We start from the raw sequence: 54,785 nt of genomic DNA, 5'->3' as shown, positions 1-54,785 counted from the left end.
GCAAGCCGTTCATGATCGTCGGGGCGGTGATCAGCGTGATCGGTATGTACCTGTTCATCGGGTACACCGACGAGCCGGACACCGGCTACTACACCTTCGCCTGGGTGTTCGTGATCATCGCCGTCGGCACGGGCATCGCCTACTCGACCTGGATGGCCAGCTTCACCGAGACCGTCGAGGAGCGCAATCCGGCGGCGACCGCGGTCGGGCTCGCGGTGTGGGGCGGCACGCTACGCAGCGTCGTGACGGTCGTGCTGTTCGGCTTGCTGGTGGTGGTGAACGCGGCCGGTCCGCTGGTGAACTACGGTCCGCGGCTGCAAGAGATTCAGGCGAAGTACGGCCCACAGCTGGCGACCATTCAGCAGGTCGGGCCGGAAACCCTTGCGGCGCTGAGCAAGAACCCGAACGACCAGGCCGCTCAGGTGGCGGCGCTGACCAAACTCACCGGCGCGTCGGCTACCGAGATCCAGACGGCGTTCGGGCTCACCGCCCGATACGGGGAGGAACTCGCGACACTGCAGGCCATCGAACCGGCCACGCAGGCGGCGCTCGCCGCGAACCCCAGTGACGGGAACGCCGGGCTCGCCGCGGTGGGGCAGGTCGCCAAGAAGTTCGGCATCCCGGTGGATCAGGCGATCGCCAGGCTCACCGCCGTCCAGCAGATCCCGCCCGCTGACCTCGCTGTCCTCGGCACCGTTGGCCCCAAGCTCGCGCAAGCGGGCGCGCAACTGCAGTCTGTCGGCACCATCCCCGCCGACGACCAGGCCTACCTCGCCGAGCACGCGACGGAGGTGCAGCAGGCCAAGGCCGATTCGCCACACCAGTGGGCGCGCTGGTGGTGGATCTGTCTCGTGGCTCAGATCGTGTTCCTGCCGTTCGTCTTCCTGATGGCAGGTCACTGGAGCCCGAAGAAGGCGGCGGCCGAGGCAGCGGCGCACGACCGGCTGGTGCAGCAGGAACTGGCGGAACTTACGCCGCTGCCTGCCGATCGGTAACCGGCGGGCTACTCCACGCCGAGGGTGACCTCGGTCGACTTGATCAGCACCTTGACCTGGACGCCGTCGGCGAGTTGGAGGTCGTCGACGGCGTCACGGGTGATCGACGAGGTGATCTCGTCGCCGCCCGCGAGTCGGACCCGGACTACCGCCATGGCCTCGCCGCGGGTGACCGAGATGACGGTGCCGTCCATTTGGTTGCGGGTGCTCAGTCGCATGTCGGCGAGCATACGCAGGGCAACCCTGGCGGGACAGGATATGCGGGTCGGTGTCTACCGGGGAATGGCGGACGGCAGCGGGTGGTCCGGCTCGAGCGCCGGTAGGCCGTCGAGGCTGACCGCGTTGTCGCCCGCGATGCGGCGGGCGAAGTCCTCGTCGGTGCGGCGGTTGTGCAGGGCGTCGAGCACCGGGCGTTCATCGATGAGTTCGAGGTAGGGGACCGAGTAGCCGCAGGAGTCGGCGATGCGGTCGACGTCGACGACGATGGCGGCGCGCAGTCCCGGGTGCTGTAGGCCGAAATGCGTTCGCAGGGTGTCGAATTCGGCGGAGTCGGGGCGGACCACGCGGCCCGTGCCGAACAGTCGCAGGATCCTCGAGGTGCGGGTGAACGAGCAGAACATGATGGTTATGCGGCCGTTGTCGCGCAGATGCGCGATGGTTTCCGCGCTGCTGCCGTACAGGTCGAGGTAGGCGATGGTGTGGTCGTCGAGGATTGCGAAGGTGTCGCGATAACCCTTGGGGGACAGGTTGACCCGTCCGCCATCGACGGGTGCGGTCGCTACGAAGAACATCGACTGCTCGCTGATGAACTTGCGTAGCGCGTCATCGAGATGCGAGAAGACCTTCGCCATCAGGGGCCCTTCCATAGTCGTCCCATGACAGGACTGCGCTTCGAGCGTAACTCCGGGGCCGGGTCTCGAAGTGCGGCTGAGGCTCAGATCACGTGCGTTATAGCTGGTCGGCTATGCCCGCCAGAGTTGGTCGCCGGCGCGGGATATCACGATGTTCGGCACCACCGCGTTGCGGGAGAGGCGGGTGATCGCGAGGACCATCTCGGCGATGTCGCCGGTGGTCAGCATGGCCGACTGGTCGAGGACGTCGCGTTTCCATGCGGTCATGTCGGTGTCGACGTAGCCGGGGGAGATGGCGGTCGCGCTGACGCCGTTCGCGGACTCTTCCAGTGAGACGGTTTCGCAGAGCGAGATCAGTGCGGCTTTGGTTGCGCCGTACGCGGCGAGACCTGCCTCGCCCGCGACTCCCGTGATGGAGGCGAGTGCGATGATCTTCGCGCCGCGGTGCGGGTCGTCCTGGGCGCTCTTGCGTAGCAGCGGAAGTGCGGCCTGGATGAGGGTGATGGGTGCGCGGAAGTTGACGTCGAGCATGCGCTCGTAGGTCTTCACCGGCATGTCGGCGACGGTTCCGGCGGTGCCGGTGCCCGCGCTGAGGACGAGGGCGTGCAGGCCGTCGTAGTGGTCGGCGTGTGCTTGGACCAGTGCGCGGACCTGGTCGAGGTCGTTCATCTGGGCGACAACGGGATTCACCTCGACGCCCGTCTCGTCGCGCAGGCGGGTCGCGGTTTCGGTGAGCACGTCCTTGTTGCGGGCGGCGATGGTGAGTTGGTAGCCCTCGTCGGCCAGACGGCGCGCCACCTCGGCACCGATGCCGCGCGAGCCGCCGGTGACCAGGGCGCTGCGGACGGTCATCCGAGCGTTTCCAATCCCGCGTCGAGCAGGAGCGGTACGGCCGCGCCGATCGTGGCGAAGCCGTCGCCTACCGTCTTGCCCGCGAGGAAGCGCTGGTGAATGCCCTCCGCGATGACGGCCAGCTTGAAGTAGCCGAGTGCGCGGTAGAACGACAGGTGCTCAAGGGAATAACCCGTTGCGGCGGCGTAGCGTTCGGCGATCTCGTCGACGGAGAGGAAGCCGGGGTTGGCGCTCGGGGCGTGCCGGACGCCGAGTACCGGTTCGCAGCGGTCGTCCCAATAGACCTGGAGCAGGCCGAGATCGGCGAGTGGGTCGCCGAGGGTGGCCATCTCCCAGTCGACTACGGCGGCGATCTTGCCGAAGTCGTTGCGGTCGACGATCGTATTGTCCAGGCGGTAGTCGCCGTGCACGATGGTTTCCGCCGCCTGTTCGGGCAGTGCGGTGCGCAGTGCGTCGGTGAGCCGGTCGAGGGCGTCGACTTCGCGGGTGGCGACGCGGTCCCACTGGCCGCGCCAGCGTTTGACCTGGCGGGCGAGATATCCGGCGGGGCGGCCGAATTCGGTGAGGCCGACGGCCGTGTAGTCCACTGCGTGCAGGGCGGCCAGGGTGTCGATGAGTGCTTTCGCGCAGGCGCGGGCCTGGTCGGTGGTCAGTGCGGCGGTCTGGTCGCCGTCCTGGAGGACGTGGCCGTCCACGAAGGAGACGACCGCGAACGGTACGCCGATCACCTCGGTGTCCTCGCACAATGCGATTGCCTGCGCGACAGGGACATTCGTGTCGCGCAGGGCGGCGACGATGCGGTATTCGCGGGCCATGTCGTGCGCGGTGGGCGTGAGTGGGCCGAGTGGTGGGCGGCGCAGCACCCAGTCGTTCGTTCCGTCGTGCAGCCGGTAGGTGAGATTCGACTTGCCGCCCTTGAGCAGCGACGCGGTCAGGGGGCCGGCGGTCTGCGGGACGTGTGCCTCGAAATACCGTTGCAGCGCAGGGAGATCGAGTCCGGCCAGTGCCGCCGTCATCGGTTCGTCTTCGCGAGGTTGCGCCCTACTGCGGGGGAGGGCGTCATCCGAGGCGCTCGATAATGGTGGCGTTGGCCAATCCGCCTGCCTCACACATGGTTTGCAGGGCGTAGCGGCCGCCGGTCTGCTCGAGATGATTGACCATGGTGGCCAGGATACGGGTGCCGGACGCGCCGAGCGGGTGACCGAGGGCGATCGCGCCGCCGCGCGGGTTCAGCTTGGCCGGGTCCGCGCCGAGCTCTTGCTGCCACACCAGCGGTACCGGCGCGAACGCCTCGTTCACCTCGTAGGCGTCGATATCGTCGATGCTCAGACCCGCCCGCTCCAGGACCTTTCGGGTGGCCGGGATGACGGCGGTGAGCATCAGCAGCGGATCGTCGCCGACCACCGAGAACGAGTGGAACCGGGCCCTGGCGCGCAGCCCCAGCTTGTTCGCCGCTTCCTCGCTCATGATCAGTGCGGCCGAGGCTCCGTCGGTCAGCGGCGAGGAGTTGCCCGGTGTGATCAACCATTCGATCTCCGGGAACCGCTGGGTGAACCGCTCATCCACGAACGCGGGCTTAAGCCCCGCCAGGCCTTCGGCGGTCGTTGTCGGGCGGATGGTCTCGTCCGCGGTCAACGTGCCCGCGGCCACCAACTCGTTCGCGAACCCGCCTGCCGCAGCAGTTTCCGCGGCGAGCCGATGCGAGCGCGCGGCGAACTCGTCCAGCGCGGCCCGATCGAACTTCCACCGCGCACTGATCACCTCCGCCGCGATCCCTTGCTGCACAAGCCCTTCCGGATACCGATGCGCCAGCGGCCCCTGATTCGGATCCTTGCCCTGCGCATTCGAGAACATCGGCGCCCGACTCATCGACTCCACCCCGCAGGCGATCGCGATGTCATACGCCCCCGAAATCACCCCTTGCGCCGCGAAATGCGCCGTCTGCTGACTGGACCCACACTGCCGATCCACCGTCGTAGCGGGCACCGACTCCGGAAACCCTGCCGCTAGCGCAGCCGTCCGACTGATATTGAACGCCTGCTCCCCACTCTGCGTCACACACCCGCCGACCACATCATCGACCAGCGCAGGATCCAACCCATTCCGTGCCACCAACTCGCCGAGCACCCCCGCAAGCAAGGTCGCCGGATGCACCCCTGACAACCCACCCCCAACCTTCCCCTTGCCCGACGGGGTACGAACGACATCAACGATGACGGCGGACCTCATAGCCCTCTCCGATCAGCTAAGTTAGTTGCGATTCTCGTCTAAGTTAACACGGATTCGCTCCTGTGCGGCGCGAGAAAGCCAGGTCTGCCCGGCGTAGCCGGTTCAGTCGTCGAAGACCGTATCCAGGGAAGTGGCTACGGCTGCCTTGTCCATCCAGGCTTCCAGCTGTTCGGTGTCCAGACATGCAAGAATGCGCGCGCGAAGGTCGTCCGGGACCGCGAATCCTCGAGCGACAAGGGCACGCACCAGCATCTTCGCCTCCCCTCTCGCCTCCCCTTCGGCGCGCCCCTGATCGAGCAGGCCATCAACGAAGTCGTCTCGGTAGGTAGGGCTGGCCATGAGCTCCTCCAGGGCTTTTCTGGCCGCGTCCGGGGCGGCGTGCTGGACAAATCGAGTGTAGGTCGTGCGGGTCTCGCGATCGAGGGTGGCGAGTTTGTCGAGCACCATGCGTCGGTTGGCGTCTTCGGTCAAGTCGAGGGCGTGGGTCAGGGCGGCGAGGACGGTGAGTTCGGGGGCGACGTCCGCGAACGCTGGGTTGGTGGGATCCGGGGTGTTGTGTGGGCCGATGACGATGGGAGCGAGGCTGAATCCCGGGTGGCCGGTGTGGATGGTGCGGCGGCAGGCGCGGGCCGTGGCTCGGCTGGATGCGATGACGACCAGGACGGCATCGCAATCATGCTGGGATTGAGCGACAGCGACGTAGGCGGGCCACGCCCTGCGTTTACCGCGTTTGGGTGGGGCCGACTGAGATTCGGTGATGACGGCCAGCTTTCCGCCGTCGGTGCCGCGTAGGAGTGTGACGGCGTCCGCGCGGAATTCCGGTGGGTTGCAGGTACTGAGGCTGCTGTCGCTGATCATCGCGGTCGCTCCGGCGGGTAGCTGGATGCCGGTATCCGCCAGCAGCGCGGCAGCCAATTCGGGGTTGTGGCGCAGCAATTCGAGTGGGGCTTCGTGGCGGATGCTCGGCATGGCGCGAAGACTGCCATCGGCTACCGACAGGTTTTTGTGGCTCAGGTCACGTCCGGAACGACATGCCGTTGAGTCTCGCACACGGATTGTTTCACCGCCTGAGCGCAGGTGCTGGCGGCTGGGCGGTGGTGTGTGGATTACGCCGGATAGGTATGTGTTTCAGTGGCTTTCACTGCGGCCCAGAGTTGGAGGCCGGGGCGGAGGCGGAGGTCGGCGACGCTGGCGGGGGTGACGTCGGCGAGGACGGGTGGGGTGCCGTCGAGGCGGAGGCGGATGGTGTGGGCGTGTTGTTCGATGCCGGAGATGGTGACCGGCCAGGTGTTGCGGGGGCTGCCGGTGGGGTGGTCGGGGTGCAGGCTGACGGCGGTGGGGGCGAAGGCGATGTGCACGGCACCCTCGGTGGGTTCGGCGATGGTGAGGGTGCCGCCGGTGTCGAGGTCGACGGTGGTGCCGTGGGCGGTGCCGCGATAGAGGTTGAGGCCCACCAGGTTTGCGACGTAGTCCGAGCGGGGGCGGTGCGCGACTTCGCTCGGGGAACCCTCCTGGACAACGACGCCGTTTTCGAGGATGACGAGGCGGTCGGCCAGCACCATGGCGTCGAGTGGGTCGTGGGTGACCAGCACGGTGTGGCCGGGGTAGTCGGCGAGGTGGTGTGCCAGGTCGGAGCGCACGCGCAGGCGGGTGCTCGCGTCGAGTGCGGCCAGTGGTTCGTCGAGGAGCAGCAGTGCCGGGTCGGTGGCGAGGGCGCGCGCGAGGGCGACGCGTTGGGCTTGACCGCCGGACAGAGCCCGCGGTTTGGCGTGCAGGTGATCCGAGAGACCGACGCGGTCCAGCCATTCGGTGGCGCGCGCTCGGGCGGGGGTGCGGCGCTGGCCGCGAGCGCGCAGCCCGAACGCGACGTTGTCCAGCGCGCTCAGATGGCCGAACAGCAGGTAGTCCTGAAAGACGACGCCGACCTCACGTTGCTCGGCGGGCACGAACACCTTCGGCGGTGCGTCCCAAGTCTTTTCGCCGATCCGCAGCACACCGTCGGTGAGCGGCGTCAGCCCGGCCAGCGTCCGCAGCGCGGTGGTCTTTCCCGCGCCGTTGGGCCCGAGCAGTGCGACGACTTCACCCGGCTCCACGGACAATCGAATGTCGAGTTCGAATTGACCTCGGGTGACTTGCAATTCGGCGTCGAGTGTCATACCGCGCCCCGAATCCATCGCTCGCGCAACGCGACCAGCACGGCGACCGACACCGTGAGCAGCACCAGGCTGAGCACGATCGCGTCCTCGGGATCGGCTTCGAGCGCCAGATACACCGCCAGCGGCATGGTGGTCGTCTTCCCGGGAAAGTTGCCCGCGAACGTGATCGTGGCACCGAATTCGCCGAGCGCCCGCGCCCAGCACAGCACCCCGCCCGCGACGACACCCGGCAGCACCGAGGGCAGCGTCACGCGCCGGAAGGTCAGCCAGCGCGACGCCCCCAGCGTCGCCGCCGCCTCCTCGAAACGCGGATCCGCCGCCCGCAGTGCGCCTTCCACCGAGATCACCAGAAACGGCATCGCCACAAACGCTTCCGCGATCACCACACCCGCCGTCGTGAAAGGCAGGGAGACACCGAACCATTCGTACAGATAACGCCCGAACAGCCCGCGCCTGCCGAGCACGAGCAACAGCGCGACACCGCCGACCACCGGCGGCAGCACCAGCGGCACCGTAACCAGCGCCCGCAGCACCCCGCTCCCCGGTACATCGCCGCGCGCGAGCAACCACGCCAACGGCACGCCGAACACCAGGCACAGCACCGTGGCGAGGCTCGCGCATTGCAGCGAAAGCCGAAGGGCCTGACCGACTTCGGCGTTCAACAGCCGATCCGGCATGTTGCGCCACGGTGCCCGCAGTAGCAACCCGATCAGCGGAAAGAGCAGGAACGCCAGCGCACACAGCGCGGGCAGCACCAGAACGAGCGGTCGCCGTCCCTGTGCCGCCCGCCGCCGCGGCACCCGCGTCACGGTGCGTCGAATCCCGCCTTGGCGAACACCGCCCGCGCCTGCTCGGACTTCACGAAGTCGACGAACGCCGCGGCCGCGGCCGAGTTCGGCGCGTGCGCCAGGGGCGCGACCGGGTAGTCGTTGATCGCCTTGGCTGCCTCGGGGAAGTCGATGCCCTCTACCTGAGCGCCCGCGGACTGCACGTCGGTCCGGTACACCAGCGCGGCGTCGACCTCGCCGAGCTTGACCTTTGTCAGCACCGCCTTCACGTCCGCCTCGCGGGTATCGGGCTGTGGGTTGACGCCCGCGACCTCGAACACCGTCTTGGCGGCCGCACCGCACGGCACCTGCTCGGCGCACAGCGCGATCTTCGGCTCGGTCTTGCCGAAGTCGGCCAGGCCGGTGATGTGACCGGGGTTGCCTTTTGGCACCGCGATCTCCAGCCGGTTGCGCACGAAGGTGAACGGCGCGCCGGTCACCTCGCCCTTGTCCTGCACCTGCTGCATGTTCTTCGGCGCGGCCGAGGCGAAGACGTCGGCCGGGGCGCCCTGGTTGATCTGCTCGGCCAGGGCCGAACTGGCACCGAAGCTGTACACCACCTTGACACCGGGGTGCGCGGCCTCGAACTGCTTGCCCAGCTCGGTGAAGGTCTCGGTCAACGAGGCCGCCGCGAACACCGTGACGGTGCCGCCGACCTTGTCGGTGCCCGCGGGCGCCGCCTTGTCGTCGGAGCCGCAGCCGACCAGGGTCAGCGCGGCCACACCGGCTACGGCGGCGACGCTCAGCGAACGAATCATTGTGGTCCTCATCAACTTTCTGGAATTTCGACTACGACATGTGTCGACTTGACCGATGCCACCGCGACGCTGCCGACCTCGAGCCCGAGTTCGTCGACCGACTCCCGGCTGATCAGGGACACCAGCCGGAACGGTCCGGCCTGCATCTCGACCTGCGCCATCACGGTGTCCTTGAGCACCCGCGTCACGATGCCGCGCATCCGATTGCGGGCGGACGCGGCCACGGTGGCGCCCGGCTCGGGGGTCTCCGCGTTGGCCTGCAGGAATTCGGCGAGATCCCGGCCGCGCACGCCCTTGCGTCCGTTGCCGAGCTGGATCGCGGTGAGCCTGCCCTGTTCGATCCAACGCCGCACGGTGTCATCGCTGACACCCGCCAGCACCGCCACCTCACTGATCCGCAAATCCGACACGATTCGCAGTTTATTGCCGTATCTGCGGAAAGCAAGGGTCAATTGTCGGGCAGCGTGGCGTGCCTCTGGCCTGACCGTGTGGTGGGGAGTCGCCTGAGGGGGCGTGCGAGAGCCGATCGTCTCGACTGCTAGGTGGAAGCGGACTGGCTGGTCGACCGAGCGACCGATTCTTCCGGTATGTGCCTGCTGTGATTGCTGTGGCGGAATTTCCGGTGAACTGTCTCACAACGGCCGCGGTCCGAACTAGCGCCCCGGTTCTCCGGAAGGCATTGAAACCCCTGTCGGGCATATCATTTCGCGACGTATTCGCGAATCACCGCGCGCCGATTCCGCTGATCCAAGGGCCCGAACACACCGCGCGATCATTACATTGGAGGGGATTTCGCAGTCCCATCTGATGGAGGAATTTCGGTGCCGCTTATCGATCTGGGTTCGTCAGCGTTGAATCTCGCGAACGTCGTGACGTCCATTGCCGCCAACATCACCTACCTGTTGCAGGCCTGGCACGTCATCTAGCCGACCCCGTGACCCGGCGGCACCGCGACATTCGCGTCGGCCGCCGGGCACAGGCGATGGATCGTCAACGCCGCCGCGAGCAGCCGGGAGTCGTGCGGCTCGGTGGGATCGATGCCGGTGAGTTCCGCGATGCGGCGCAGGCGATAGCTGAACGTATTGGGATGGACGTGAATCTCCGCGGCTGCCGCCTTGCGGTCGGATCCGTGGCGCAGGTGTGCGTCCAACGCGTCGAGCAGATGGGGGCTCGACAGGATCGGCGTGATCCGCTCGACCAGTCGCTCCCGCGCCGGGCCCGGCCTGGTGAGCTGGTGTTCGAGCAGTAGATCGTCGAGGCGATAGACGCCCGGCGGTTTGCCGAGCAGGCGAGCCAGTTCGGCGAGATCGGTGGCCTCACGTGCCGCCTCCGGCACGATTTCCCTGGCGATCGAACGATATTCGGCCACGAACACCGCGACACCGAACTGCTCGGCCAACTCCGCGGCGAGGTGCTCAGTGGGGTCTGTCTCGGATGCGTTGGGTAGCAACGCGATTCCGGTCGATCCGTCGAAGGTGGCCAGCGCCGTGGTGCCGATGAGACCGTCCAAAGCCCGCTGCAGGATTCTGATCCGCCGCCTGCTGATGAGGGTGGCGACGGTGCTCGGCTGCTCATCGTGCCGAATGTGGATCGCCAGCACGGTGTATCGCTCGGCCAGCGCGGTATCGGCCCGCGCGGCAAGCTCTTCGGCGGGTAGCCCGCCGAGCAGTGCGGCACACAGCGCGCGCCGGGCTTCGCGCTCGGCGTTGTAGATGGATTGTTCGACCTCGGTGTAGGTCTCCACGACAGTGATGTTGATGTGCATCAGCAGGTCGAGTAGTCGACCACCGATGACGGTCAGGTCGTGCATCTCCGCCGTCGTGGCCAGCGCCACCGCCTCCTGCAGCACCGATTGCGCGGAGCCGTGGATCGCCTCGATCAGCAGCGGCAACGGAATCCGGTCCTCCGCATGCCGTTCCGCCACCGGGACGACGAACGCCGCGACCTCCGCCCTGGTGAACGCGCGCTGCTCGCCGATGGCCTGGAGGACGGCCCGGCCACACGCGTAGATCGCGGGCAGCACCTCGGCGGTGAAGTGTCCCTCGGGCAGATCCGCGGCAGGCGGGGTGGCGCCGAGTCCCGCGGCGAGCATGCGTTCGGAGATCTGCGGCCAGCGGGTGAGCAGCCGGGAGACCAGGGTCGCGTTGCCGGTCGGCGAGGAAAGGGCGAGGGACATGAGCCGATTGTTTCCAACGACAGGTTTCGCGGCAAGGTAACCGGTACATCGGCTGGAACTTTGTCTCGGACAACAACTTCCCGCTCGGATTCTTCTCCCCGACGTGCAGTGACAGCGGTGCGGCAACGGCAATAGGTTCGAGAGAATGTACCCCATGAGTGCCGACCCCGCCCCGGGCGTCACCGGTCCGATAGTCGAGCCACGCTCCACCGATCCGCTACTGCCCGAAGCGGATCCGTTCTATGCTCCGCCGTACGCGCTGGGTCAGCTGCTACCCGGTGCCATCGTTCGCACCCGCGAGGTGCAGATCGCCCTGTTCGGCACAGTGCCGCAGCGGATTTCGGCTTGGCAGCTGCTCTATCGAACCTGCGACCTCGACAACGTCCCCGAGGTCGCGGTCACCACTGTGCTGTTGCCTTGGGGCGCGGACCCCGCCGAGCCGCGTCCGCTCGTCTCGTTCCAATGCGCGATCGACGCCGTCGCCTCGAAATGCCTTCCCTCCTATGCGCTTCGGCGTAGCGCGCGGGCGGCCGGCTCGATTCCGCAACTGGAACTGCCACTCATCGCCAGCGCCTTGGCCCGCGGCTGGGCGGTGTCGGTACCCGACCACGGGGGAACCGCAGGGCGGTTCGGGGTGGCGCGCGAACCCGGATACCGTGCGCTGGACGCGATCCGGGCAAGCCTGGCGTTCGCACCGCTCGGCCTTGCCGCGACCACACCCATTGCGCTGTGGGGCTATTCGGGCGGCGGCCTGGCCACCGCATGGGCCGCGGAGCTCGCGTCCGAATACGCGCCGGAACTCGACATCGTGGGTGCCGTCGCGGCCTCGCCGGTCGGCGACCCCGCCGCCGCCTTCGTCCGCCTCAACGGTTCACTGTTCGCCGGATTCGCCGCCGTCTTCACAGCAGGCCTGCGCCGCGCCTATCCCGACCTCGACCTGCTCCTGCGCACCCACCTGGACGCGCGCTACCTCGGCTGGCTCGCCGAAACCGAAACGACCGCAACGTTCCAGCTGCTGTACCGCTTCGCCCGCCGCGACATCGACAAACACTGCCGCGGCGGTCTCACCGCACTGCTGGACGCACCGGAACTCCAACGGGTCCTCGGCGATATCCAGCCCGGTCGCCGCACCCCGGCCATGCCCATGCTCGTCCTACAGGGCGTCTACGACGAGGTCATCGCCGTCGCCGACGTCGATGCCCACGTCGCCCGCTACCTCGCGGCAGGCACCAACATCCGCTACCTACGCGACCGCCTCAGCACCCACCTGCTCCTCCAGTACATCGCCCTCCCGGTGATGATCGACTGGCTCGCCGACCGCTTCGCCAACCGAGAACCACCCCCGGCCACCACCGAAACCGCGTGGTCACTTGCCTTCTCCCGCAGCGCCATTGCCGGTCACCTAGACTTCGCCCGCCTCGTCACCCGAATGCTCTTCGCCCGCCCGATTCGGCACGACGGGCCAGTTATTCGGGTACCTCGGATACAACGATTGCCGATCCGATTGGCCAAGTCTCAGAATCGCTTGTCGTGATCGGCTGTGGGCGGCTGTGATGCACCACGAGCTCGTTCACTCCAACGGGCAACGCTGGCGTGGCTGAGCTGGGTAAAAGGGTGATCCGGCCCGAGAACGCGGAGCTGAGACGTGACGATCGCCTATATCGCCCGCGGCCGCGATCTCGGCAGGCTGCTCTACGCGCTCGACGAGGTGTACTCGAATGGTCAATGTGCCGCGTCCTCGGTCACCGTGGTCAGCACCTCCGATGGGAACCGGCTGCGCACCGTCGAGGCCAGGCCGGGTGAGTCCGTCCCGCAGTGCACACGCTGAAGTTTTGTGTGTCCGATCACTAATGTCCGGCTTTTGCTCTAGCGTGGGCACGGTTGGTGCCGAGAGGGGCTGTGGATGCGTAGCGGGATGTTGAGTCTGGCGCGGTTGCGGGAGCTGGTCGCGGTCGGGGAGATCGACACGGTGTTGGTCGCGATGACCGACATGCAGGGGCGTTTGCAGGGAAAGCGTTGCGCGGCACAGTATTTCCTGGACGAGGTGGTACAGCACGCGACCGAGGCGTGTAACTATCTGCTCGCTGTCGACGTGGACATGGCGACGGTCGACGGGTATGCGATCTCGTCGTGGGACACCGGTTACGGGGACTTCGTGCTGCGCCCGGACTTGAACACGCTGCGGCTGGTGCCGTGGTGGCCGGGCACCGCGCTGGTGCTGTGCGATGTCGAGAAGGTGGAGCCCGCGGGCGAGCCCGTCGGGGTGTCGCCGCGGCAGGTGTTGCGCGCGCAACTGGACCGGCTGGCCGAGCGTGGACTGCGCGCGTACGTCGGGACCGAACTCGAATTCCTGGTGTTCGACGACAGTTACGAGGCGGCGTGGTCCGCGGGCTATCGCGACCTGCGCCCCGCCAACCAGTACAACGTCGACTACTCGCTGCTCGGCACCGGGCGCATCGAGCCGCTGCTGCGCCGCATCCGCACCGAAATGGGTGGTGCGGGAATGTATGTCGAGTCGGCCAAGGGGGAGTGCAACCCCGGTCAGCACGAGATCACCTTCCGTTTCGACGAGGCGCTCACCACGTGCGACAACCACAGCATCTACAAGACCGGCGCGAAGGAAATCGCCGCCCAGGAAGGGCGCAGCCTCTCGTTCATGGCGAAATACAATGAGCGCGAAGGCAACTCGTGCCATATCCACATCAGCCTGCGCGGTGAATCCGGCGAAGCCGTGCTCGCCGGTGACGAGTCGAACGGATTCTCGCCGCTGATGCGGCATTTCGTCGCAGGTCAGCTGGACTGCCTGCGCGAGTTCACCTATCTGCTCGCGCCGAACATCAACTCCTACAAGCGATTCGTGCCGGGCAGCTTCGCGCCGACCGCCGTTGCCTGGGGCCGGGACAACCGAACCTGTGCGCTGCGCGTGGTCGGGCACGGGCAATCGCTGCGGCTGGAGAACCGGGTGCCCGGCGGCGACGTGAACCCCTATCTCGCCGTGGCCGCCGCCATCGCGGCCGGGCTGCACGGCATCGAGCATCGGCTGCCGCTGGAGCCGGAGTTCAACGGCAATGCCTATCGATCGGAGCGGCCGCGGGTGCCGCGCACGCTGCGCGAGGCCGCGCAGCTCTTCGGGGACAGCAAGGTCGCGCGCAGCGCGTTCGGTGATGATGTAGTGGAGCACTACCGCAATGCGGCGAAGGTCGAACTGGACGCCTTCGACGCAGCCGTCACCGACTGGGAGCGAATTCGTGGATTCGAACGACTCTGAGGTTTTGTCCGCTGGAGTTGTGCACACCGGGCCGCGTCCCGTGATCGGCCTGCCGACCTACCTGGAGCCCGCCCGCTTCGGCTCGTGGAACACCGACAGCGCCGTGCTACAGACCAGCTATGTCCAGATGGTGGTGGAGGCCGGCGGCATTCCGGTACTACTGCCACCGGTCGGAGTTGCCCTGCCGGAGCTGGTGGCGCGGCTCGACGGGCTGGTGCTGACCGGCGGCGCCGACGTGTCACCGTCCCGCTACGGCGCGACGGAACACGCGCTCACCTACACCAGGCCCGATCGGGACGAGTCCGAGTTCGAGCTGTTCGCGCTGGCGCGGGCGGTGCGGCTGCCGGTCCTCGCGGTGTGCCGTGGGCTGCAGGTGGTGAACGTCGCGTTGGGCGGCACACTGCACCAGCATCTGCCGGACATCGTCGGGCATGCCGAGCATTCGGGCACCGTCGGCGGCTTCACCGTCACCGAGGTGGTGACCGTGGCGGGGAGCAAGGTCGCCGCGATCGCCGGCCCGGAGGTGAAGGCCAACTGCCATCATCATCAGGCGATCGACGTGCTGGCGTCGGAGTTGGTGGCTACCGCGCACGCGGCGGACGGCACCATCGAGGCGGCGGAGACGGCGGACGGCCCGTTTCTGGTCGGTGTGCAATGGCATCCGGAGGTGGATGCGGTGGACCGCCGGTTGATCAGTGCGCTGGTCGCGGCGGCCGAAGACTATCGAAGGGAGCGGATTTCGTGACGACAGCGCAGGTGGTCAACCCGGCGACCGAGCAGGTCGTGGCGCGGGTCGAACTCGTCGGCGAAGCCGAGACCGACGTCGCGATCGAGCGGGCACAGCGGGCGGCTGCGGCGTGGCGCGAGGTGGCGCCGGGGGATCGGGCTCGGTTGCTGCGCAAGTTCGCGGAAGCCGTCGATGCGGACATCGAGCGGTTGGCCCAGCTGGAGGTCGCCAACTCCGGGCACACCATCGGCAATGCGCGCTGGGAGGCGGGCAATGTCCGGGACGTGCTGCACTATGCGGCCGGTATCCCAGAACGGTTGCTGGGCAACCAGATTCCGGTCGCAGGCGGTGTCGATATCACCTTCCACGAGCCGCTCGGTGTGGTCGGCGTGATCGTGCCGTGGAACTTCCCGATGCCGATCGCGGCGTGGGGATTCGGGCCCGCGTTGGCGGCGGGGAACACGGTGGTGCTCAAGCCCGCCGAACTGACGCCGTTGACCGCGATCCGGTTGGGCGAGCTCGCGCTCGAAGCGGGCTTGCCGGAGCACGTTTTCCAGGTGCTGCCCGGCAAGGGTTCCGTGGTCGGGCAGCGGTTCGTCACCCATCCCGCGGTGCGCAAAGTGGTGTTCACCGGTTCGACCGAGGTGGGCACCCAGATCATGGCCGGTTGCGCGCAGCAGGTGAAGCGAGTGACGCTGGAGCTCGGCGGCAAGAGCGCGAATATCGTGTTCGCCGACGCCGATCTGGAGCGGGCGGCGGCCACCGCGCCGTACGGTGTGTTCGACAATGCTGGGCAGGATTGCTGTGCGCGGTCACGAATTCTGTTGCAGCGCAGTGTCTTCGATAAGTTTCTGGAGCTGCTGGAGCCCGCGGTGCGCGGGGTGAAGGTCGGTGATCCGGCGCAGGAGTCCACCGAGATGGGTCCGCTGATCTCGGCCGCGCACCGCGAGCGGGTCGCCGCGTTCATCGAGCCGTCGACCAAGATCGCGTTCACTGGCGAGCGGCCCGACGGACCCGGATTCTGGTATCCGCCAACGGTTGTGCTGCCGGACGCGCCTGACGATCGGGTGCTCACCGAGGAGGTGTTCGGCCCGGTGGTCGCGGTGCTCCCGTTCGAGGACGAGGCCGACGCCATCCGGATCGCCAACGACACCGAGTACGGGTTGTCCGGCTCGATCTGGACCAACGATGTCGGCCGGGCGCTGCGGGTTTCCCGTGCCGTCGAGGCCGGGAACCTGTCGGTGAATTCGCATTCCTCCGTGCGGTATTGGACACCGTTCGGTGGATTCAAGCAGTCCGGGCTCGGCCGGGAACTCGGCCCCGACGCCGCGCTCGCGTTCACCGAAACCAAGAACGTCTTCATCGCCACCCAGTGAATCCCCATACCCCGACAGGAGATGCCTTGCAGCGCTTACAGGATCGAGTCGCCGTCGTTACCGGCGGCGGGAGCGGCATCGGCCTCGCCACGGTCCGTCGCTTCGCCGCCGAGGGGGCGAAGGTCGTCGTCGCCGATATCGATGCCACCACCGGTGAGGCGGCGGCGGCAGAGGTCGGCGGCTTGTACGTGAAGGTCGACGTGACCGACGAGGCGCAGGTCGAAGCACTGTTCCAGACCGCCGTCGACACCTACGGTGAACTCGACATCGCCTTCAACAACGCGGGAATCTCTCCGCCGGAAGATGATTCGATCCTCACCACCGGACTCGACGCCTGGAAACGGGTGCAGGAGGTCAACCTGACCTCGGTGTATCTGTGCAGCAAGTACGCCATCGGGCACATGCTGGAACGTGGCAAGGGTTCGGTGATCAACACTGCCTCGTTCGTTGCCGTCATGGGCGCGGCTACCTCGCAGATCTCCTACACCGCGTCCAAAGGTGGAGTGCTCGCGATGAGTCGTGAACTCGGAGTTCAATTCGCCCGCAACGGAATCCGAGTCAATGCACTGTGCCCCGGGCCGGTGAACACGCCGCTGTTGCAGGAGCTGTTCGCCAAGGATCCGGAGCGGGCGGCTCGCCGCTTGGTGCATATCCCGACGGGACGTTTCGCCGAGCCCGAGGAAATCGCTGCTGCCGTAGCATTTCTCGCCAGCGACGACGCTTCGTTCATCACGGCGTCCCAGTTCCTGGTGGACGGTGGTATCTCCGGCGCCTACGTGACGCCGCTGTAGGGCATATCTAAAAGCGAACTCCCGCAACACTTCCTGTGGAAGGTTGCGGGAGTTCGCCATGGCCGGCCTCGCGATCACGGCATCGTGCGTCGCAGGGCCGCCAGACGCTGAAGTTCTAGGGCGTCGCTGCCGGAGGAGCTGCAGGCGGGGCCGGCGGGGTATCCCGCGGCTTCAGCAAGTTGTTCAGTTCGGTCAGGCTTCGGGTCAGGTTTTCCACGTTGGCCGCCAGACCGGGGTCTGTCGGGCTGCCTGCGCCGCCCGATTTCAACGGGTCGCTTTGCGGGGTCGTGGCGCCGCCATTCGGTGCGGATTGAGTCGCACCGCCGCCCGCGCCATCACCGGTGCCCGCGCCTCCCGGCTGAGTCGTCCCGCCGCCCGCGCCGCCTGGCTGAGTCGTCCCGCCGCCCGCGCCGCCTGGTTGGGTCGCACCGCCGCCTGCGCCGCCTGGTTGGGTCGCACCGCCACCTGCGCCGCCTGGTTGGGTTGCACCGCCACCAGCACCTGCGCCACCCGGCGCGGGTGCTGCTCCGCCAGGTGCGGGTGCCGGTGCAGGTGCGGGTGCCGGGGCTGCTCCGCCCGGTGCGGGCTGACCGACCGCTGTGAGTCCGCCGATCGGCGCGGTAGTCCGGCTTGCATCTGCCCCGGCGACGCCAGCGAGCAGCAGTGACGCGGTCAGCCCGGCGGCGGCCGCGGTTCCTAGCAGGATCTTCATGTGTAGCCCCTTCTCGTCTCGAAGTGGTACATGAGTGCATGTTTATTCAAACGCTCAACCGCTAGCGGCTCAGCACATTGCGCAAAACCGCCCGACTTACTGGGCCTACGCCGTCGGCCGCTGGGCACGGTCCGCCGGGGCGTCACCTGGTCTGCCATCAGATCGGTCGGAGATGCGGCCAGGCGTCGTCGCCGAGCTCGCGGCTCGGCGACGACACTGACCAGTTCGGCTTCGCTGCGACGCGCAACCCTGGCTGCTCGAGTGAGCGGCGACGTGGATTGGCGGTGAATGCGTCGAGCGAACCGACGGCCAGTTCAGTCGTTGGAGTCGCGCCGGGTGCGTCCCGGCGACGATGGGCCTGCTGAGCTCGACCAGGCTGAACTGGCTGCGTCGCGCTACGGTGTTCAGCCGCCCAATTTAGGCAAGCCCGGCAAACTCGGTAGGCCGGGTGCGGCGGGTGCGGGTGCACCCGGCGCGGCGCCGCCCATGCCGGGTAGGCCGCCGAGACCCGGCAGGTCTCCCAGTCCCGGCACGCTCGGTGCGGCCGGATTCGCCGGATTGGCGGGTGCAGCCGGGTTTGCTGGATTGGCAGGCGCGGCCGGATTGGCCGGGTTTGCGGGCGCGGCCGGGTTTGCCGGGTTTGCGGGCGCAGCCGGATTGGCGGGCTGAGCCGGTGCGGCCGGAGGTGCGGGTGCCGCGGGCGGTGCCGGCTGGTTCGCCGTAGCTATGCCAGCGAACAGTAGCGATGCGGTCAGCCCAGCGGCAGCCACGGTTGCGATCTTCATGTGGTTCATGTGTAGCCCCTTCTCTAAGTCGAAGTGGTACATCCGTACATGCTGATCAAACGTTCAACACGTTAGTGGCTCAGATCACAATGAGCAAAACTGGTCGGTATGGAACGTGTTCGACGTGGCGAAATCATTGCGGGCTGCGAGGCGTCCTGGCGTCACTTTCAGTGGGGGATTCCGTCGTCTCGACGCATCCGATAGCGGAGCTGAAGCCGGTACGCGTCGTCGCCGAGCAGAAGCACGGCGACGACGCTGAACAGTTCCGGCTTCGCTTCGACGCTCTAACCCTTACCGCGTGAACGGGCGGTTGCCGCCGAGGTGGCGGTGGTGGGGTCATTCAGGAACACGTCGGGCGAGTCTGTTCAGTCGCAGGACTACACCGGGTGAGTCTCAGCGGGTTTTGGGAGCAGTGAAAGTCCCGCTGTGATTGATCGGGCTGGTGCCGGCGTCGGAATCTCCGCTGGCGCCGCTGTCGCCATCTGCACCGGTACCGGGTGTCGTGCTGGAGTCGGAATCTCCGCTGGTGCCAGGGGTCGTGCTCGCGCCGGGTGTGTCAGCGCCCGTCTTCGGGCTGCTTTCGCACTTCTTCGTTTTCGGGTCGGACTTCTTGGTGCTTTCGTCGTCGTCCGGCCGGGCAGTGGTCTTGCCGGTTGCGCTGCCGGTGTCGAGGCCGGTTGGCGCGGCGGGCGCACCGCCGTTTCCGCCCTGGTCGCTCGGGGTCGTTTCGCTGGGCGCGGTTTCGCCCTGCTTCTTCTTGCCGGACTTGTCTTCCGTACCGGTCGAGCCCTCCGGGCACTTCGGATCCTCAGTCTGACTGACCACCGTGAATCCACCGACCGAATGATCGGCCTGGAATGTATTCGCTCCGGCGGCACCGGTTAGCAATAGTGTCGCGGTCAGCCCTGCGGCGGCCGCGGCTCCGATCTTGCAAATCATATGTGTAGCCCCTTCTCGTTTCGAAGTGGTACATGCTGATCAAACCCTCAACACGTTAGTGCCGATCCTTCGAAATGAGCAGGACGCCGGTAGCGCAGGCAAGTCACTTCCGAGCGTGCCGCACCAGCCCATATGGTCGGAATTCGCATTAATAGTGTCCGGCCATTACCCGACCGGACCTATTCCCGAATCGAACGAAATCAAACCGGCGGATTCATACAAAACTTGGACGGCGAACGGGACGCGACTGAGGAAGGCCGGAGAAGGTGCTCAGTCATGTCCTGTTCGCTGCCTGGTTAGGGGGCTACGGCGGCCTTGGAGGGGATTATCGAGTCCAGGCTGAGGCTGTCGCCCGCATCGGGGACTTCCGTGCCGCGTAGCGACGTTCCGGCCGTCTCGCGCAGGAAGCACCAGGCGACCAGGCCGACGATGCTCGCGCCGACCATGTAGGCGGCGGGGAACAGCGACCAGCCGGTCCATTCGATCGCGGCCTCGTTGACCAGCGGGGCGGTGCCACCGAAGGCCGCGGTGGACACGTTGTAGGCCAGCGCGAAGCCCGCGTACCGGACCTGCGTCGGGAAGATCGCGGGGAAGGTGGAGCTGATCGTCGACAGCTGCGGCACGTACAGCAGCCCGAGCACGATGAATCCGGTGATGGCCCATGCGGTGCCCTGACCCATCAGCCAATACAGCGGGATGGCCAGTACACCCAGGCCGACCAGCGAGAACAGCCACATCGGACGGCGCCCGACCCGGTCGGACAGCATTCCGAAGAACGGCAGCACCACCATCATCACGGTCTGGCCGATCAGCATCATCGTGGTGGCGCCCGACTCGCTCATGCCGATGGTCTTCTGCAGGTAGGTCGGCTGATAGGTGAGCAGCGTGTAGTTCACGACATTAAGGGCGACGACCAGTCCGGCCATCGTGAGCAGCTCGCGCCGATAGGTGGTCACCAGTTCGCGTAGCCCGCGCAGGCCGCCGAGCGGATGCTTCTTGTCTTCCTCGGCGACCTCGCTGAACACCGGGCTCTCGTCGAGTTTCGAGCGCAGATACCAGCCGACCAGGCCCAGCGGGACGGCGAGCAAGAACGGGATGCGCCAACCCCAGCTGTGCATCGCGTCCGAGCCGAACGCGAGCTGGCAGGCGAGCACCGTCGCCGACCCGCCGACAAAGCCTGCGAGCGTGCCGAATTCGAGGAAACTGCCGAGGAAGCCGCGTCTCTTGTCGCTGGCGCATTCGGCCAGATAGGTTGCGGCGCCGCCATATTCACCGCCGGTCGAGAAACCCTGCACGACGCGCAGGGCGATCAGTAGCACCGGTGCGAGCACGCCGACCTGCGAATGGGTCGGCAGCAGGCCGATCGCGCCGGTAGCGGCGGCCATCAACAGAATCGTGGTGGCCAGCACGGCTTTTCGGCCGATCCGGTCGCCGAGCGGGCCCCACACCATGCCGCCGAGCGGGCGCAGCAGGAATGAAATGGCGAAACCGAGCATGGTGCCGAGCGTGCCGAGGTCCCCAGGGAAGAAGGCGTCGGTGAGGTAGGTGGCCGTGGCGGCATATACCCCGTAGTCGAACCATTCGGTGGCATTGCCCATCGCGGAAGCGGCGACCGATCGCCGTAATGGAAAACTCTCGGGGTCCCCGTCAGTCACGTGCGCGTCCTCTCCAGCCCGTCGAGCGGACCTCATTTCGGCCAGTCTCCGGGTCCTGCACACCAGAGACTTGGCACGAATTAGACCGATACCCACGTTTCAATCGGCGCAAACAGCGACCCCTGGTGCGTACCCACCGGACGGGCGTCACGACCTGCGATGAAGTGCGGGTATGTCGGAATGGTAACGAATTGATAACGGACCCGCAACTGGGCAGCGCCGGCTCGTCGTCGCCGCCGCCTGTCTACCCGAGGATGCTGCCCTTCCGAACGCTGTTCGTCAGGTTGTTCGCCGTCGCCACATGGCCCCGCCGACCGCGGCGCCGAACAGTGCCACGCAGGTCCATCCGAACCAGTTGCCGAATCGCGTGTATACGGTGTTGTCCGAGTTCAACGGGATTTCTGCGAGCACGGACCTGGTCATCGTGACATCTGTTGTCGCGGCGGCGAGTACGCGCCCACGGGAATCGCTCGCCACGAGCTCGCCGAGTTGTGGTGCCCGCGCAACGCCCATTCCGGATTCGACGCCGCGCATGACGGCCATCCGGCTGTGCAGCCAGTGGTCGTCGGTGAAATCGAGTGCGGGAACCAGTAGCAGCGTCGCGCCGCGGCGCCGGTTCGCCAGGACGAGGTCCGGGTGGTCCAGGTCGAAGCAGACGGCCAAGGCCCACGGCTTGCCGGGGACGCTCTGCCGCCAGGTGCCCGGCTGGTGCTCGTCTTCGAGTCCGGGAATCAGGTAGTGCTTGGCGTACTGCACGCCGGAGGGGTAGTCGATCGCGGCGTTGTAGCTGATGCCGCCCGTTGTGAGGATGAGTCCGGCGACTACTTGAATGTTGCGGCGGGCCGCTACCTCCGTCAACGGTCCTGACAGCTGTGCGATGGTGGAATCATCGGCGCGCCAAGATTTTTCCGGGAGTACCACCGCCTGTGCGCCCTGGTCGGCCAGTCGTTCGATCTCGACGACGGCGCGCGCCACCATGTCTCGGCCGTCGGCCGAATCGAGCGGGACGTAGTCCGGCGGTTGTGCCACCGCGACCAGTCCGACCCGCACCGCTTCTTGCTCCGGCGGAACAGCCAGTCGCCAGAAACTGAACGCGCCGAGCGCAATCAGCACCACCGACGTCGCGCCGATCACTCGAAGGCTTTGTGCCCTAGTAACTTCCGGTGCGAACAGCACCGCGATCGCCGAGGGGAACAGCAGAATCAGGAAGGTGACAGCCCACACGCCCGTTAGCGAGGTCGTCTGGATCAGCGGCAGTACGTCGGCCTGGGTGTAGGCGATGCTCCACCACGCGCCGAACGGACCCGCCACCGCGAGTAGGAATTCCACGGTCACCCAACCGGCGGGTAGTGCAACCACCGCGAGACCGAGTCTTCCGCGCATCAACAGCGCACGCGTCACCACGGCGATGCCGCCGAAGAGCAGCGCGGTTCCGCCGAGCAGCAGCACCGTCACCGGGACCGGCTGTTCGAGGGTTTCGGTGAAGTACGACCACATTTGGAGCTCGCCGCCGAGCCACGACAGGGCTCCCGCGACGAACGCCGTCCCCGCCGACACCCTCGGGATGAGCAGCAACACCGGCAGCGGAGCCAGGAAAGCCAACCCGGGCAGCGGACGTAGGCCGGTGCCGAAATGCCACAGCAGTGCGGAAGTCAGCATCGCCAGCGTGGCGAGCAGAAAGCGTTTCACCGCTTCGATGTTCGGCGTCCGACCCCTCCCGCACATCGCCGAGACGACCGAGTTCGGCCTCGCTCGTGCGGTGGGTCAGCCGGTCGCGGCCCCCGGTTTCACCAGCCCCGCCTCATAGGCGAACACCGCCGCCTGCACCCGATCACGCAGGCCGAGCTTCGCCAGCACTGAGCTGACGTGTGTCTTCACCGTGTGTTCGCTGACCATGAGTACCGCGGCGACTTCGGCGTTCGAGAGGCCACGTGCCAACTGGCGCAATGTATCTCGCTCCCGCTCGGTCAGGTCATCGAGGCGGCGGGCGAGTTCGGGGCGCGGGTGTCCGCGCTCGGTGAGCTCGGCGATCAGGCGCCGGGTCACCGTCGGCGCCAGCAGCGCCTCGCCCGCGGCGACGACGCGGACCGCGTCGACCAGCTCGTCGCGGCGAACATCCTTGAGCAGGAACCCCCTGGCCCCCGCTCGCAGGGCGTCGAAGACATACTCGTCGAGGTCGAACATGGTGAGCACCAACATTTTCGTTGAGGTCTCGGCACAGATTCGGTGGGTAGCGGCCACGCCGTCGAGGCGCGGCATTCTGACGTCCATCACCACCACATCGGGCGTCAGCGCACGGGCTTTCTCGACCGCCTCTAATCCGTCGGCGGCTTCGCCGACCACGGTGAGATCCGGTTGGGCGTCGAGGATCAGGCTGAACGCGGCGCGGAACAGGTCCTGGTCGTCGACCACGAGTACACGCACGGTCAACTCCTTTGTCCGAGTGGCAGTTCGGCGGCGACGTCGAAACCGTTGGCCGAGGGGCCATGCCGCAGCGTGCCTCCATTGCCGGTGACCCGTTCGTGCATGCCGAGCAAGCCGTAGCCACCGGACGTCGGCTGCGCCGACCCCGCGCCGTCATCGGAAACCCGCACCGTCAGTTGCTGATCCGACCAGCGCAGCGAGACCCGTACGGCGGTGGCCCGCGCACGCTTCATGGTGTTCGTCAACGCTTCCTGCACCACGCGATACGCGGTGACCGCGACGTCGTCGGAGACCGCGCGACGCGGCCCGTCCTCGTCCAGCGACGCGGCCAGCCCGCCGCGCTTCGACAGCTCGACCAGGTCGGCGATCGCCTCGATGCCGGGTTGGTGTCGCGGGTCCGCGGTTTCGCCGCGCAGCGTATCGAGGCTGCGCCGAAGTTGTTGCACCGCAACACGACCGGTCTCGGCGATGCTCGCGAAGGTGGCGTCCGCCCGCGCGCGATCGGTGCCGGTGAGCAGCGGGCCGGTCTCCGCCTGGACGATCATCGCACCCACCGAGTGCGTGACGATGTCGTGCATGTCCCTGGCGATCCGCAGGCGTTCCCGGTCCAACGCCGCGAGCCGTTCCTCGTCGAGTCGATGGGCGCGCTCCTCGAGCATCTCGATCTGCACCCGCCTGGCCCGGACACCGGTGCCGAGCGCCCACGCGGTCAGGAAGGACATGGCCGCGTAGGCGTAGGAGTCCGGGCTCTCATTGGGGATGACCAGGGAGAGCAGGATGCCGAGGACGCTGGCCACGAATGCGGTGCGCCGCCGTGCGGGCGGGCAGTACGCGGCAATGGTGTACGCACAGACGACGGTGCCGTACGGGAGTTCGGGCATGGCGTGCAGGCAGGCGAGCGCGGTGATCGCCGGACCGACCACGAGGAAGACGGTGATCGGTGCGCGTCGCCGCCACAGCACCGGCACGGACGCGACCGCCGACAGCACGATCACCAACCACGGCTGGCCCGCGAGCACGGCGGGTCCGACGGTGGCGAAGGTGACCACCACGGTCAGCACGACATCGACCGCGCCGGCCGGGAATCGCTCCAACCGTTCGGTCACGCGTCGCGTCGCGTCGCGTCGTCGACGGCACCCGCGGCCCGGGTGACCGCACTGGTAAGCCTCACAAGAAATCAGTGTGGACTGCTGGTGAGCTCCTTCGCCTCACTCTCCGGGCTGATACCCACCTCACCCCTGCGGATGAGGTTGCGGCATCGCGACTTCGGATCGTGCTCAGCCGAGCTGCTCGGCCAGGAACTTTTCCCAGGTCCGCTTGCCGAGCTGGGTGCCGTCGAAGGTCAGGTTCGCGCCGGCCCGATACAGCTTGCCGACCTTGCCAGGCATCCGCACCGGCAGCAGCGGCCGCAGCTTTCCGCTCGCCCGCAGGTAGTCGCGCACCAGCTCGGTCAGCCCGTACACCGTCGGTCCGGCCAGATCCGCCACCCGCCCGGCTGGTTCGTCCAGCACCAATTCCACCAGCCGTGCCGCGACTTCGCGTGAATCCACCGGTTGCAGTCGCACCCCGCCCGGAATCGGCACGACCGGCAACTTCGCCAGCGCGCGCACCGCCTTGAACACCAGATCATGGAACTGTGCGGCCCGCAGCGTCGTGAACGGCAGACCCGACTCGGCGATGATCTGCTCCGAGTCGACCTTGGCCCGGTAGTAACCCAGCGGAATCGCGTCCGCCGCAATGACCGAGATGTACACCAGGTGCGCACTCCCGCCCGCGCCGCCGCGTCCACCAAGTTCCCGGTGGCCACCTCATCACCCTTCGGCCCACCCGCCAGATGCAGCACGATCTCGGCCCCGCCGACCGCGCCCGCCACCCCTTCCCCCTTCAGCAGATCACCCTGCACATACTCGACACCACCCGCCGACTCATGCGCATTACGGCTCAACAGCCGCACCTTCGCCCCCGCCGCCACCAGCAACGGAACCACATGCCGCCCCAACGTGCCGGTCCCACCGGTAACCAGAATCGTCTCAGCCATGATCGTTCCCGTCTCGTCCGGACCGAGAGCCCACCTCCCAGCCACCACACCTCTTCACCGATATGACGAATCGGGGAGCGAGAGTGTGACAAGCGGATTCCCTTCGCCGCGAACGATCTGCCCGGATCCACACTCCCACAACACTTCCGACCTGGCCGGACGCCGTAATTCATCCCACCTGATCCTGGACAGTTGGTTCGTGATTCGATTCACAAGCTGTGCTCGGTCATTCGGATCCACGCCGGTAAGCCCCCGGTTAGCGTCCTGCCTGTGAACGATGAGCAGGTGCCGGCAGGCCCGCAGCCCGAACCGCACGCCACGGTGCAGGCGTCGCTGGCGGGGTCGGGGGAGTCGGGCCGGACGCGTAAGCGCAGCGGTGAAAGCGAGACCTCATTCCACTTTCAGCGCAAGAAGAAGAAGGACGAGGAGGCGACGAAGAATCGGGCATGGCGCGTCGGGATTCTGGTCGCCGGGTTCTTGACCGTTGCATTGACGGTCGCGGTCGCTGTTGCGCTCAATCGGGAACCTGACGCAGGCGGTGCGGTGGGGATCGGCTCGACCTCTTCTTTGCCCGCCGCCGTTCCCCCAACGGTCGATCGCACCACGGTCACGGCGACCACGACCACGATCACGACGTCGCCGGCGATCTCATCGACGTCAGCAGGCGACCTGTCGTCCCGGGGCGGAACCGTCTATCTGATCGATCTCAAACCAGTGGCGAACGGTCACACTCCGGGTGTCTCGACCATAGGTGGGAACAAACGCACCTGTGCGAAAGGTTTGTTGTTCGGGCAGAACAACTTTCAGGGTGCGGGCGCTCCGACGATTTACAACATTCCAAAGAATGCCAAGACGTTTGCTGTTTCTTACGGCATCGACAGCCAGGCCCGCCCGGGGCTGACCGTCCACTTCCAGATCTACCTCGATGACGTCGCTCAGGGCCCTGGCTCGATCGTCGGTGTTTACGACATGGAGGACGTCTCGATTCCGGTCGACGGAAAGTCCCGAATCGGATTGCAGGCCAATTATGTCGACACAAATGGTGTCGGCTACGTCGGCGACGCCACGTGGTGCGATCCTCGATTCACCGGCTGACCATCGAACACGCGCAAGTGGAGTGCTTCGTCGCCCCAGCGCATGGCAAATAGGTCATCCGCCAGTAGAAGGGTCCCCGTCCGACGGGCGAAGCCTGCTGTGCGGGAGCGGGGATCACGGCTTCCAGTTGGTGGTGTGCAGCCAGGATTCGAGGGTGTGCAAGGTGGGGTGGGCCTTGCGGAGGGCGGCGGTGTCGATGGCTTCGTCGGGGCGTTCGTTGAAGTACGCGAACATCTTTGCGACCTGGTCGTCGAAGGCGCGGACCTGTTCGATCGGGACCTGGTTGCTGTGGGCGGGGAGACCTGCGATGCGGCCGAAGGTTTCGGCGATTTGGGGTGGGGTGAGGCGGTCGCCTGCGAGGGGGACGGTGCGGTTGCGGTAGTCGGCGGGGTGGTCGAAGGCGATGGCGGCGAAGGCGCCGATGTCGTGTACCGAGATGAGAGAGACGGGGATGTCGGCGCGGACGGCGAAATTGAGGACCAGTGCACCGTTTTCGTCGATTATGGGTCGGTTGAAGGCGTTGAAATTGTCCATGAAGAAGACGGGGCGCAGCACCGTGGCGGGCAGGCCGAGCGCCTCGATATGCGCCTCGATGGCCTGCTTCGCCTCGTAATACTCGATGCCCGAGTTCTCGTTCGCGCCCTTGAGCGAGCTGTACACCAGATGCTCGATTCCGGACGCTTTCGCGAGGTCGGCCACCGCTTTGCCGCGTCGTTGCTCGGCCTCGATGCCCGCGGCGGTGATATGCACGCCGGTCATCATCGTCAACATCATGAAAACGCCGTAGGCGCCATCCATGGCCGCTCGCACGGAATCCGCATCGTCCAGGTCACCCTCGATCAGATTGGCGCCCGAGTCGCGCAGTGCCCGGGCGGCGGGGGCGTCCATGTCGCGGACGAAAGCGTGTACCTCCCAACCACGTTCGAGCAGTTGCGCGGTGGTCGCCCGACCCTGCTGTCCGGTGGCGCCGATGACCAGAACCGGTCCTTTGTTGCTGTTCATGTCAGACTCCTTTTGTTGTTGAGTAAGACGTTAGAGACGGGCGGCGGCCTGGTCCTGTTACCAATGCTGCTACCCACAAAGGGAATTCGATGAGCGATAACCATCGTGCGGAACTGGCGGCATTCCTGCGCGCACAGCGCTCCCGCGTTCAGCCCGCCGACGTCGGCCTGCCACCCGATATGGAGCCGGGCAGGCGACGCACGCCCGGCCTGCGGCGTGAGGAGGTGGCCGACCTGGCCGGCGTTAGCCTCACCTGGTACACCTGGCTCGAGCAAGGCCGCAAGATCGCCGCGAGCCCACAGGTGGTGGACGCTCTGGCGCGTGCCCTCCGGCTCGACACCGGCCAGCACCGGCACCTGCGCAGGCTGGCGGGTCTGGCCGATCCGGTCGCCGCGCCGCAGCCAGGCGAGGAGAAGGTTCGGCTACAGCGACTGGTCGATTCGATGACGCCGAGCCCGGCCGTAATCCATGACGGCCGTTTCGATTTCGTGGTCTGGAACAACGCCTACGCCCGTATCCGGATCGACCCGACCGTGCTGGCCCCGGACCGCCGCAACATGGTGTGGATGATGTTCACCGACGAGGGCAACCGAAAAGCCATGCGCCGCTGGGAACCCGCCGCCCGGGCGGTGCTCAGTCAGTTCCGCGCGGTCGTCGGCCGTCGCCCCGACGACGAACGGCTGGCCACCCTCGTCGCGTGCCTCAACGAGGCGAGCCTCGAATTCCGCACCTGGTGGTCGGAATACCCCGTCCGAGAATTCCGCGCCGCGACCATCGGCATCGATCACCCGGTGGCCGGGGCGCTCGATCTCGAACTCTTTCAACTCCGGCTCGTCGAGAACCCGGACCTGCTGCTGGTCGTCCAGCTGCCCGCTACCGCGGACGACCGCGACCGCATCACCGCCGAACTGGCGTAATCAGCTACTCGAAGGCCAGGTTTCCTCGATGATCAGCCGGTCCGCGCGCACCGCCGCCGCGTGATGGTCGGCGACCACGTCGGGCGGGTAGGTCGGCCATAGGGTGATGGCGCCGGTGGCCTTGTCGATGGTGCTCACCGTGCCGCCGATGGGCAGCGGGCTTGGCGGAGTGCGGGTTTCGGTGGGTGGGGGCGGCGTGAAGATGGCGACGACGACGAAGCAGCTGTCGAATTCGGTGATCAGATTGGTGATCCCGCGTCCGGCGTCATCGTCGAAGGCCAGGTAGCGCTCGGTGAGACGTTCCGCTTCGGCAAGGGTGACCGGGGTGGTGCACTCGGTCGGGTAAGCATGGATGTCCATGGTGTCGACGGCGGCCACCGGTGGTGGCGCCAACTCCTTTCCGCAATCCTGGTGCCCCACTGTGCCGTACGCGCGCGACGGTTGTTCGCGTTGTCCGGGATTTGCTGCCGGACGGCGGAGTTTGCCGGTCAGTCGAAGTGCACGCGGGCGAGCATACGGCGGGCGAGTGCTTCGGGGTCGGTGTCGCCGGCCAGGCTCGAATTGGCCAGCGCCCCTTCGCGCCACAGTGCGGCGAAGCCGTGCACCAGCGACCAGGCGGCCAGTTGCGCGGCCTGCTGTTGCTCGGTATTGCCGGGGTGGATCGCGGACACGCCGGAGCGCAGGGCGTTCGCGGAACCCATGCGCGCCTCGTCCAGGCGTGGATCCTCGGTGCGCAACAGGCTGTGCCGGAACATCACATCGAAGTGCCCGGGGTGCTCGCGCGCGAATCGGATGTAGGCGACGGCGACTTCGCGGAAGTCGCTACCGGCCTGCGTGAGCTCGGCGGTGAGCAATTCGAATCCCTCGATGGCCAGCGCGGTCAGCACGCCCGCGCGGTCGCCGAAGTGGTGTGCGGGCGCCGCGTGCGAGACGCCCGCCCGGCGGGCCAGCTCGCGCAGCGAGATCGCGTCGACGCCGTCGTTCGCGATCTGGTCGGCCGCCGCGGCCAGGATGGTGGCCCGCAGATCGCCGTGGTGATAGCCGCTTTTCGCCATGTCTCGATGGTGCCCGAGAATCTAGCCATTGACAAGTTTGCGGGTTGGTTCTAATCTTTCCAGTGTCAAGATTGATCGTTAGAAACGTAGGAGACCCTGATGGCACCGCTGGTTGTACTCGCCGTCGTCACCGCACTGGCCCGGCTCATCGGCTGGCTGGCCGGACCCGAGTGGCTCGATTCCTGGCCACATGCCGTCGCACTCGGCCTCGCGGCCATGTTCGTCATGACCGCCAGTGCGCACTTCCTTTCGCCGCGCCGCGAAGCGCTGGTGGCGATGGTGCCGCCGAAGCTGCCGAACCCGGCCGCGTTGGTCGCCCTCACCGGCGTCCTCGAACTCGCCGGCGCCGCGGGCCTGCTCATCCCGGCCACCTCGAAGCTCGCCGCCGCAGCCCTGATCGTGATGCTGCTCTTCCTGTTCCCGGCCAACATTCGCGCCGCGAAGGCGGATCTCGGCATCAAAACCATGCCGCTCCCGCTGCGCACCGTCGTCCAGGTCGTCTTCATCGCGGCCCTGGGCGTAGTCCTCTTCAACTGAGCAATACAAAGCCCGCCCTGGCAGCGAGAACCGTTGCCAGGGCGGGCTTTGTCGTGGAGCCGATGATGAGCGCGGGCCGACGGTATCCTCCGGAGATGCAGGCGTTGTCGGGCGCGGAGGGCAGGCGTTGACGGCGTGGCTGCTCTCCGGGCCGGTGGCCTGGTCGGTGCTCGGTTATGTCTCGATCATCGTGGTCGGTAGGCTGGTTCTGGTCCGGGATACCCTGCTGGATCGAGTGATCAATCGGTTGTTTCTGTGGAGTGTCGCCGGGTTGCTGCTGTATCGATGCACGTTGACGCCGATGATCACGAGTCTGGCGAATCAGCTTGCGCTGGGGTGCATTGTGATGACGGCGACGTATCTGGCGACGATCGCCAGGACGGCGGAGGCCGCGGCGGATGCCGATCCGAGTCTCGTGTGGCGGTCGCACCGCCGATCCAGCTTGCTCGCGCTGGCCGCGACGGTGTCGATAGTCGTCGCGGGGACGTCCGCACGGAACGATGGGCGCCTGGTCGCGCTGAATCCGGACTGGGAAGGCATCGTCACCGGCGTCTCGTTCGGCGTGCCGCTGTTCTGGCACACGGTAGTTTTCAGCCGGGTGGGTATCCGCGAACTTCGGTCCGGCGACCTTCGGGTCCGGGAGCGGATCGTGCTCCTCATCATGACCATGGCGACCGTGTATATCTGGGTCTGCGAAGGACTTTCGATCGCGCAGACGTTCACCGGGTGGCCCGCCTTGGGTGCACAACTGCCGCGGATTGCGGCGGCCTTCACGCTCTGCATCGTCGTCAACGTCACCATCTGCGCGGTGCCGTTGATCGGGATCGTGGTCACGAAGGTGGGCTTGGACAGTGCGGCGCGGTCGTGCCGTCGGCTGCGGCCGCTCTGGCGGGACCTCACGGCGGCGGTACCCGAGATCGTCTTGTCCCCTGCTGTCCCGCCGCAGACCGATGCCACAGCTCGCCTACTTCGGATGACCGTCGAGATCCGTGATGCCCTATTGCATCTCGGTCCTTATCTGCCCGCCGCTCCGGAACTCCCGCGTACTGGCAAACGCGCATCCGATTGGGCGACAATCACTACGTGCACCAGCTTGCCCACGCGGCGCACGCCCGAAAGGCCGGACTCCGGCCGCGTAGTTCGGCTACTGCCGTGCAGTTACCGCAGCTCGCCAGTGATTTCGACACCGAACTGCGGCAACTGCTCGAGCTGGCCCGCATTTGGTCGGCGGCTACAACACCGCCTGGGTCTGGGTTACCTTTGCGACGAGTTTGCCTGCGTCGTCGTGGATTTCGGTTTCCACCACGATGAAGGTGCGGCCCGCGTGCAGTGGTGTCGAGGAGGCGGTGGCGTAGCCGGAGCGGACCGCCCTGACGAAGTTGGTTTTCGATTCGACCGTGGTGGTGCCCGCCTTGCCTTCCGGCAGATTCAGATAAGCGCACACCGCGCCGGTGGCGTCGGCCAGCGACATCAACACGCCGCCGTGCACCACACCGCCGAGCGTGCACAGCGATTCGTGCCAGACGATACGGCTGCGTACCAGGGCGGGCCCGTGCTCGAGCACCTCGATACCGAGCCGCTCGGTGAACGGCATGGTCTGGTGGAACAGCTTCGTGCCCGTCTCATCGATCATGATCGCGATCCTGCCCGATATGACGCCGCTGGTCGATTACCCGCGAGGTAATCACCTACCGGTCCGGCCACGTCCGACGCTGCGCGGCGTGGGTGGTCACCGCGACGATCACCAGCGCCGCGGTGAGCCCGCCGAGCAGCATGACGGTGGCGGGCGAGCCGCGGTCAACCACCAGGCCGCCGGCCAGCGCGCCGAGCGAGAACGTCGCTTGGAACGAGGCGGTGAACAGCACCGAGGCGGCCTACGGCACGTCCGGTGCCGCTTTGGCGAACCAGGCTTGGGTGGACACCGGCACCGCGCCGTATCCGATGCCCCAAACGATCAGCAGGACAAGCGCGCCCGCCTCCCAGTGGCCGAGCACAGGCAGCAACAGCGTGGCGCCCGCGATCATGGCCGCGGCGCAGCCGAGGGTGGCGTGCGGTCGCCGCATGATCGCGGCGCCGCCGAGGAAGTTGCCGAGAATGCCTGCGACACCGTAGATCAGGAGCAGCAGCGTGATCATGCCCGGCCCGACCTGCGTGACCTGTTCGAGGAACGGCGTCACATAGGTGTAGGCACCGAACTGCGCGAGCACGACGAGAAACGTGGCCAGCAAGGCGAATCGGATGTTGATGCGGCGAAGCAGCCTGCGCAGCACGGCTACTCGGGTGACGGTGCGAGCGGGCAGCGGCGGCAGGAATACCACCAGCATGCCGAGCACGACGGCCGTGAGCGCGCCGACCACCACGAATGCCGTTCGCCAGCCTGCCATCTCGCCGAGCAGTGTGCCCGCAGGCACGCCGAGCACGGAGCCGAGCGGTACCGAGGAGAAGATCACCGCATTGGCTCGGCTCGCCGAGGCTGCTGGCACCAGACGTTCGGCCAACCCGGCCGCGATGGACCAGAACCCGCCGATAGTGATCCCGATCAGCACCCTGGACACCAGCACGACCCAGTATTCGGGCGCGGCCGCCATCAGCACATTGGCAACCACAAGCAGAAACATGAACAGGCACAACATGGTTCGCCGGTCGATCCGCCCGGTGGCGACGGTGGCCACCGGTGCGGTGACGGCGGCGATCAGTCCGGGCATGGTCATCATCAGCCCGGCCATGCCGTCGGAGATGGTGAAGTCGGCGCCGATCGAGGTGAGCAGGCCGATCGGCAGGATCTCGGTGGTGACGATCGAGAAGATCGCGATCATCACCGAGACGACGGCGAGCCAGCCGGTCAGCGTGCTGCGGGCGGGTGCCGGGGGAGTGAGAACTGTGGACACGTGGCCCAGTCCACCAGCGCCCCGGTACGCGATCTGGCGGTTTTACGCCACGGCCGTATGAGGGCGAAAACCCGCTCAGCCGCGCCCGGCGCGCATCGGGGCGAGGAATTCGGCGTTCGTCTCGGACTTGCGCAGGCCCTCCAGCAGCAGGTCGAGGGCCTGCTGGTTGTCCAGGGTGGCGAGGGTCTTGCGCAGGGTCTGGGTCGCGGCCAGCTCGTCCGGTGCGAGCAGCAGCTCGTCCTTGCGGGTGCTGGACTGGTTGATGTCGACGGCCGGGAAGACCCGGCGGTTCGCGGCGGCGCGGTCCAGTTTGAGCTCGGCGTTGCCGGTGCCCTTGTACTCCTCGAAGATCACCGTGTCGGCCAGCGAGCCGGTTTCCACCAGCGCGGTGGCGATGATGGTGAGCGAGCCGCCGTTCTCGATATTGCGGGCGGCGCCGAGGAAGCGTTTGGGCGGGGCGAGGGCGGAGGCCTCCACGCCGCCGGAGAGCACCCGGCCGGAGCCCGGGCTGGCCAGGTTGTAGGCGCGGGCGAGGCGGGTCAATGAATCGAGCAGGACCACGACGTCGCGGCCCATTTCGACGAGTCGTTTGGCGTGTTCGATGGCGAGTTCGGCGACCGCGATGTGTTCGCGGGCGGGCTGATCGAAGGTGGCCGCCGCGACGTCGGCGGGCACGGCCCTGGTGAGGTCGGTGACCTCTTCGGGGCGCTCGCCGACCAGGACCAGCATGAGCTCGCATTCGGGGTGGTTCTTCGCGATGCCGTGCGAGATAGCTTGCAGTACAGAGGTTTTACCCGCTTTCGGGGGCGCGACGATCAGTGCGCGCTGGCCCTTGCCGATGGGCATGACCAGGTCGGTGATGCGGGTGGTCATGGCGTGCTGTTCGGTTTCCAGGCGGAGGCGTTCGTTCGGGTAGATCGGCACCAGGTCGGCGAAGGCGGGCCGGTGTCGGATCTTGTCCGGCTGCTGTCCGTTGACGGTGTCGACGGTGAGCAGCGCCGCGGGTTTGCCGTTGTTACCGGCGGATTGGGTTGTGCCGGTGAGGAAGTCGCCGCGGCGCAGGCGGTGTTCGCGGATCAGTCGTTGCGGCACGGTGATGTCGCGCGGTCCGGGCAGGTAGCCGTCGAGGCGCAGGGTGCCGCGGTTGTCGTGTAGGTCGAGGATGCCGGTGACCGCGCGGGTCTGGCTCTGTTCGACCGCTCGGTCGTCGGTGGTGTTGTCGTTGATTGTATTGGTGTTCATGGGATTTCCTTCTGGGGAGTGAGTTTTGGGTACGGCGAACGGCCGTGAATGCGGCAGCGCTTGGCGCGTCGCGGGGCAGGATCCTCGGGGGTATTCCGGAACGGCTCTGTTGACCGGGTCGGAAAGGGGGGATCTCGAAAATCTTGTGGGAGAACTACCTACATCCACAAGTAGAAGACGTGACCGAGAGTACAGGTTCGATCTTCGGCGCGCAATGGTGTCGGTCACCGGTGGTCGGCCACGGTTTGGTATCGGTCGGTCGCCGAGGTAAACGCGACGTCGGCGTGTCTCGTATCTGAAGGTGTCCGGCGATACCAGGAGAGACATCATGGCCGACCTGAAACCGTTCTACCGGCAAGTTCAAGCGCACTACGACGTGTCCGACGAGTTCTACGCGCTGTTCCTCGACCCGTCGATGACTTACAGCTGTGCGTACTTCGAGCGTGACGAGATGACGCTCGAGCAGGCGCAGCTCGCCAAAATCGACTTGGCCCTCGGCAAACTCGGCCTGCGACCGGGGATGACCGTGCTCGACATCGGATGTGGTTGGGGCGCAACGATGTTGCGCGCCGCCAGCGAGTACGACGTGAAGGTCATCGGACTCACGTTGAGCCGCAACCAGTTCGAGCACGTCAAGTCCTCGATCGACCGGCTGGGGATCACGGGTGCCGAGGTGCGCCTGCAAGGCTGGGAGGAGTACGACGGTGGCGCCGACCGGATCGTGAGCATCGGTGCGTTCGAACATTTCCGCCGCGAGCGGTACGAGGTGTTCTTTGATCGCTGCTACCGGATGTTGCCGCCGGACGGGCGGATGCTGCTGCACACCATCGTCGGCCATACGCTCAACGACCTTCGTCGCATGGGTATTCCCGTCACCCGGGCGAACGCGCTGTTCCACATCTTCATCAAGCGCGAGATCTTCCCCGGCGGTCAGCTGCCGCAGCCCGCCGAGGTCACTCGACTGGCCGGTCAGGCGGGGTTCGGCACCGAACGCATCCAGGAGCTGGGCCCGCACTACGCCCGCACCCTCGACCACTGGGCCGAGGCGCTGGAGTCGAGGCGGGCCGAGGCGATCGAGCTCGCGTCCGAGGAGATCTACACCCGGTATATGAAGTACTTGACCGGCTGTGCCGCGCACTTCCGCAGCGGGCACCTCGACATCATGCAGTTCACATTGGTGAAGTGACAACGCACCGAGGCCCGGCAGGCGACGCGAGGGAGCGCGTCACCGACCGGGCCTCGGTGGTGTCCGGTACTGCTTATCCGTAAACCGAGCTGAAGAACTGAACTGCGCTGGCGATGCCGACCGGCACGCCGAGCAGGATCATGCCCGCCGCGGCACCGAGCGCGATACCGACGCCGGCACCGGCGATGCACAGGCCGATCGGACCGGCGAAGAAGGTCGGAACCACGAGCGGCGCGCCGATGATCGCACCGGCGACACAGCCGAGGGCGCCGCCGACGATGGTGCCGACCAGGGTGCCGATGGCGGTGGCCAGGCCGAACTGGGTGGCGGCCGTGCTCAACGCGGTGTTGAAGTCCGCGCCCGCGACGTCTTTCGCGTCAACCGGCTTCAGCATCGACGCGGGGTGCGCGTCGGCCACATCGGTGCTCGGCGTGAAAGTGGCGGTGTTGCCGTCGATCTGGGCCGCGATCGGCCATTCCATGCCGTCTTTGAGATAGGTCAGCGGCATGCCAGCAACCAGTTGGCCCTGGTTATCCAGAACCTGGAATTGCGTGCCCTGTGTCGTCAACGACCCGGCATCGGTCTTCAGTACAACCGACTTGTCGACGACATTCGCGGTGTAGTGGATGCCAGGCAGAATGTCGGTCTGCACGGTGGACCCCGGGACGGGGGCCGGTGCGGCGGGCTCTGCGTAGGCAGTGCCGCTCGTGATCCCGACAGCCGCGATGACCAGTGTGGACGCGGCAGCGAACTTCTTGACCCTCATACTTTTCAAACACTTTCCTCAGCAGGAGCACCTTCGGCCCATCGGGGGCTCGAGCCGGCGCGGCCCATCAATACGAACCTTTGCAAAGGCTCGTCGTACTTTATTTCGGGCAGGTAACAAGCAGCGCAAAGGAAGCGTCAAATAGCAGCGGAATGTGTTAAAGAAACATAAATTCGGACATTTGGCTAACTTTTAGCATCCGATAATGTGGCGCGCGACACGTTATTCCGAGTTTTATGCGGAATGCGCGGTGTCGCGGTTCAGCTGATGCGGGAGACCAGCGCGCCGGGCAAAATCGGCAGCACCAGATCCAGCACGCGCCACGGCCACCCGGGAACGCACGCCCGCCGCTGTTCCTTCTCGATCGCACCGACCATCGCGGCGACACCCTTGTCCAGTGGCGCCACCAAGCGCGTGTCGCCCGACTTGGCCGCCATGTCGGTGGCGATGAACCCGGGCAGCAGCGTGGTGACCGCGATCGGCGACTTCCTCAGTTCAGTACTCAGCGCCTGCCCGAGCGCGGCCAGCCCCGCCTTGCTCGCCGAGTAGGCCGCCTTCTTGCCCGGCAGCCCGCGCACCGCGCTCATCGAGGACACCAGCACCAGATGCCCGGAGTTCTGCGCGCGGAAGATCTCGAGCGCCGCCTCGGCCTGCGCCAGCGCGCTGACGAAATTCGTTGTCGCCGTGGCGATATTGGCGGCCGCCCGGCCGGTGCCGAGTACCGCGCCCTTGCCGAGTCCGGCGTTGACGATGACCCGATCCAGTCCGCCGAGCTCGTCGCGCAGCTCGCCGAAGACCCGCGGCACCGCCGCGTGCTCGTCGACGTCGAGCGCCCGGACCGCGACGGTGATGCCGGGATGGGCCGCGACGAGCTCGTCGCGCAGCGCCTCGAGCGCGCTCAGCCGCCGGGCGCACAGCGCGAGGTCGCGGCCCTTGCTCGCGAAATCGCGTGCCATCGCGGCACCGAGGCCCGCGCTGGCACCGGTGATCAGAATCTTGGTCCTCGTCATGGGCCTGACCCTAGCGAGGTGTCGGCGTCAGCCGGCTGATCCCGTGCGCGGCGGCGGGGGCAGCAGCCGCCACGGGCCGCAATTCTCGGTCTTGAAGCCCACATCGGTCGGCTTGATCTCCACCCGGACCGGGCCGAGCCGGGTGAAGTTGTTGCCGACGATGTACTGCATATTGGTGTTGTCGCCCTCCACCTTCCACAGCCTGCGCCAATCGCAGCCGTATGCCGGATCGGGCGTGCCGGGCGCCTCCCAGACGCCGGGGAAGATGTCGACGCCCACCAGGTAGACGCCGTCCGCGGGCATGATGTTCGCGGGTTCGGCCGCCGCCGTCCCGGCGCCGAGCAGGGTCATCGCGGACGTCATGGCGCCGGCGATGAGGAGCGTACTTGCGCGCATGGCGATGTTCTCCTCGCATCGTGCTGCAACCGCCGCGCAGCGGCTGACCTGGGAGATCCCCGAATCTCCGGGGCCAAGATCTACCAGACGACTCGGCTGAATGTGCCGCATTCCACTTTTCTTGTGCGGATGCATTACCAAATCGCGCACGATGTTGTCATCGGCCGGGTGTGCCGCGATATCCGAGGTATGACATGTGCTCGGCTCGAGTCCGTCCGAACGGCGCGGCGGTCCACGTCGTGCGGCGCGCATTGCGCGGGACTATGCACCGACAGCGGGCTGGCCGCGGTGCTCGCGACCGACCGGGCGCTGATGCATTGGCGGGCCATGCGTGCGCTGGGCGATAGTGGGCTGGCCGAGCAGGCGGTGCAGGAGTCACTGCTCAGGGCGTGGCGTTCGTGCGCGTTCTTCGACGACACCAGGGGCAGCGTGCGGACCTGGCTGCTGGCGATTCTGCGCAACGTCATCATCGACATGGTTCGCGCGCGGGCCGCCCGGCCGGGGGACACCGGCTGGGACGAGGTCGGCGAGCTGAGCGACGTCCGTTACGCGCATCCCGATTTCTCCGACGGACTGGTCGACGGGCTGCTGGTCGCGGAGCTGCTTGCGCTTTTGCCCGACCCACAGCGCGAGGCTGTGGTCGAGGTGATCCTGCGTGATCGCGCCTATCAAGAGGTGGCCGATGACATCGGTGTTCCGGTCGGCACGGTGAAGACGCGGGTGCACTATGCCCTGCGGTCGCTGCGCAGACTGCCACGCGGCGCCTGACGCTCGTATTCTGTTGGCGCGCATAGCTTCCGAAGTGCTTCGGGATCGTGCGGAGCGAAGCCCGAACTCATCGTCGGCGGGTCCGCCGTTGCAGGTAACGTTCTGCTCGTGGTGGGCAGATACTCGCAGGTGTGCGCAAGATGAATGTCCGCGCCAGTTCGATTTCCGGACGCAAAGACGATCCGCGGGTGCTGCGCACGCCGGGAATTCTTCTGCTGCTGACTTGCGCGTTCGTTCCGATGATGGACACGTTCATCGCAGGGGTGGCGTTACCCGGTATCAGGAGCGACTTCGCTATCGAGCAAGGGTCGGCGCTGCTGAGTCTGGTCATGGTCGGGTATCTCGCGGGATTCGGGTCGCTGCTGATCGTCGGCGGCCGGGTCGGTGACCGCTTCGGACGTCGCAGGATTCTCTGGGTGTCGATGGCGGGGTTCCTGGTCACCTCATCGATCTGTGGCTGGGCGCCGAGTTTCGAAGCGCTGGTGGGAGGCCGGATACTGCAGGGCGCCACCGCCGGGTTCGTGATGCCGCAGGTGCTGGGATTGGTTACGGCGCATGCCGGGCCACGCCGGGAACGGGCCATCAGCTGGTACTCGTCCATGAGTGGAATTTCCGCGCTGATCGGTCTCATCGGTGGCAGCGCGCTGCTCGACCTTGTGGGTGGCAGCAGCGCGTGGCGGTGGCTTTTCCTGATCAACATCCCCGTCGGGATCATTGCGCTGGCTTTGCTGCCACGCATGGTTCCGGACACCGAACCCAATGGCGAACAGTATGTCGACGGACGCGGCGGCGCGCTGTTGTCGCTGACGGTGCTGTCTTTCCTGCTGACAATGTCGCTGTCGACCATCCTCGGTCCGTTGACCATCGTGCTCGCCGTGGTCACCGTCGGCATCGGCTCGGCGTGGCTGTGGCAGCAACGGAGATGCGCGGACGCGGGCAAGCCCGCCGTGGTGCCGCAGGGCATGTTCGACAACCCTGACCTCCGGTGGGCGCTGGCGCTGATGTTGCCCTTCTTCGCCGGTGCAGGCGGATTTCTCTATGCCCTACCGCAGACGCTGCAGGAGGGGCTCGGGTATTCGCTCTTGGTCTCCGGCTTGCTGACCGCGCCGATGGCGCTGGGGTTCTTGGTTTCGTCGTTCGCGGTACCTCGGATACGCGCCCGCTTCGGTGTCCGGGCGATCGCGCTGGGGGCATCGGTGCAAGGACTCGGCCTGGCGGGCATGGCCGTCGGGGTGAGCGCGGCGAGCCCGCCGCTGATGTGCGTCACGATGTTGCTGATCGGCACCGGTCAGGGCATCACGCTCGGCGCGATGAACGCGCACATGCTCTCGTTGGTCCCCGCCGAGCTGGCCGGGATGGGCGGCGGGGTGCTGCTCACCGCACAACAGGTGTCCATCGCCACGGGTGCCGCCGTGCTCGGGACCGTCTTCGGAGCGATCGTTCAGTCGTCCGGGCACCGGACGGCGATGGCGACGGTGCTGGCCGTGCAGGTGCTGCTTGCGGCGGTGGTGATTGCCGCAAGCCTTCGGTCAGCCGGGCGGTCCGACAGCAGGCGCTAGCGCGGAGATCTCGTCGAGGCTGTGGCCCATCTGCTCGTGCAAGAAGCGCACCATCGTCCACCACCTGCCGCCGTCGGCGTCGAAAGCTCCGAATCTGCGGCAGTACAGCGGAATCCAGCGCAGGAACTGCTCGATCATGACCTCACGCGAGGGCTGCTGCTGTCCGTAGTCGTTGTAGGAGATCGACCGATGATGGATGAAATAGCCACCGGGGAGCCGGTTCTCGCAGATATCGGCATATTCGCGCGTCTGCAGGATGAGGTAATGCCACACCTCGTCGATCGCCTGCTCAACAGGTAGGAACAGCCCACTCAGCTCGTCGCGGTGCGCGGAAACGAGCGTCAGGTAGCGCACCGCCTCACGGACCTGGACGCGGGCGGTGGGCTCGTCGACCTGATTGTGGTCCTGCACGTAATAGACTGTTTCCTCGTACAGGTCGCCGAGTATCTCTCGTTCGGTCATCGGGGCTCCTTCAGCGAACAAGCCAGGCGTACTTGCCGGACTTGCCGATCGGAATGTGCGTACGGTGCGCGACAGTCACCATCGATCCGGTCAACCTGGTTGCCGCTGCGGCCAGCGCATCTGCGGAACTACGGTCGAGGGCCGCGCCATCGAAGGTGGTGTAGGCCAGCTCCGACTGCGAGCCGTCGACGCGCAACTGGTAGACGAACACCCGTGCACTGATATCCGCGATGACATCGTCGAGCTCCGCCTGCGAGGTGATGGCGGTGTCGGTGACGAGAAGTTCCTTGTCCCGGCCGCAGAAACGCACGATCTGCCGCGGATCTGCCGAGCCGTCGCCGGTGTGCACGCAGTCGCCGGTGTTGTACCGGAGCAGCGGCATGAACGGGTTGCGGATACTGGAGACGACCAAGCTGTGGATGCCACGGCTGCCCGGAATCGGCTGGAGCTCGACCTCCATGTCGACCAGGTGCGGGTGGTAGCGGCCCTGCGTATCGCCGTAGTACAGGTAACCGAGCTCGGTGCTCCCGAACAGTTCGACGACGGGACAATCGAGCCGTTCGGCGAGGAAACTCCGGACATTCCGGGGCGTGAATTCGTATCCGTGAATCGCACTGACCGGCTGCGGGAATCGGTCGCCCGCCGCCTGGAAAAGGTAGGCGGCGTGGTACGACGAACAGTCGAGATGGTAACGGCCACCACCATTTTCAGCGCTGACCGCGCCGATCTCCGCGATCATCCGATCGACGGCGGCCGACGACCAGGTGGCGGGATCCAGCTCCTGATTGACATACACGGTCCGGTCGTCGAGCCACCGCCGCGCGATATCGGCGGGCGCACCACCTTTGGCTTCGCTGATCCGCGTCACATGATCGGTCGCCAAGCGCGTGGTAACCGAGACCCTGGGCACACCGGCGGCGAAGGTCTCGCCGATCTCCGGATGATCCCGCCACACCGCGTAGTAGGTCTTCAGCAGGAACAGCGGGGGGCGGATGAGCGGCATCCGGGCATGATTGGTTCCGGTGGACCAGACATATTGGGCGGCACCGGATTCCAGTGCGGTTTGGACCTGTGGCGTCATGAACGAATCCGGGAACGTCTCCGCGAGTTCGGATTTCGTGATGATCGGGAAGGAATTCGCCGCCGCGTTCTCCCGGTAGAACGGGATGTCGCGGGTCGCCTCGACGAACTCGTTCGGCAGCGGGCGAGTGGTGCGAGTGTCGGTCATGATGTCTGCCATAGCCGGATCCGAGCCGGGAAACCGGCTCGGACCCGGGCTGCGACTAGGAGATGCAACCTGCCTTGGAGATGCAGCCCGCCTTCGAGATGCACCCGTCCTTGGCCCCGGAATCCGAGTTCACGGCGACCCACTTGTCCCAGTTGGCGTCTTGCGCGAGGGTCTTGATCAGATCGTTCATGGAGTTATCCCTTCGATCGATGGAACCTGTCTGCACGCCCATGGTAAAGCATAAGTAAAGACATTGCCAGTGAATGGTCATGTGCGCACATCTGCGCGCCGGTATCCAAAACGTATGGTGGACTGCGTGATTGGGGTGGTCGTGCGGTCGTCGGGGTTCGCTCGACCGGCGAGATTGAGGCGGTGATCACAGTCGGGGCCGACGCGCGCGCAGTGCTGGCCCTGACGTAGGTGGCCGACCTGCGCCGCCGATGGCGAGTCGGCGACCGGCTGGGCGGGGCTGCGTGCGCTGGGCGATAGCGGGCTAGTCGAGGCGATGCGACGCCCGCCGTGCGATGCCTGAATTACCTGATGAACACGCCGCGCCAGCGGTAACGGTTGGATAACTGGACTTGCTATGCTGATACTCGCGTTGTGAGAGTGAACCACTGGGTTTGGTGTTACTAATGGGAAGGGAGGGGTGCCCAGTTCCCCGGGGCACCGACCGAACATGAAGCCAAGCATCATCAGGGCCGGAATCTGTTCTGCCGTCACGGCCGCGGTTACGGTGACGATGTCCGGGTTGGTTCCCGTCACCGCTACGGCCGCTCCGGCGGAGCCGGACCTGGCGACCAAGCTCGCGGGCAAGACGGTGTTCGTCGATCCGGGTCATCAGGGGTCCGCGCATGCCGAGAACGTGGCCAAGCAGGTCAGCGACGGTCGTGGCGGCATGAAGGACTGCCAGACCACCGGCATGGTCACCGTGAACGGGGTGCCCGAGCACACCATCAACTGGAATGTGGCGCAGTTGGTGAAGACCGCGCTGGAGGAGTTCGGCGCGAAGGTCGTATTGAGTCGCCAGGATGATCAGGGCTGGGGCGGTTGTATCGATGATCGCGCCAGGGCCGCGAACGAGTCCGGTGCTGCCGTCGCGGTGAGTATTCACGCCGACAGTGCGCCCGCCGACCAGCGTGGCTTCCATCTGATCGTGCCGGAGTTGCCGATTCCCGACGCGACGGTCAACGCGATCCAGTCCAATGCCGGGTTGGCCGCGTCGACCGCGATGCGTGACGCCTACCTGCAGGCCGGGTTCGTGCCCGCGAAGTACGCGAGTGCGGATGGTTTGCAGCCGCGCAAGGACATCGCCGGGCCCGCGCTCACCGCTGTGCCGGATGTGTTCGTCGAGATGGGCAACGGTGCCAATGCCGAGGATGCCGCGGTGTTGGAGAGCAAGGAAGGTCAGCTCAAGCATGCCGTCACCATCACCACCGGGCTGGTGGGTTATCTGCTCGGGCCGCAATCGGTGACGCCGAACGTGACGGGCGAGCAGCCCGCCGCCGCGCCGATGCCGCAGCAGCATCCCGCGTCGATCGAACCGCAGGCGAGTGCTCCGGCAGTGTCCGCGCCGCAGCCCGCGGCGGTCGTGCCGCCCGCGCAGTCGGCACCGCAGGCGCAAGCCGTACCGCAGGCGAATTCGGCGCCGTTGCAGCTGCATCCGGCGTCGACCGAAGCGCCTGCGGGTGCAGCGGCACCGCAGGCGCTGAACGCGCCCCAGTTGCAGCCGTATCCGGCCTCGATCGAACCGCCTGCGGGTGCAGCGGCACCGCAGGCGCTGAACGCGCCCCAGTTGCAGCCGTATCCGGCCTCGACCGAGCCACCGGCCGGTGCCGCTGCGCCGCAGGTACAAGCCGTACCGCAGTCGAATTCGCCGCAGTTGCAGCCGTATCCGGCGTCGACTGAACCGCCCGCAGGCGCAGCGGCTCCGCAGGTACAAGCCGCACCACAGGGCCAGCTCGCACCGCAGGGCCAGTCCTCACCATTCACCCCACAAACGCAGACCGACCCAGGCACCGCGACATGGCCGGGCACCCAGCAGTCACCGACCACACCCGGCACCCAGCAGAGCCCCACCCTGCCGGGCACCAAAGTCCCGTCCGATGAGTCGAGTGACATGTCGTCCGTCCGCGAGATCATGGACATGGTGCTGACCCTGCTGATGCCGCTGGCCAAGTCATTCGGCGTGGACAACAACCTGGTCACCGCCGAACTGATCAACATCGCCTACGCGTTGGCGGCCAAGTTCATCGCCCCCGCCAAATAGCACCCGCACCAGCACCGAACGTCACCCTCGACGAGGGTGACGTTCGGCTTTTCCGGCGCCATTGTGCCGCCCAGTATGGTGGTCGGCGTGGCTGACCGGATTCCTGTTGTGATCGTCGCGGGTTTTCTCGGTTCCGGGAAAACAACGCTGCTCAACCACCTGTTGCGCAACAGTCGAGGCACTCGAATCGGCGTGGTTGTCAACGACTTCGGCGCGATCAATATCGACTCGATGCTGGTCGCCGGGCAGGTCGACGCCATGGTGTCGCTCGGCAACGGCTGTGTCTGTTGCGCCGTCGACGTCAGCGAGTTGGACGAGCTGTTCACCCGGCTCGCGCAGCCGCGCGCCAAGATCGACGTGATCGTGGTGGAGGCGAGCGGCCTCGCGGAGCCGCGCAATCTCATCCGGATGGTGGTGGGCAGCGACAATCCGCGCATCCGTTATGGCGGCCTGGTCGAGGTGGTCGATGCCGAGCAGTTCCCGGCGAGCAGCGCGCTCCATCCCGAGCTGACCACGCATCTGCGGCTGGCCGATCTGGTGGTGGTCAACAAGGCCGACCGGGTGCCGGACGCGCAGCTGAGCGCGTTGCGGCAGGACATCGCGGAGCTGATCGGCCAGGTGCCGGTGTACGCGACCACGCACGGCCGCCTCGAGCCCGGCCTGCTGTTCGACGAACCGCTGCGCGAAACACCGTCGGTAGCAGAGCAATTGAGCTTCGACGAGCTACTCGACCATCATGATCACGACCATGCCGAGCACCGTCATCTGCACGACGACTACCTCAGCGTCTCCTTTACCAGCGAGCAGCCGCTGGACCCGCGCGGGTTGATCGGTTTCCTGGAGGACCCGCCGCCCGGCCTGTTCCGCGCCAAGGGCTTCGCCGCCTTCGCCGTCGCGGACGAGCGCCGCAAGTTCGTGCTGCACCTGGTCGGCCGCCACCTGGTGTTCGAGCCGGCGAACTGGGCGCGCGGCGAATCCCGCACCACCCAGCTGGTGCTGATCGGCGCGGGCCTGGACGCCGAGGTGGCAACCAAGCGTTTGCAGGACACCGTGCACCTCGACGATGACCCGCTCGACCCGCAATCCATGCTCGGCGTGTGGCGCTACACGCCGCACTAACGGATGAGTTTGGCGCGTTCGGCCCGAAAATGGCGCGTTCAGTGCTAGCGGCGGCGTCGGGCGGACATGAGGCTGTCCTGGTGCCCGCCGCGTCGGCACGTGCGCAATGGTGCGAACAGGCCGCGCGTGGTGTCGGGTCGGCGCACCGATTCATCCGTTTCGTTCAGCGACCGATGGGAGTTTTCCGTGTCAGATTCGCAGAAGAGCGCCACCGCGTACGTGATCGAAGTGCTGGAGGCCAAGGGCACCGCCACGCGCTACGATTTCGACGTTCCCGGCATTGTGGCCGAATCACACGCGATTGCCAACGGCTGGAATTTCCGCACCATCGAGGGCACCACGTTCTGGGGGATCGTGGCGCGTTTCCTCAAACCGTGAGGTCTCAGTCGAAGCGGGCGGACTGTCGCCCGCGATTCGTCAGGGACCACCGCCGGGCCGCGCGGCGCATCGAGCCCGCGTCGGAGTAGCCGAGCAGTTCGGCCTGCCGTGTTCTGCTCAGCGGCCCGCCGGACGTTGCCTGGCTGAGCCGGGCCGTGCGCGCCCGATCCAGTTCCTGCCGCCACGTGGTGCCCGCCTCCATCAAACGACGTTGCAGCGTGCGTGGGCTGGTGGCTAGCCTGCGCGCCACCTGATCGAGCGAGACGTCGCCGGTCTCCAACGCGTCGGCCAGTGCGGCCGCGACCCGCTCCGGCCAGGCGGTGGCCAGCGGCGGCGGTGGCGGCAAGGCCTCGGCGAGCGGTTGCAGTATCGCGGCGAGCATCGGATCGCTGGTGGTCAGCGGCAGATCCATGTCCGCGGCGCGGAAGACCATCGCGTCCACCGGGGCGTCGAATTCGATGGCGGTGGTGCCGAACACCTCGACGAACGTCGCCAGCTTGGTCGGCGGCGATTGACGCAACGAGACCCGCAGCGGGACAACCGGCTCGCTGACCACCCGCCTGGCCCGGCTGAGCACGGCGGCCAGGCCCCACAGCTGGGTGAGATCGCGGCCACGGCCCTCGCCCCGGATCATGTCGAGGTAGAGGGTCACCTCCCCGTCGCGCTCGGCGACCAGGTCGAAGCGGTGGTTGGTGGTGACCGCGCTGACGTACGGCCCGCAGGTGGCCAGGCCCGCGCCGAGCGTCGACGCGGTGGAGAACAGGTAGTCGTACAGGCCGAGGGTGGGCAGTTGGTAGCGGCGGGCCACGTTCAGCGCGACGTCCGGATCGCCGAGCCCGTGCTCGCCGAGTTCCCACAGCCGGGAGAAGGTGTGGCTGGGCAGGTGCACGTCGTCGCCGGCCATTGTCCACTCGGGCAGCCCGGTCTCGCGGATCAGTCGCTCACGATCGAGACCGGCCGCGCTGAGCTGAGAGATGACGAACCGGTACAGCAAAACCTGATCGGTACCCATCGCATCCTCCCGCGCCTCCGGCGAACTGCGTGTGCGGAAACGCTATCTTCGGCGTGTTGATTCGTCATAGGGTTCGCGTCACAGATTGGTTAACCGCAGGCATTGACCCATTCGGACAATCCGTCGGCGAACAACTGTCTCTTCCAGATCGGAACCTCGTGCTTGATCTGGTCCACCAGTGCGGCGCAGGCGGTGAACGCCTCGGCACGGTGCGCGGCGGCGACCGCGACGACGATCGCGTCGTCGCCGATGGTCAACTTGCCGATCCGGTGCACGGCGGCGACCGGCAGGCCCGCGGATTCGGCCAGCTCGGCGCACACCTTGTGCAGGAAGCGCTCGGCCTCCGGATGCGCCGAGTACTCCAGTGCCGAAACGGCCTGTCCGCCATCGTGATCGCGGACCTTGCCGGTGAACACCACGACGGCGCCGTAGTGCGGCCCGGTCACCGCGGCCTCGACCGCGGCGGCGTCGAGCGGCTGGTCGCTGATCCGGGCCAGCCGGACGGTGGGTTCAGTTGTTGTCATGGCTTCCGCCTCCGGCTACTTGCGCGAGCAGATGGTCGAGCAGCGGTTCGAGCACCGCCATGCCGTCCTTGACGCCGCCGGGGGAGCCCGGCAGGTTCACCACCACGGATCGTCCGGCCAGCCCGGCCACGCCGCGGCTCAGGGCGGCCAGGGGGAACTTCGCGGTGCCGCGCTGGCGGATCGCCTCGGCGACGCCGGGCAGTTCGCGGGTCAGCACGGCGAGGGTGGCTTCGGGGGTGGCATCGGTGGGGGAGGCGCCGGTGCCGCCGGTGCTGATTACCAGCGACGGTTCGAGGCGCAGTGCGTCGGCCAGTCCGACGGTGATGTCGGCGTCCGCGTAGACCAGCGGTCCGCGTACCGAAAAGCCCAGACCGGCAAGCCATTCCGTCAGGACGGGGCCGGTGGTGTCGATGCGGGTGCCTGCGGCGGCACCGGTCGAGGCGACGACGACAACCGCGGAATAGGTGTTCGAAACAGGCTCTGGCGCAGCATTATTCGCCGTACCTTCGCTTACATGGGAGGTCGAATCAGCGGCGGATTCCGTTGCGGCCTCGCTGGCATGAGCGGCGGATTCCGTTGCGGCGCTGACCTCGTGGACGTGTCCCGCAGCGGGCCGCACCCAATGTCCTTGCTTGCCACCCTCTTTCGTGAGCAACCGCACCCCATTGAGCGTCGCCGCCGGATCGACCGCCTTCACCATGTCGTGCAGGGTCAACCCGGCGACCGCGACCGCGGTCAGCGCTTCCATCTCGACTCCGGTGGGCCCCTTGGTCTTCGCGGTGGCCTCGATGGTGATGGTGTCCTCGGTGAAGCCGAATTCGACCTGCACCGAGGACAACGCGAGCTGATGACACAGCGGGATCAGCTCCGAGGTCTTCTTCGCGCCGGCGATGCCCGCGATGCGTGCGGTGGACAGCACGTCGGCCTTGGGCATGTCGTCGGCCCGCACCAGCGCGACCACCTCGGCGGTGGTCAGCAGCTCACCCCCGGCCACCGCGATGCGGGTGGTGTCGGACTTGGCGCTGACATCGACCATGCGGGCGCGGCCCTCGCCGTCCACATGGGACAACTCACTCATCGAATACTCCTGGGACAGGGCGGATCACAGCGCCCACACTCGGACAACGGCACCCGCGGGCAGCGAGGTCACCTCGGCGGGAATATCGATCAACACGTCCGCCCACGCCATGCTCGCGACGAGATGGGAACCAGGCCCGGACACCACCTCCACCGCCTCCGGATGCCGGTGCAGCGCAGGCAGATCGCCGTGCTTCGCGCGAATCAGCTTGCCGCGCAAGAACTGTCGCTTGCTCTGCGGGGAACGTGCCACCTCGTTGCGTAGCGGCAGTTCGTAGATATCGACATGCGGCAGTCCGGCGAGGCCGCGCAGGATCGGCCGGGTGAACACCTCGAACGACACCATGGTGCTGACCGGATTGCCGGGGAAGCTGAGCACCGGGACACCGTCGATCACGGTCAGACCCTGCGGCCCGCCGGGCTGCATGGCGACCGGCCCGAACGTGCCGCCGAGCGGCCCGAGAACGTCCTTGACCACCTCGAAGTCACCCTTGGACACCCCGCCGGAGGTGAACACGACATCCGCGGCTCGGGTCGCGTCCGCCAGCAGCTTGCGGAACTGAGTGGGATCGTCGGTGCTGTGCGCCACCGAGACGACGCTGACCCCGTTCGCGGTGAGCGCGGCGGCCAGCGCGATGCCGTTGGAGTTGTAGATCTGCCCGGGGCGCAAGGTGCTGCCTGCCGGAACGAGTTCGTCGCCGGTCGTGATGACCGCCGCCCGGACCGTGCGGAACACCGGCACGGTCGGCAACCCCACCGCGGCGAGCGCCGCGATGTGCCGTGGCTCGAGCGTGGTGCCCGCGTGCACCAGCAGATCGCCGGCCCGCACATCGGTGCCCGCCTCGCGCACGAATTCGCCTGCGCTGCGGCCGCGTTCGATGGTCACGGTGCCGTTGTCGGCGTGCACGTCCTCCACCGGAACCACGCAGTCCGCGCCGGGCGGGATCGGCGCGCCGGTCATCACCTTGATCGCGGCGCCGGGCGGCAGCGGAGTCTGGCCGGCATTGCCCGCCGCGACGACACCGGCCAGCCGCAGCGTCACCGGCGCGACCACCACCGACGCCGAGCGCACCGCGTACCCGTCCATCGCCGAATTGCGGAACACCGGCAGATCGACCGGGGAGCGGAGGTCGTCGGCGAGCTGCCGACCCAGCGCGTCCGGCACCGAGACGGATTCGACCGAGCGCGCGGCCAGCGGCCGCAACAGCTGTTCGATGCTGTCTCGGTAGTCGTCGACGGGCCGGGCCGAGACGCTGGCGGGCCGAGGGTTCATGTGAGCCAGCCTAACGTCCGCTGATCGTGCTCAATCGGCCGTCTGGCTTGTGTGAACCTCACAATCTCGCGGCGCGCGCGGTGCGTGATTCCGTACCTTCTGCGACTGACCAACGACGGACGGAGGTCATAATGGACAGGTGACTCTGGTCGAGATGGGGATTCCTGCCGTGCGTTCCGGGCGTCCCTCGCTCGACGGGCGCCCCGATACGCCATTCCTGCTGGACCGATTCGGGCGCGTGGCTCGCGATTTGCGCGTCTCGATCACCGAGAAGTGCTCGTTGCGCTGCACGTATTGCATGCCCGAGGAGGGCCTGCCCGCGATTCCGCACCACGAACTGCTGACCGTCGACGAGATCGTGCGCCTGGTGACGTTGGCGGTGCGCGAGCTCGGGGTGGAGGAGGTCCGGTTCACCGGCGGTGAGCCGTTGATGCGGCGCGATCTCGAACGGATCATCGCGGGCTGTCACGAACAGGTGCCGGACACGCCGCTGGCGATGACGACCAATGGCGTCGGACTCGAGCATCGCGCCCACGCGCTCGCCGCGGCCGGGCTGAGCCGGGTGAACGTCTCGCTGGACACCGTCGACCGTGCCGGATTCGCGAAGCTGACCCGGCGCGATCGGCTCGACTCCGCGTTGGCAGGCATTCGTGCCGCCCGCGACGCCGGGCTGGCCCCGGTCAAGGTGAACGCCGTCCTCATGCGCGAAACCCTGTCCGGCGCCACGGATCTGCTGCAGTGGTGTCTGGACGAGGCGTGCGCGCTGCGGTTCATCGAGGAGATGCCGCTCGATGCCGACCACGAATGGGCCCGCGCCAACATGGTCGCCGCCGCCGAATTGCTCGAGGTGCTCGGTGCCCGCTTCGAGCTGACCGCGGCGGGCCGCGACGATCCCTCGGCTCCGGCGGAGAAGTGGCTGGTCGACGGCGGTCCCGCGACCGTCGGCATCATCGCGTCGGTCACCCGCAAGTTCTGCGACACCTGCGATCGCACCCGCCTCACCGCCGACGGCATGCTCCGCTCCTGCCTGTTCAGCGACCAGGAGTACGACCTGCGCCAGGTGCTGCGCTCCGGCGCCGACGACGCCGAACTGGCCACGCTGTGGCGCGGCGCGATGTGGAACAAGTGGGCGGGCCACGGCATCGACATCGAGGGCTTCGTCCCGCCGGAACGCACGATGGGAGCCATCGGTGGTTGAGATCCGCTACTTCGCCGCCATCGCCGACGCCGTCGGCAAGGACCGCGAGACCCTCGACCTCCCGGTCGGCGCCACCGTCGCCGACCTGCGCTCCACGCTGTCCGCCTCGTACGGCCCCAACCTCGACAAGATGCTGTCGGTCTGCGCCTACCTCGTCGGCGACGAGCTGACGCGCGACCCGCACACCGCGTTGACGCCCCGGGTGGACGTGCTCCCGCCGTTCGCGGGCGGCTGAGCTGGGCGCGTTGCGGTCCTAGGTTTCGGTCATGGCCCGCGATAGCGGGTTAGCATCGGCGCGCCAACGCCTTTCGCCGCGCGAGGAGACCGATCGGACATGCCCCAGCCGTCGCAGTTCCTGCAACATCCCGCCATCCTGAAACAGCAGGAGATCCGGGCGGCCAGTCTGCAACTTCGGCTGGCCGACGCCATCACCAAGTTCGCCGGATCCATGCAATTCGTCTATATCCACGCGGTGCTGTTCGTCGTGTGGATGGTGTGGTGCGAGTCGAACCCCTGGCCCACCTTGACCCTGGTCGTCTCGCTCGAGGCGATCTTCCTGTCGACCTTCGTGATGATCGGCCAGAACCGCCAAGCCCAGTTCCAGCAGATCAAGGCCGACCACGACTTCTCCCAGCAGGAACTCGAGCTCAAGACCAACACCGAGCTGACCAGGGCGATCCACGCGATGACCACCGAACTACTGCGCCGAGATCACGCGAAACCGGAGTAGAAATAGTTTCGCGGCGGTGTGGATATAGCCGTGTGTTGTTCGTCGTCTGGGTAAGGAAGGGTGACGGACTCTTCCATTCGAGGAAGGTTGGCGACCATGCACTACTTGGCGACGATTGTGGGAAGCGGGCAGGGCGCCCAGCCGGGGAGTCCGGAGTTCGCCGCGGGGGTGGCGAAGTACGCGGCATTCCAGGAGTCGGCAGGCGCGGCGATCGCGGGTGGTGCGGCGCTGTTCCCGTCGGCCACGGCGGTCAATGTCCGGCACAGCGGCGATCGGATGCTGGTAACCGACGGGCCGTTCACCGAGCAGGCCGAGGTGGTCACCGGGTTCTATGTGTTCGACGCGAAGGATCTGGATGAGGCGATCCAGCTCGCTCGCCAGGTTCCGGCGGCCGCGCGCGGTGCGGTCGAGGTGCGTCCGATGGTGATGTGGTCGCCGCACGACGTGCCCGCCGCCGACTGGTGGGTCGCGCTGCTGTGGGAGCCGCAGCCGGACGTGATCGCGCCGGGCACCCCGGAGTGGGACGCGATGATCGTCCGACACGGGGAGTTCGCGGAGAAGGTCGGCGACGCGATCCGGGGCGGCGGGGCATTGCAGCCACCGGCGACGGCGACGACCGTCCGGGTACGCGACGAGAAACTGCTGCTCACCGACGGTCCGTTCACCGAGGGCGCCGAGGTGGTCGACGGACTGTACGTCTTCACGGCGGCCAGTCCGGCCGAGGCCACGGAGATCGCGGCCCAGATTCCGCGGGGCCCGCAGGGACGCTCGGAGGTACGCCGCATCGTCGACGTCGGCTTCTGACGATGACTGGCCCGGCCGTCTCGATCGACGGTATCTACCGCGCCGAGTTCGGCCGGGCCCTCGCCACCGTCGCCCGGCTGGTCGGCGATATCGGGCTGGCCGAGGACGCGGTGCAGGAGGCGTTCACCGACGCCCTGCGCACCTGGCCGGACCGCGGTGTGCCGTCGAATCCGGGTGCCTGGATCACCACCGCGGCCCGCAATCGCGCACTGGACCGGCTGCGGCGCGAGTCGGCCAGGGGCGGCAAGGAGCAGGACGCCGTGCTGCTGATCGCGCCGAACGAGGAGGCCGACGTGTCGCCGGTATCGGACGACCAACTGCGCATGATCTTCACCTGCTGTCATCCGGCGCTGTCGCCGGAGTCCCAGGTGGCGCTGACGCTGCGGTTGGTGTGTGGGTTGCGGACCTCGGAGATCGCCAGGGCCTTCTTGCAGCCGGAACATACAGTGGCGCAACGGCTTACCCGCGCGAAGGCGAAGATCCGGGAGGCGGGCATTCCGCTGCGGGTGCCGCCCGCGCCGCTGCTGGCGGAGCGCCTGCCCGCGGTGCTGGCGTGCATCTATCTGGTCTTCACCGAAGGCTACTTCGCTACTTCCGGACCGACTGTGGTCCGGGATGAGCTGTGCGACGAGGCAATTCGGCTCGGCAAGTTGTTGTGCGGGTTGTTGCCGGATGAGCCGGAGGCGCGGGCGTTGCTCGCGCTGATGCTGCTCAACGACAGCCGTCGCGCCCAACGCCGCAGTGCGGAAGGGGAATTGGTGCCGATCGAGGAACAGGATCGGGCCGCGTGGAATCGGCCGCAGATCGAGGCGGGGTTGCGGTGTCTGATCTCCGCCGCTGCGGACGGATCCGGGCCTTATCTCGCTCAGGCGCGCATCGCCGCCGCTCATGCCATGGCCGCAACGTGGGAGCAAACGGATTGGGCTGCAATAGTTTCCGGTTACGACGAGCTGCTCATGTACTCCGACTCGCCGATGGTTGTGGTGAACCGCGCGATCGCCGTGGGGTTCTTACGGGGCTTCGACAACGGGCTCGCCGCCCTCGATGAAGTCGCCGACCACCCGCGCTTGGCCGCGTCGCATCTCGTCGCCGCGACCCGGGCCGACCTGCTCCGGCGCGCCGGACGCTACACGGAATCCGCAGCGCACTACCGCATCGCGCTCGATCGCACGCCCAACGAGCAGGTCCGCCGTTTCCTGTCCCGGCGCCTCGTGCAGGTAGAAGCTGCTGCGGGACAGGATCTTACGAAGCCATAGAGCGACACTCAGTCGCGCCACCAGGTATCGAGCGGGGTCACCGGAACGGCCCGCTTGTGCCGGGTGTTCAGATAGATGGACTCGATCCGCTCGGCGACCTCGGCGGTGACGTCCTTGCCCTCGAGGTAGTCGTCGATCTCGCGGTAGGTCAGGCCGAGCGCTTCCTCGTCGGGCAGCGCGGGCCGGTCGTCCTCCAGGTCGGCGGTGGGCACCTTCGACCAGATGCTTTCCGGCGCACCCAATTCCTGCAGCAGCGCCGCGCCCTGATGCTTGGTCAGGCCGGTCAGTGGGGTGAGGTCGACGCCGCCGTCGCCGTACTTGGTGAAGAAGCCGGTGACCGCCTCCGCCGCGTGGTCGGTGCCGACGACGAGCATGTTCTCCTGACCCGCGAGCGCGTACTGGATCACCATCCGCTCACGCGCCTTGATATTGCCGCGCACGAAATCACGTAGCTTGTCGATCTTCAGCGCGGACGCCACCTCACCCGCGGTCGCGTTCGCACTCGGGCGGACATTCACCGACACCGTCTTGTCCGGCTGGATGAAACGTAGCGCCGCGCGCGCGTCGGCCTCATCGGACTGCACGCCATAGGGCAGCCGTACGGCGATGAACGTCGCGTCCACGCCCTCCGCGCGCAGTTCCTCCGCGGCCAGCTGACACAACCGCCCGGTCAGTGAGCTATCCTGCCCGCCGCTGATGCCGAGCACGAAACCCTTTGCGGGAGTGGCGTTCAGATACTCCTTGAGGAAATCGATCCGGCGCCGTACCTCGTTCTTCGGCTCGATGCTCGGTTGAACGCCCAACTCGGTGATGATCTGTTCGCGCAGGTTCCGCATGGCAGCCCACTTTACTGTCGATTCACCGCGAAACAACGCGACGAACGATTGCTTCCCAGTTGTCCCCGATCTGATCGCGGGTATACCCCTGCTCGCGCATCTGATGCATGACCAGCGCGGCACTGAGCGTGCCGAGCAGACTGTCCGCGACCAACGGGATATCGCCGGGCAACTGCGCCTGCCGCAGCAACATCGACACGTGCGCCTTGAGCAACCGGTACGGCGCGCCCGAGTAGCGGTCGGCCGCCTCGCCGACCTCCGCGGCGCGATACAACTCGCCCTCCACATCGATATCGAGCAGCCGCGCCCGGCCGAACGCGACGAGCCGATCCACCGGCGCCGCCCCGGGCCCCAGCGGCGGCGGCCCGAACATGAAGGCCTCCTGGGCCTTGCGTTCTGAGTGATCCAGCAGCGCCATCAGCAGCCCGGACCGGCTGCCGAACCGGCGGAAGACGGTGCCCTTGCCGACCCCGGCCCGCTTGGCCAGCGCGTCCATGGTGAGGCTGTCGACCCCCTGCTCGCGCACCAGTTGTTGCGCGGCGTCCAGCAGCAACTGTCTGTTGCGTGCCGCGTCGGCGCGTTCGGTGGGTTCGGACGTGCCGGGTAGCGGCGCGCCGATGCCGAGCAGTGGACGCTCCC

The 54,785-nt window shown here is 67.0% G+C and carries 59 protein-coding genes and 2 pseudogenes (2 of these 61 only partly in view); 22 read left to right on the top strand and 39 right to left on the bottom strand.

What is annotated here, in order from left to right:
• Positions 1–995: the 3' portion of an MFS transporter gene (locus tag ACQPW1_RS38130; protein ID WP_433657467.1), read on the top strand. 952 nt of this gene lie to the left of the window's left edge; 995 of the gene's 1,947 nt are visible here — the last part of the coding sequence; the start codon falls outside the window, past its left edge; its stop codon occupies positions 993–995.
• 8 nt (positions 996–1,003) lie between these two features.
• Here ACQPW1_RS38130 and ACQPW1_RS38125 read toward each other — a convergent pair whose 3' ends face one another.
• The 11 genes from ACQPW1_RS38125 to ACQPW1_RS38075 form a co-directional block, all read right to left on the bottom strand.
• A complete protein-coding gene (locus tag ACQPW1_RS38125) occupies positions 1,004–1,213 on the bottom strand; it encodes a TOBE domain-containing protein (protein WP_396969087.1) in 210 nt (69 codons plus the stop codon).
• Positions 1,214–1,267: 54 nt separating this feature from the next.
• A complete protein-coding gene (locus tag ACQPW1_RS38120) occupies positions 1,268–1,846 on the bottom strand; it encodes a pyridoxamine 5'-phosphate oxidase family protein (protein WP_433657464.1) in 579 nt (192 codons plus the stop codon).
• Between the two features lie 111 nt (positions 1,847–1,957).
• A complete protein-coding gene (locus ACQPW1_RS38115; protein ID WP_433657462.1) occupies positions 1,958–2,698 on the bottom strand; it encodes an SDR family NAD(P)-dependent oxidoreductase in 741 nt (246 codons plus the stop codon).
• On the bottom strand, positions 2,695–3,714 hold the full coding sequence (locus ACQPW1_RS38110; protein WP_433657460.1) for a phosphotransferase family protein: 1,020 nt from the start codon (positions 3,712–3,714) through the stop codon (positions 2,695–2,697). The genes ACQPW1_RS38115 and ACQPW1_RS38110 overlap by 4 nt, the downstream gene beginning before the upstream one ends.
• 43 nt (positions 3,715–3,757) lie before the next feature.
• Positions 3,758–4,927: a thiolase family protein gene (locus ACQPW1_RS38105; RefSeq protein WP_433657458.1), complete on the bottom strand. Its 1,170-nt coding sequence runs from the start codon at positions 4,925–4,927 to the stop codon at positions 3,758–3,760.
• A 102-nt stretch (positions 4,928–5,029) separates the two neighbouring features.
• Positions 5,030–5,896 carry a hypothetical protein gene (locus ACQPW1_RS38100; protein WP_433657456.1) on the bottom strand — a complete coding sequence of 289 codons (867 nt, stop codon included), beginning with the start codon at positions 5,894–5,896 and terminating at the stop codon, positions 5,030–5,032.
• Between the two features lie 137 nt (positions 5,897–6,033).
• Positions 6,034–7,083 carry an ABC transporter ATP-binding protein gene (locus ACQPW1_RS38095; protein ID WP_433657454.1) on the bottom strand — a complete coding sequence of 350 codons (1,050 nt, stop codon included), beginning with the start codon at positions 7,081–7,083 and terminating at the stop codon, positions 6,034–6,036.
• Positions 7,080–7,892, bottom strand: a complete 813-nt coding sequence (gene modB / locus ACQPW1_RS38090; RefSeq protein ID WP_433657452.1) for a molybdate ABC transporter permease subunit — start codon at positions 7,890–7,892, stop codon at positions 7,080–7,082. Before modB ends, ACQPW1_RS38095 begins: the two co-directional genes overlap by 4 nt.
• Positions 7,889–8,668, bottom strand: coding sequence for a molybdate ABC transporter substrate-binding protein (gene modA, locus ACQPW1_RS38085; RefSeq protein WP_433657450.1), 780 nt, complete (start codon positions 8,666–8,668; stop codon positions 7,889–7,891). Before modA ends, modB begins: the two co-directional genes overlap by 4 nt.
• A gap of 11 nt (positions 8,669–8,679) precedes the next feature.
• Positions 8,680–9,078: a TOBE domain-containing protein gene (locus ACQPW1_RS38080; RefSeq protein ID WP_433657448.1), complete on the bottom strand. Its 399-nt coding sequence runs from the start codon at positions 9,076–9,078 to the stop codon at positions 8,680–8,682.
• 512 nt (positions 9,079–9,590) lie between these two features.
• Positions 9,591–10,844, bottom strand: a complete 1,254-nt coding sequence (locus ACQPW1_RS38075; RefSeq protein WP_433657446.1) for a PucR family transcriptional regulator — start codon at positions 10,842–10,844, stop codon at positions 9,591–9,593.
• A 154-nt stretch (positions 10,845–10,998) separates the two neighbouring features.
• Here ACQPW1_RS38075 and ACQPW1_RS38070 point away from each other — a divergent pair, with 154 nt between their 5' ends.
• From ACQPW1_RS38070 to ACQPW1_RS38045, 6 genes are all read left to right on the top strand, one after another.
• The gene (locus ACQPW1_RS38070; protein ID WP_433657444.1) at positions 10,999–12,378 is read left to right on the top strand and encodes a lipase family protein; all 1,380 of its coding nucleotides are present in this window, start codon (positions 10,999–11,001) and stop codon (positions 12,376–12,378) included.
• 111 nt (positions 12,379–12,489) lie between these two features.
• Complete coding sequence (locus tag ACQPW1_RS38065; protein ID WP_433657442.1) at positions 12,490–12,672, top strand: hypothetical protein; 183 nt, start codon at positions 12,490–12,492, stop codon at positions 12,670–12,672.
• A 75-nt stretch (positions 12,673–12,747) separates the two neighbouring features.
• On the top strand, positions 12,748–14,112 hold the full coding sequence (locus ACQPW1_RS38060) for a glutamine synthetase family protein (protein ID WP_433657440.1): 1,365 nt from the start codon (positions 12,748–12,750) through the stop codon (positions 14,110–14,112).
• 4 nt (positions 14,113–14,116) lie between these two features.
• On the top strand, positions 14,117–14,857 hold the full coding sequence (locus ACQPW1_RS38055; protein WP_433657438.1) for a gamma-glutamyl-gamma-aminobutyrate hydrolase family protein: 741 nt from the start codon (positions 14,117–14,119) through the stop codon (positions 14,855–14,857).
• Entirely contained in the window at positions 14,854–16,215 is a 1,362-nt protein-coding gene (locus ACQPW1_RS38050; protein ID WP_433657436.1) for an aldehyde dehydrogenase family protein, read from the top strand. Before ACQPW1_RS38055 ends, ACQPW1_RS38050 begins: the two co-directional genes overlap by 4 nt.
• The gene (locus tag ACQPW1_RS38045; protein WP_433657434.1) at positions 16,212–17,006 is read left to right on the top strand and encodes a 3-oxoacyl-ACP reductase; all 795 of its coding nucleotides are present in this window, start codon (positions 16,212–16,214) and stop codon (positions 17,004–17,006) included. The genes ACQPW1_RS38050 and ACQPW1_RS38045 overlap by 4 nt, the downstream gene beginning before the upstream one ends.
• A 264-nt stretch (positions 17,007–17,270) precedes the next feature.
• Here ACQPW1_RS38045 and ACQPW1_RS38040 read toward each other — a convergent pair whose 3' ends face one another.
• The 9 genes and pseudogenes from ACQPW1_RS38040 to ACQPW1_RS38000 form a co-directional block, all read right to left on the bottom strand.
• Entirely contained in the window at positions 17,271–17,642 is a 372-nt protein-coding gene (locus ACQPW1_RS38040; RefSeq protein ID WP_433657432.1) for a hypothetical protein, read from the bottom strand.
• Positions 17,643–18,122: 480 nt separating this feature from the next.
• Positions 18,123–18,503: a hypothetical protein gene (locus ACQPW1_RS38035; RefSeq protein WP_433657430.1), complete on the bottom strand. Its 381-nt coding sequence runs from the start codon at positions 18,501–18,503 to the stop codon at positions 18,123–18,125.
• Between the two features lie 393 nt (positions 18,504–18,896).
• The gene (locus ACQPW1_RS38030) at positions 18,897–19,328 is read right to left on the bottom strand and encodes a hypothetical protein (protein WP_433657428.1); all 432 of its coding nucleotides are present in this window, start codon (positions 19,326–19,328) and stop codon (positions 18,897–18,899) included.
• Between the two features lie 410 nt (positions 19,329–19,738).
• Positions 19,739–21,040 carry an MFS transporter gene (locus ACQPW1_RS38025; protein ID WP_433665454.1) on the bottom strand — a complete coding sequence of 434 codons (1,302 nt, stop codon included), beginning with the start codon at positions 21,038–21,040 and terminating at the stop codon, positions 19,739–19,741.
• Between the two features lie 336 nt (positions 21,041–21,376).
• Entirely contained in the window at positions 21,377–22,786 is a 1,410-nt protein-coding gene (locus tag ACQPW1_RS38020) for a nitrilase-related carbon-nitrogen hydrolase (protein ID WP_433657426.1), read from the bottom strand.
• Positions 22,787–22,861: 75 nt separating this feature from the next.
• Positions 22,862–23,527 carry a response regulator gene (locus ACQPW1_RS38015; protein ID WP_433657424.1) on the bottom strand — a complete coding sequence of 222 codons (666 nt, stop codon included), beginning with the start codon at positions 23,525–23,527 and terminating at the stop codon, positions 22,862–22,864.
• Positions 23,524–24,627, bottom strand: a complete 1,104-nt coding sequence (locus ACQPW1_RS38010; RefSeq protein ID WP_433657422.1) for a sensor histidine kinase — start codon at positions 24,625–24,627, stop codon at positions 23,524–23,526. The genes ACQPW1_RS38015 and ACQPW1_RS38010 overlap by 4 nt, the downstream gene beginning before the upstream one ends.
• Before the next feature lie 171 nt (positions 24,628–24,798).
• Entirely contained in the window at positions 24,799–25,275 is a 477-nt protein-coding gene (locus ACQPW1_RS38005) for an SDR family oxidoreductase (protein WP_433665596.1), read from the bottom strand.
• Between the two features lie 53 nt (positions 25,276–25,328).
• Positions 25,329–25,559 (bottom strand): annotated as a pseudogene (locus tag ACQPW1_RS38000) (NAD(P)H-binding protein); the annotation flags it as partial.
• 192 nt (positions 25,560–25,751) lie between these two features.
• Between ACQPW1_RS38000 and ACQPW1_RS37995 the strand changes: the two are divergent.
• Positions 25,752–26,654, top strand: a complete 903-nt coding sequence (locus ACQPW1_RS37995; protein WP_433657420.1) for an NPCBM/NEW2 domain-containing protein — start codon at positions 25,752–25,754, stop codon at positions 26,652–26,654.
• Between the two features lie 114 nt (positions 26,655–26,768).
• On the opposite strand, the gene ACQPW1_RS37990 is transcribed toward ACQPW1_RS37995, so the two are convergent.
• Entirely contained in the window at positions 26,769–27,656 is an 888-nt protein-coding gene (locus ACQPW1_RS37990) for an NmrA/HSCARG family protein (RefSeq protein ID WP_433657418.1), read from the bottom strand.
• Between the two features lie 89 nt (positions 27,657–27,745).
• Here ACQPW1_RS37990 and ACQPW1_RS37985 point away from each other — a divergent pair, with 89 nt between their 5' ends.
• Positions 27,746–28,573: a helix-turn-helix transcriptional regulator gene (locus ACQPW1_RS37985; protein WP_433657416.1), complete on the top strand. Its 828-nt coding sequence runs from the start codon at positions 27,746–27,748 to the stop codon at positions 28,571–28,573.
• Here ACQPW1_RS37985 and ACQPW1_RS37980 read toward each other — a convergent pair whose 3' ends face one another.
• Together ACQPW1_RS37980 and ACQPW1_RS37975 are read right to left on the bottom strand one after the other, a co-directional pair.
• A complete protein-coding gene (locus ACQPW1_RS37980; protein WP_433657414.1) occupies positions 28,574–28,966 on the bottom strand; it encodes a hypothetical protein in 393 nt (130 codons plus the stop codon).
• A 95-nt stretch (positions 28,967–29,061) separates the two neighbouring features.
• Complete coding sequence (locus tag ACQPW1_RS37975) at positions 29,062–29,628, bottom strand: TetR/AcrR family transcriptional regulator (RefSeq protein ID WP_433657412.1); 567 nt, start codon at positions 29,626–29,628, stop codon at positions 29,062–29,064.
• A 99-nt stretch (positions 29,629–29,727) separates the two neighbouring features.
• On the opposite strand from ACQPW1_RS37975, the gene ACQPW1_RS37970 reads away from it, so the two are divergent.
• Together ACQPW1_RS37970 and ACQPW1_RS37965 are read left to right on the top strand one after the other, a co-directional pair.
• Positions 29,728–30,165, top strand: coding sequence for a DoxX family protein (locus tag ACQPW1_RS37970; protein ID WP_433657410.1), 438 nt, complete (start codon positions 29,728–29,730; stop codon positions 30,163–30,165).
• Positions 30,166–30,466: 301 nt separating this feature from the next.
• Positions 30,467–31,141, top strand: a pseudogene (locus ACQPW1_RS37965) (DUF6545 domain-containing protein); the annotation flags it as partial.
• Positions 31,142–31,396: 255 nt separating this feature from the next.
• Here ACQPW1_RS37965 and ACQPW1_RS37960 read toward each other — a convergent pair.
• From ACQPW1_RS37960 to ACQPW1_RS37945, 4 genes are all read right to left on the bottom strand, one after another.
• Entirely contained in the window at positions 31,397–31,798 is a 402-nt protein-coding gene (locus ACQPW1_RS37960; protein WP_433657408.1) for a PaaI family thioesterase, read from the bottom strand.
• A gap of 55 nt (positions 31,799–31,853) precedes the next feature.
• The gene (locus ACQPW1_RS37955) at positions 31,854–32,030 is read right to left on the bottom strand and encodes a hypothetical protein (protein ID WP_433657406.1); all 177 of its coding nucleotides are present in this window, start codon (positions 32,028–32,030) and stop codon (positions 31,854–31,856) included.
• Between the two features lie 9 nt (positions 32,031–32,039).
• Positions 32,040–33,053, bottom strand: coding sequence for an MFS transporter (locus ACQPW1_RS37950; RefSeq protein WP_433657405.1), 1,014 nt, complete (start codon positions 33,051–33,053; stop codon positions 32,040–32,042).
• A 75-nt stretch (positions 33,054–33,128) separates the two neighbouring features.
• Positions 33,129–34,295: a transcription termination factor Rho, short form gene (locus ACQPW1_RS37945; protein WP_433657403.1), complete on the bottom strand. Its 1,167-nt coding sequence runs from the start codon at positions 34,293–34,295 to the stop codon at positions 33,129–33,131.
• A gap of 328 nt (positions 34,296–34,623) precedes the next feature.
• Between ACQPW1_RS37945 and ACQPW1_RS37940 the strand changes: the two genes are divergently transcribed.
• A complete protein-coding gene (locus ACQPW1_RS37940; RefSeq protein ID WP_433657401.1) occupies positions 34,624–35,481 on the top strand; it encodes a cyclopropane mycolic acid synthase family methyltransferase in 858 nt (285 codons plus the stop codon).
• A gap of 73 nt (positions 35,482–35,554) precedes the next feature.
• Here the strand turns inward: ACQPW1_RS37940 and ACQPW1_RS37935 are convergent, their stop codons facing one another.
• From ACQPW1_RS37935 to ACQPW1_RS37925, 3 genes are all read right to left on the bottom strand, one after another.
• On the bottom strand, positions 35,555–36,247 hold the full coding sequence (locus ACQPW1_RS37935; protein WP_433665453.1) for a hypothetical protein: 693 nt from the start codon (positions 36,245–36,247) through the stop codon (positions 35,555–35,557).
• Positions 36,248–36,507: 260 nt separating this feature from the next.
• The gene (locus tag ACQPW1_RS37930; RefSeq protein WP_433657399.1) at positions 36,508–37,257 is read right to left on the bottom strand and encodes an SDR family oxidoreductase; all 750 of its coding nucleotides are present in this window, start codon (positions 37,255–37,257) and stop codon (positions 36,508–36,510) included.
• A gap of 27 nt (positions 37,258–37,284) precedes the next feature.
• Entirely contained in the window at positions 37,285–37,653 is a 369-nt protein-coding gene (locus tag ACQPW1_RS37925) for a hypothetical protein (protein WP_433657397.1), read from the bottom strand.
• Between the two features lie 129 nt (positions 37,654–37,782).
• On the opposite strand from ACQPW1_RS37925, the gene ACQPW1_RS37920 reads away from it, so the two are divergent.
• Entirely contained in the window at positions 37,783–38,421 is a 639-nt protein-coding gene (locus tag ACQPW1_RS37920; protein ID WP_433657396.1) for a sigma-70 family RNA polymerase sigma factor, read from the top strand.
• A gap of 140 nt (positions 38,422–38,561) precedes the next feature.
• Entirely contained in the window at positions 38,562–39,980 is a 1,419-nt protein-coding gene (locus ACQPW1_RS37915) for an MFS transporter (RefSeq protein ID WP_433665452.1), read from the top strand.
• On the opposite strand, the gene ACQPW1_RS37910 is transcribed toward ACQPW1_RS37915, so the two are convergent.
• The 3 genes from ACQPW1_RS37910 to ACQPW1_RS37900 are packed head-to-tail and all read right to left on the bottom strand — an operon-like array spanning position 39,951 to position 41,860.
• The gene (locus ACQPW1_RS37910; protein ID WP_433657394.1) at positions 39,951–40,442 is read right to left on the bottom strand and encodes a hypothetical protein; all 492 of its coding nucleotides are present in this window, start codon (positions 40,440–40,442) and stop codon (positions 39,951–39,953) included. The genes ACQPW1_RS37915 and ACQPW1_RS37910 overlap by 30 nt on opposite strands.
• A 10-nt stretch (positions 40,443–40,452) precedes the next feature.
• Positions 40,453–41,670 (bottom strand): hypothetical protein, encoded by a 1,218-nt coding sequence (locus ACQPW1_RS37905; protein ID WP_433657393.1) that lies wholly within the window; start codon positions 41,668–41,670, stop codon positions 40,453–40,455.
• Between the two features lie 55 nt (positions 41,671–41,725).
• Positions 41,726–41,860, bottom strand: a complete 135-nt coding sequence (locus tag ACQPW1_RS37900) for a hypothetical protein (protein ID WP_433657391.1) — start codon at positions 41,858–41,860, stop codon at positions 41,726–41,728.
• A 489-nt stretch (positions 41,861–42,349) separates the two neighbouring features.
• Here ACQPW1_RS37900 and ACQPW1_RS37895 point away from each other — a divergent pair, with 489 nt between their 5' ends.
• From ACQPW1_RS37895 to ACQPW1_RS37885, 3 genes are all read left to right on the top strand, one after another.
• Positions 42,350–43,939, top strand: a complete 1,590-nt coding sequence (locus ACQPW1_RS37895; protein ID WP_433657389.1) for an N-acetylmuramoyl-L-alanine amidase — start codon at positions 42,350–42,352, stop codon at positions 43,937–43,939.
• Between the two features lie 75 nt (positions 43,940–44,014).
• The gene (locus ACQPW1_RS37890; protein WP_433665451.1) at positions 44,015–45,058 is read left to right on the top strand and encodes a CobW family GTP-binding protein; all 1,044 of its coding nucleotides are present in this window, start codon (positions 44,015–44,017) and stop codon (positions 45,056–45,058) included.
• A gap of 186 nt (positions 45,059–45,244) precedes the next feature.
• Positions 45,245–45,436, top strand: a complete 192-nt coding sequence (locus tag ACQPW1_RS37885) for a hypothetical protein (protein ID WP_433657387.1) — start codon at positions 45,245–45,247, stop codon at positions 45,434–45,436.
• Positions 45,437–45,440: 4 nt separating this feature from the next.
• On the opposite strand, the gene ACQPW1_RS37880 is transcribed toward ACQPW1_RS37885, so the two are convergent.
• From ACQPW1_RS37880 to ACQPW1_RS37865, 4 genes are all read right to left on the bottom strand, one after another.
• Positions 45,441–46,448, bottom strand: coding sequence for an AraC family transcriptional regulator ligand-binding domain-containing protein (locus ACQPW1_RS37880; RefSeq protein WP_433657386.1), 1,008 nt, complete (start codon positions 46,446–46,448; stop codon positions 45,441–45,443).
• An 89-nt stretch (positions 46,449–46,537) separates the two neighbouring features.
• Entirely contained in the window at positions 46,538–46,972 is a 435-nt protein-coding gene (locus ACQPW1_RS37875; protein ID WP_433657384.1) for a molybdenum cofactor biosynthesis protein MoaE, read from the bottom strand.
• On the bottom strand, positions 46,959–48,050 hold the full coding sequence (moaCB, locus tag ACQPW1_RS37870; protein ID WP_433657382.1) for a bifunctional molybdenum cofactor biosynthesis protein MoaC/MoaB: 1,092 nt from the start codon (positions 48,048–48,050) through the stop codon (positions 46,959–46,961). The genes ACQPW1_RS37875 and moaCB overlap by 14 nt, the downstream gene beginning before the upstream one ends.
• A gap of 24 nt (positions 48,051–48,074) precedes the next feature.
• Positions 48,075–49,322: a molybdopterin molybdotransferase MoeA gene (locus ACQPW1_RS37865; protein ID WP_433657380.1), complete on the bottom strand. Its 1,248-nt coding sequence runs from the start codon at positions 49,320–49,322 to the stop codon at positions 48,075–48,077.
• Between the two features lie 139 nt (positions 49,323–49,461).
• On the opposite strand from ACQPW1_RS37865, the gene moaA reads away from it, so the two are divergent.
• From moaA to ACQPW1_RS37840, 5 genes are all read left to right on the top strand, one after another.
• On the top strand, positions 49,462–50,520 hold the full coding sequence (gene moaA / locus ACQPW1_RS37860) for a GTP 3',8-cyclase MoaA (protein ID WP_433657379.1): 1,059 nt from the start codon (positions 49,462–49,464) through the stop codon (positions 50,518–50,520).
• Positions 50,513–50,755, top strand: coding sequence for a MoaD/ThiS family protein (locus ACQPW1_RS37855; protein WP_433657377.1), 243 nt, complete (start codon positions 50,513–50,515; stop codon positions 50,753–50,755). Before moaA ends, ACQPW1_RS37855 begins: the two co-directional genes overlap by 8 nt.
• A 99-nt stretch (positions 50,756–50,854) precedes the next feature.
• Entirely contained in the window at positions 50,855–51,250 is a 396-nt protein-coding gene (locus ACQPW1_RS37850; protein WP_433657375.1) for a DUF1003 domain-containing protein, read from the top strand.
• A 96-nt stretch (positions 51,251–51,346) separates the two neighbouring features.
• Positions 51,347–52,054 carry a YciI family protein gene (locus ACQPW1_RS37845; RefSeq protein ID WP_433657373.1) on the top strand — a complete coding sequence of 236 codons (708 nt, stop codon included), beginning with the start codon at positions 51,347–51,349 and terminating at the stop codon, positions 52,052–52,054.
• A 2-nt stretch (positions 52,055–52,056) separates the two neighbouring features.
• Positions 52,057–53,310 carry an RNA polymerase sigma factor gene (locus ACQPW1_RS37840; RefSeq protein ID WP_433657372.1) on the top strand — a complete coding sequence of 418 codons (1,254 nt, stop codon included), beginning with the start codon at positions 52,057–52,059 and terminating at the stop codon, positions 53,308–53,310.
• Between the two features lie 8 nt (positions 53,311–53,318).
• On the opposite strand, the gene nadE is transcribed toward ACQPW1_RS37840, so the two are convergent.
• Complete coding sequence (gene nadE, locus ACQPW1_RS37835) at positions 53,319–54,146, bottom strand: ammonia-dependent NAD(+) synthetase (protein WP_433657370.1); 828 nt, start codon at positions 54,144–54,146, stop codon at positions 53,319–53,321.
• Positions 54,147–54,168: 22 nt separating this feature from the next.
• Positions 54,169–54,785, bottom strand: the 3' portion of a protein-coding gene (locus tag ACQPW1_RS37830; RefSeq protein WP_433657368.1) for a TetR/AcrR family transcriptional regulator. It continues 7 nt past the right edge of the window; the window shows 617 of its 624 coding nt (coding positions 8–624); its start codon lies off the right edge, out of view; its stop codon occupies positions 54,169–54,171.

Origin of the sequence: Nocardia sp. CA-128927 (genome assembly GCF_050955855.1) — a bacterium.
Lineage (GTDB): Bacteria > Actinomycetota > Actinomycetes > Mycobacteriales > Mycobacteriaceae > Nocardia.
The sequence above is the reverse complement of the archived record's forward strand: the minus strand, read 5'-3'. Positions and strand labels throughout refer to the sequence as shown.

Excerpts from the sequence above, each read along its gene's own strand:
- ACQPW1_RS38025 (WP_433665454.1), bottom strand. The coding sequence starts at position 21,040 with ATGGGCAATGCCACCGAATGGTTCGACTACGGGGTATATGCCGCCACG.
- ACQPW1_RS37945 (WP_433657403.1), bottom strand. The coding sequence starts at position 34,295 with ATGAACACCAATACAATCAACGACAACACCACCGACGACCGAGCGGTC.
- ACQPW1_RS37905 (WP_433657393.1), bottom strand. The coding sequence starts at position 41,670 with ATGACCGACACTCGCACCACTCGCCCGCTGCCGAACGAGTTCGTCGAG.
- ACQPW1_RS38115 (WP_433657462.1), bottom strand. The coding sequence starts at position 2,698 with ATGACCGTCCGCAGCGCCCTGGTCACCGGCGGCTCGCGCGGCATCGGT.
- ACQPW1_RS38095 (WP_433657454.1), bottom strand. The coding sequence starts at position 7,083 with ATGACACTCGACGCCGAATTGCAAGTCACCCGAGGTCAATTCGAACTC.
- ACQPW1_RS38120 (WP_433657464.1), bottom strand. The coding sequence starts at position 1,846 with ATGGCGAAGGTCTTCTCGCATCTCGATGACGCGCTACGCAAGTTCATC.
- ACQPW1_RS37890 (WP_433665451.1), top strand. The coding sequence starts at position 44,015 with ATGGTGGTCGGCGTGGCTGACCGGATTCCTGTTGTGATCGTCGCGGGT.
- ACQPW1_RS37985 (WP_433657416.1), top strand. The coding sequence starts at position 27,746 with ATGAGCGATAACCATCGTGCGGAACTGGCGGCATTCCTGCGCGCACAG.
- ACQPW1_RS37910 (WP_433657394.1), bottom strand. The coding sequence starts at position 40,442 with ATGACCGAACGAGAGATACTCGGCGACCTGTACGAGGAAACAGTCTAT.
- ACQPW1_RS37990 (WP_433657418.1), bottom strand. The coding sequence starts at position 27,656 with ATGAACAGCAACAAAGGACCGGTTCTGGTCATCGGCGCCACCGGACAG.
- ACQPW1_RS37970 (WP_433657410.1), top strand. The coding sequence starts at position 29,728 with ATGGCACCGCTGGTTGTACTCGCCGTCGTCACCGCACTGGCCCGGCTC.
- ACQPW1_RS37900 (WP_433657391.1), bottom strand. The coding sequence starts at position 41,860 with ATGAACGATCTGATCAAGACCCTCGCGCAAGACGCCAACTGGGACAAG.
- ACQPW1_RS38100 (WP_433657456.1), bottom strand. The coding sequence starts at position 5,896 with ATGCCGAGCATCCGCCACGAAGCCCCACTCGAATTGCTGCGCCACAAC.
- ACQPW1_RS37935 (WP_433665453.1), bottom strand. The coding sequence starts at position 36,247 with ATGAGGGTCAAGAAGTTCGCTGCCGCGTCCACACTGGTCATCGCGGCT.
- modA (WP_433657450.1), bottom strand. The coding sequence starts at position 8,668 with ATGATTCGTTCGCTGAGCGTCGCCGCCGTAGCCGGTGTGGCCGCGCTG.
- nadE (WP_433657370.1), bottom strand. The coding sequence starts at position 54,146 with ATGCGGAACCTGCGCGAACAGATCATCACCGAGTTGGGCGTTCAACCG.
- ACQPW1_RS37895 (WP_433657389.1), top strand. The coding sequence starts at position 42,350 with ATGAAGCCAAGCATCATCAGGGCCGGAATCTGTTCTGCCGTCACGGCC.
- ACQPW1_RS37880 (WP_433657386.1), bottom strand. The coding sequence starts at position 46,448 with ATGGGTACCGATCAGGTTTTGCTGTACCGGTTCGTCATCTCTCAGCTC.
- ACQPW1_RS38075 (WP_433657446.1), bottom strand. The coding sequence starts at position 10,844 with ATGTCCCTCGCCCTTTCCTCGCCGACCGGCAACGCGACCCTGGTCTCC.
- ACQPW1_RS38040 (WP_433657432.1), bottom strand. The coding sequence starts at position 17,642 with ATGCAAGCCGGACTACCGCGCCGATCGGCGGACTCACAGCGGTCGGTC.
- ACQPW1_RS37840 (WP_433657372.1), top strand. The coding sequence starts at position 52,057 with ATGACTGGCCCGGCCGTCTCGATCGACGGTATCTACCGCGCCGAGTTC.
- ACQPW1_RS37930 (WP_433657399.1), bottom strand. The coding sequence starts at position 37,257 with ATGACGAGGACCAAGATTCTGATCACCGGTGCCAGCGCGGGCCTCGGT.
- moaCB (WP_433657382.1), bottom strand. The coding sequence starts at position 48,050 with ATGAGTGAGTTGTCCCATGTGGACGGCGAGGGCCGCGCCCGCATGGTC.
- ACQPW1_RS37915 (WP_433665452.1), top strand. The coding sequence starts at position 38,562 with ATGAATGTCCGCGCCAGTTCGATTTCCGGACGCAAAGACGATCCGCGG.
- ACQPW1_RS37975 (WP_433657412.1), bottom strand. The coding sequence starts at position 29,628 with ATGGCGAAAAGCGGCTATCACCACGGCGATCTGCGGGCCACCATCCTG.
- ACQPW1_RS37960 (WP_433657408.1), bottom strand. The coding sequence starts at position 31,798 with ATGATCGATGAGACGGGCACGAAGCTGTTCCACCAGACCATGCCGTTC.
- ACQPW1_RS38035 (WP_433657430.1), bottom strand. The coding sequence starts at position 18,503 with ATGAAGATCGCAACCGTGGCTGCCGCTGGGCTGACCGCATCGCTACTG.
- ACQPW1_RS37875 (WP_433657384.1), bottom strand. The coding sequence starts at position 46,972 with ATGACAACAACTGAACCCACCGTCCGGCTGGCCCGGATCAGCGACCAG.
- ACQPW1_RS37865 (WP_433657380.1), bottom strand. The coding sequence starts at position 49,322 with ATGAACCCTCGGCCCGCCAGCGTCTCGGCCCGGCCCGTCGACGACTAC.
- ACQPW1_RS38105 (WP_433657458.1), bottom strand. The coding sequence starts at position 4,927 with ATGAGGTCCGCCGTCATCGTTGATGTCGTTCGTACCCCGTCGGGCAAG.
- ACQPW1_RS38070 (WP_433657444.1), top strand. The coding sequence starts at position 10,999 with ATGAGTGCCGACCCCGCCCCGGGCGTCACCGGTCCGATAGTCGAGCCA.
- ACQPW1_RS38110 (WP_433657460.1), bottom strand. The coding sequence starts at position 3,714 with ATGACGGCGGCACTGGCCGGACTCGATCTCCCTGCGCTGCAACGGTAT.
- ACQPW1_RS37920 (WP_433657396.1), top strand. The coding sequence starts at position 37,783 with ATGCATTACCAAATCGCGCACGATGTTGTCATCGGCCGGGTGTGCCGC.
- ACQPW1_RS37925 (WP_433657397.1), bottom strand. The coding sequence starts at position 37,653 with ATGCGCGCAAGTACGCTCCTCATCGCCGGCGCCATGACGTCCGCGATG.
- ACQPW1_RS38060 (WP_433657440.1), top strand. The coding sequence starts at position 12,748 with ATGCGTAGCGGGATGTTGAGTCTGGCGCGGTTGCGGGAGCTGGTCGCG.
- ACQPW1_RS38125 (WP_396969087.1), bottom strand. The coding sequence starts at position 1,213 with ATGCGACTGAGCACCCGCAACCAAATGGACGGCACCGTCATCTCGGTC.
- ACQPW1_RS37850 (WP_433657375.1), top strand. The coding sequence starts at position 50,855 with ATGCCCCAGCCGTCGCAGTTCCTGCAACATCCCGCCATCCTGAAACAG.
- ACQPW1_RS37940 (WP_433657401.1), top strand. The coding sequence starts at position 34,624 with ATGGCCGACCTGAAACCGTTCTACCGGCAAGTTCAAGCGCACTACGAC.
- ACQPW1_RS37845 (WP_433657373.1), top strand. The coding sequence starts at position 51,347 with ATGCACTACTTGGCGACGATTGTGGGAAGCGGGCAGGGCGCCCAGCCG.